Source organism: Halopseudomonas salina (genome assembly GCF_014637955.1).
Taxonomy (GTDB): domain Bacteria; phylum Pseudomonadota; class Gammaproteobacteria; order Pseudomonadales; family Pseudomonadaceae; genus Halopseudomonas; species Halopseudomonas salina.
Genome location: NZ_BMFF01000004.1, coordinates 230,687 through 288,357 on the forward strand (window position 1 = coordinate 230,687; position 57,671 = coordinate 288,357).

Annotated in this window: 52 protein-coding genes (2 of these 52 running past the window's edge); 27 read left to right on the plus strand and 25 right to left on the minus strand. The window is 56.3% G+C overall.

The window, feature by feature from the left end:
* From IEV54_RS11095 to IEV54_RS11140, 10 genes are all read right to left on the minus strand, one after another.
* Window positions 1–809: the 5' portion of a flavin-containing monooxygenase gene (locus tag IEV54_RS11095; protein WP_150276941.1), read on the minus strand. It extends 682 nt beyond the left edge of the window; 809 of the gene's 1,491 nt are visible here — the first part of the coding sequence; its start codon is at window positions 807–809; the stop codon falls past the left edge of the window.
* A gap of 167 nt (window positions 810–976) precedes the next feature.
* Entirely contained in the window at window positions 977–1,387 is a 411-nt protein-coding gene (locus IEV54_RS11100; protein WP_150276940.1) for a hypothetical protein, read from the minus strand.
* Between the two features lie 257 nt (window positions 1,388–1,644).
* Window positions 1,645–2,382: an SDR family oxidoreductase gene (locus IEV54_RS11105; RefSeq protein ID WP_150276939.1), complete on the minus strand. Its 738-nt coding sequence runs from the start codon at window positions 2,380–2,382 to the stop codon at window positions 1,645–1,647.
* Window positions 2,383–2,458: 76 nt separating this feature from the next.
* The gene (locus IEV54_RS11110; RefSeq protein WP_223825386.1) at window positions 2,459–3,061 is read right to left on the minus strand and encodes an SDR family oxidoreductase; all 603 of its coding nucleotides are present in this window, start codon (window positions 3,059–3,061) and stop codon (window positions 2,459–2,461) included.
* A gap of 55 nt (window positions 3,062–3,116) precedes the next feature.
* On the minus strand, window positions 3,117–4,493 hold the full coding sequence (locus tag IEV54_RS11115; RefSeq protein ID WP_150276938.1) for an NAD-dependent succinate-semialdehyde dehydrogenase: 1,377 nt from the start codon (window positions 4,491–4,493) through the stop codon (window positions 3,117–3,119).
* Between the two features lie 147 nt (window positions 4,494–4,640).
* Window positions 4,641–4,991, minus strand: coding sequence for a DUF3147 family protein (locus tag IEV54_RS11120; RefSeq protein WP_150276937.1), 351 nt, complete (start codon window positions 4,989–4,991; stop codon window positions 4,641–4,643).
* A gap of 26 nt (window positions 4,992–5,017) precedes the next feature.
* Window positions 5,018–6,346 (minus strand): APC family permease, encoded by a 1,329-nt coding sequence (locus IEV54_RS11125; protein WP_150276936.1) that lies wholly within the window; start codon window positions 6,344–6,346, stop codon window positions 5,018–5,020.
* 28 nt (window positions 6,347–6,374) lie between these two features.
* Window positions 6,375–7,124, minus strand: coding sequence for a copper resistance protein B (locus tag IEV54_RS11130; RefSeq protein WP_150276935.1), 750 nt, complete (start codon window positions 7,122–7,124; stop codon window positions 6,375–6,377).
* Window positions 7,121–8,899: a copper resistance system multicopper oxidase gene (locus IEV54_RS11135; protein ID WP_150276934.1), complete on the minus strand. Its 1,779-nt coding sequence runs from the start codon at window positions 8,897–8,899 to the stop codon at window positions 7,121–7,123. Before IEV54_RS11135 ends, IEV54_RS11130 begins: the two co-directional genes overlap by 4 nt.
* A 54-nt stretch (window positions 8,900–8,953) precedes the next feature.
* Window positions 8,954–9,487, minus strand: a complete 534-nt coding sequence (locus tag IEV54_RS11140) for a cupredoxin domain-containing protein (RefSeq protein WP_150276933.1) — start codon at window positions 9,485–9,487, stop codon at window positions 8,954–8,956.
* 149 nt (window positions 9,488–9,636) lie between these two features.
* On the opposite strand from IEV54_RS11140, the gene IEV54_RS11145 reads away from it, so the two are divergent.
* From IEV54_RS11145 to wrbA, 3 genes are all read left to right on the plus strand, one after another.
* Window positions 9,637–10,302, plus strand: coding sequence for a response regulator transcription factor (locus IEV54_RS11145; RefSeq protein WP_150276932.1), 666 nt, complete (start codon window positions 9,637–9,639; stop codon window positions 10,300–10,302).
* Window positions 10,289–11,623 carry an ATP-binding protein gene (locus IEV54_RS11150; RefSeq protein ID WP_150276931.1) on the plus strand — a complete coding sequence of 445 codons (1,335 nt, stop codon included), beginning with the start codon at window positions 10,289–10,291 and terminating at the stop codon, window positions 11,621–11,623. The genes IEV54_RS11145 and IEV54_RS11150 overlap by 14 nt, the downstream gene beginning before the upstream one ends.
* Window positions 11,624–11,755: 132 nt before the next feature.
* The gene (gene wrbA, locus IEV54_RS11155; RefSeq protein ID WP_150276930.1) at window positions 11,756–12,355 is read left to right on the plus strand and encodes an NAD(P)H:quinone oxidoreductase; all 600 of its coding nucleotides are present in this window, start codon (window positions 11,756–11,758) and stop codon (window positions 12,353–12,355) included.
* A 64-nt stretch (window positions 12,356–12,419) separates the two neighbouring features.
* Here wrbA and tpx read toward each other — a convergent pair whose 3' ends face one another.
* The 3 genes from tpx to IEV54_RS11170 form a co-directional block, all read right to left on the minus strand.
* Window positions 12,420–12,920, minus strand: coding sequence for a thiol peroxidase (gene tpx / locus IEV54_RS11160; protein WP_150276929.1), 501 nt, complete (start codon window positions 12,918–12,920; stop codon window positions 12,420–12,422).
* A 76-nt stretch (window positions 12,921–12,996) separates the two neighbouring features.
* On the minus strand, window positions 12,997–16,704 hold the full coding sequence (locus IEV54_RS11165) for a translocation/assembly module TamB domain-containing protein (RefSeq protein WP_150276928.1): 3,708 nt from the start codon (window positions 16,702–16,704) through the stop codon (window positions 12,997–12,999).
* The gene (locus IEV54_RS11170; RefSeq protein WP_150276927.1) at window positions 16,701–18,413 is read right to left on the minus strand and encodes an autotransporter assembly complex protein TamA; all 1,713 of its coding nucleotides are present in this window, start codon (window positions 18,411–18,413) and stop codon (window positions 16,701–16,703) included. Before IEV54_RS11170 ends, IEV54_RS11165 begins: the two co-directional genes overlap by 4 nt.
* A 118-nt stretch (window positions 18,414–18,531) precedes the next feature.
* Here IEV54_RS11170 and xthA point away from each other — a divergent pair, with 118 nt between their 5' ends.
* Window positions 18,532–19,347 carry an exodeoxyribonuclease III gene (gene xthA / locus IEV54_RS11175; protein WP_150276926.1) on the plus strand — a complete coding sequence of 272 codons (816 nt, stop codon included), beginning with the start codon at window positions 18,532–18,534 and terminating at the stop codon, window positions 19,345–19,347.
* Window positions 19,348–19,427: 80 nt separating this feature from the next.
* Here the strand turns inward: xthA and clpA are convergent, their stop codons facing one another.
* Both clpA and clpS read right to left on the minus strand, forming a co-directional pair.
* The gene (clpA, locus tag IEV54_RS11180; protein ID WP_150276925.1) at window positions 19,428–21,695 is read right to left on the minus strand and encodes an ATP-dependent Clp protease ATP-binding subunit ClpA; all 2,268 of its coding nucleotides are present in this window, start codon (window positions 21,693–21,695) and stop codon (window positions 19,428–19,430) included.
* Window positions 21,696–21,729: 34 nt separating this feature from the next.
* Window positions 21,730–22,092 (minus strand): ATP-dependent Clp protease adapter ClpS, encoded by a 363-nt coding sequence (gene clpS, locus IEV54_RS11185; protein WP_150276924.1) that lies wholly within the window; start codon window positions 22,090–22,092, stop codon window positions 21,730–21,732.
* Window positions 22,093–22,308: 216 nt separating this feature from the next.
* Between clpS and cspD the strand changes: the two genes are divergently transcribed.
* Window positions 22,309–22,581: a cold shock domain-containing protein CspD gene (gene cspD, locus IEV54_RS11190; RefSeq protein ID WP_150276923.1), complete on the plus strand. Its 273-nt coding sequence runs from the start codon at window positions 22,309–22,311 to the stop codon at window positions 22,579–22,581.
* A gap of 78 nt (window positions 22,582–22,659) precedes the next feature.
* Here the strand turns inward: cspD and icd are convergent, their stop codons facing one another.
* Window positions 22,660–23,919, minus strand: a complete 1,260-nt coding sequence (icd, locus tag IEV54_RS11195; protein WP_150276922.1) for an NADP-dependent isocitrate dehydrogenase — start codon at window positions 23,917–23,919, stop codon at window positions 22,660–22,662.
* A gap of 357 nt (window positions 23,920–24,276) precedes the next feature.
* Here icd and IEV54_RS11200 point away from each other — a divergent pair, with 357 nt between their 5' ends.
* From IEV54_RS11200 to IEV54_RS11245, 10 genes are all read left to right on the plus strand, one after another.
* Window positions 24,277–24,711, plus strand: a complete 435-nt coding sequence (locus IEV54_RS11200; RefSeq protein ID WP_150276921.1) for an NUDIX hydrolase — start codon at window positions 24,277–24,279, stop codon at window positions 24,709–24,711.
* A gap of 1 nt (window position 24,712) precedes the next feature.
* Complete coding sequence (gene mnmA / locus IEV54_RS11205) at window positions 24,713–25,843, plus strand: tRNA 2-thiouridine(34) synthase MnmA (RefSeq protein WP_150276920.1); 1,131 nt, start codon at window positions 24,713–24,715, stop codon at window positions 25,841–25,843.
* Window positions 25,840–26,460 carry a high frequency lysogenization protein HflD gene (gene hflD, locus IEV54_RS11210; RefSeq protein ID WP_150276919.1) on the plus strand — a complete coding sequence of 207 codons (621 nt, stop codon included), beginning with the start codon at window positions 25,840–25,842 and terminating at the stop codon, window positions 26,458–26,460. Before mnmA ends, hflD begins: the two co-directional genes overlap by 4 nt.
* Window positions 26,453–27,331, plus strand: coding sequence for a DMT family transporter (locus tag IEV54_RS11215; RefSeq protein WP_150276918.1), 879 nt, complete (start codon window positions 26,453–26,455; stop codon window positions 27,329–27,331). The genes hflD and IEV54_RS11215 overlap by 8 nt, the downstream gene beginning before the upstream one ends.
* A gap of 51 nt (window positions 27,332–27,382) precedes the next feature.
* A complete protein-coding gene (gene purB / locus IEV54_RS11220; protein WP_150276917.1) occupies window positions 27,383–28,753 on the plus strand; it encodes an adenylosuccinate lyase in 1,371 nt (456 codons plus the stop codon).
* Window positions 28,754–28,783: 30 nt separating this feature from the next.
* A complete protein-coding gene (locus IEV54_RS11225) occupies window positions 28,784–29,959 on the plus strand; it encodes a ribosomal protein uL16 3-hydroxylase (RefSeq protein WP_150276916.1) in 1,176 nt (391 codons plus the stop codon).
* On the plus strand, window positions 29,952–30,962 hold the full coding sequence (locus tag IEV54_RS17475) for a GNAT family N-acetyltransferase (protein WP_150276915.1): 1,011 nt from the start codon (window positions 29,952–29,954) through the stop codon (window positions 30,960–30,962). The genes IEV54_RS11225 and IEV54_RS17475 overlap by 8 nt, the downstream gene beginning before the upstream one ends.
* The gene (locus IEV54_RS11235) at window positions 30,959–31,771 is read left to right on the plus strand and encodes a secretin N-terminal domain-containing protein (protein WP_150276913.1); all 813 of its coding nucleotides are present in this window, start codon (window positions 30,959–30,961) and stop codon (window positions 31,769–31,771) included. Before IEV54_RS17475 ends, IEV54_RS11235 begins: the two co-directional genes overlap by 4 nt.
* A gap of 482 nt (window positions 31,772–32,253) precedes the next feature.
* Entirely contained in the window at window positions 32,254–33,849 is a 1,596-nt protein-coding gene (locus IEV54_RS11240; RefSeq protein ID WP_150276912.1) for an isocitrate lyase, read from the plus strand.
* Window positions 33,850–34,014: 165 nt separating this feature from the next.
* The gene (locus IEV54_RS11245; RefSeq protein WP_150276911.1) at window positions 34,015–34,455 is read left to right on the plus strand and encodes an acyl-CoA thioesterase; all 441 of its coding nucleotides are present in this window, start codon (window positions 34,015–34,017) and stop codon (window positions 34,453–34,455) included.
* Between the two features lie 75 nt (window positions 34,456–34,530).
* Here the strand turns inward: IEV54_RS11245 and IEV54_RS11250 are convergent, their stop codons facing one another.
* The 6 genes from IEV54_RS11250 to ppsA form a co-directional block, all read right to left on the minus strand.
* The gene (locus IEV54_RS11250; RefSeq protein ID WP_150276910.1) at window positions 34,531–35,493 is read right to left on the minus strand and encodes an OmpA family protein; all 963 of its coding nucleotides are present in this window, start codon (window positions 35,491–35,493) and stop codon (window positions 34,531–34,533) included.
* 92 nt (window positions 35,494–35,585) lie between these two features.
* Window positions 35,586–36,170: an RNA polymerase sigma factor SigX gene (gene sigX, locus IEV54_RS11255; protein WP_373286445.1), complete on the minus strand. Its 585-nt coding sequence runs from the start codon at window positions 36,168–36,170 to the stop codon at window positions 35,586–35,588.
* Between the two features lie 47 nt (window positions 36,171–36,217).
* Window positions 36,218–37,039 carry a mechanosensitive ion channel family protein gene (locus IEV54_RS11260; protein ID WP_150276908.1) on the minus strand — a complete coding sequence of 274 codons (822 nt, stop codon included), beginning with the start codon at window positions 37,037–37,039 and terminating at the stop codon, window positions 36,218–36,220.
* Window position 37,040: 1 nt separating this feature from the next.
* Window positions 37,041–37,316 carry a hypothetical protein gene (locus IEV54_RS11265; protein ID WP_150276907.1) on the minus strand — a complete coding sequence of 92 codons (276 nt, stop codon included), beginning with the start codon at window positions 37,314–37,316 and terminating at the stop codon, window positions 37,041–37,043.
* 67 nt (window positions 37,317–37,383) lie between these two features.
* Entirely contained in the window at window positions 37,384–37,869 is a 486-nt protein-coding gene (rraA, locus tag IEV54_RS11270) for a ribonuclease E activity regulator RraA (RefSeq protein WP_150276906.1), read from the minus strand.
* A gap of 42 nt (window positions 37,870–37,911) precedes the next feature.
* A complete protein-coding gene (ppsA, locus tag IEV54_RS11275) occupies window positions 37,912–40,281 on the minus strand; it encodes a phosphoenolpyruvate synthase (protein WP_150276905.1) in 2,370 nt (789 codons plus the stop codon).
* 147 nt (window positions 40,282–40,428) lie between these two features.
* Between ppsA and ppsR the strand changes: the two genes are divergently transcribed.
* Window positions 40,429–41,247, plus strand: a complete 819-nt coding sequence (ppsR, locus tag IEV54_RS11280; protein WP_150276904.1) for a posphoenolpyruvate synthetase regulatory kinase/phosphorylase PpsR — start codon at window positions 40,429–40,431, stop codon at window positions 41,245–41,247.
* A gap of 10 nt (window positions 41,248–41,257) precedes the next feature.
* On the opposite strand, the gene IEV54_RS11285 is transcribed toward ppsR, so the two are convergent.
* Window positions 41,258–42,163: a LysR family transcriptional regulator gene (locus IEV54_RS11285; protein WP_150276903.1), complete on the minus strand. Its 906-nt coding sequence runs from the start codon at window positions 42,161–42,163 to the stop codon at window positions 41,258–41,260.
* A 279-nt stretch (window positions 42,164–42,442) separates the two neighbouring features.
* Here IEV54_RS11285 and IEV54_RS11290 point away from each other — a divergent pair, with 279 nt between their 5' ends.
* The 5 genes from IEV54_RS11290 (at window position 42,443) to IEV54_RS11310 (ending at window position 47,523) form a co-directional block, all read left to right on the plus strand.
* Window positions 42,443–44,809 (plus strand): TonB-dependent receptor domain-containing protein, encoded by a 2,367-nt coding sequence (locus tag IEV54_RS11290; RefSeq protein WP_150276902.1) that lies wholly within the window; start codon window positions 42,443–42,445, stop codon window positions 44,807–44,809.
* Between the two features lie 61 nt (window positions 44,810–44,870).
* Window positions 44,871–45,473 (plus strand): PepSY-associated TM helix domain-containing protein, encoded by a 603-nt coding sequence (locus IEV54_RS11295; protein ID WP_150276901.1) that lies wholly within the window; start codon window positions 44,871–44,873, stop codon window positions 45,471–45,473.
* Between the two features lie 12 nt (window positions 45,474–45,485).
* Entirely contained in the window at window positions 45,486–45,992 is a 507-nt protein-coding gene (locus IEV54_RS11300; protein ID WP_150276900.1) for a DUF2271 domain-containing protein, read from the plus strand.
* A gap of 55 nt (window positions 45,993–46,047) precedes the next feature.
* Window positions 46,048–46,911 (plus strand): DUF4198 domain-containing protein, encoded by an 864-nt coding sequence (locus IEV54_RS11305; RefSeq protein WP_150276899.1) that lies wholly within the window; start codon window positions 46,048–46,050, stop codon window positions 46,909–46,911.
* Between the two features lie 3 nt (window positions 46,912–46,914).
* A complete protein-coding gene (locus tag IEV54_RS11310) occupies window positions 46,915–47,523 on the plus strand; it encodes a flavodoxin domain-containing protein (RefSeq protein WP_150276898.1) in 609 nt (202 codons plus the stop codon).
* Between the two features lie 21 nt (window positions 47,524–47,544).
* Here IEV54_RS11310 and IEV54_RS11315 read toward each other — a convergent pair whose 3' ends face one another.
* Window positions 47,545–48,591: an AraC family transcriptional regulator gene (locus IEV54_RS11315; RefSeq protein WP_150276897.1), complete on the minus strand. Its 1,047-nt coding sequence runs from the start codon at window positions 48,589–48,591 to the stop codon at window positions 47,545–47,547.
* Window positions 48,588–49,505, minus strand: coding sequence for a GGDEF domain-containing protein (locus IEV54_RS11320; protein ID WP_150276896.1), 918 nt, complete (start codon window positions 49,503–49,505; stop codon window positions 48,588–48,590). The genes IEV54_RS11315 and IEV54_RS11320 overlap by 4 nt, the downstream gene beginning before the upstream one ends.
* Window positions 49,506–49,894: 389 nt before the next feature.
* Between IEV54_RS11320 and IEV54_RS11325 the strand changes: the two genes are divergently transcribed.
* The 6 genes from IEV54_RS11325 to IEV54_RS11350 all read left to right on the plus strand — a co-directional run.
* Window positions 49,895–52,369: a TonB-dependent receptor gene (locus IEV54_RS11325; protein ID WP_223825405.1), complete on the plus strand. Its 2,475-nt coding sequence runs from the start codon at window positions 49,895–49,897 to the stop codon at window positions 52,367–52,369.
* Between the two features lie 57 nt (window positions 52,370–52,426).
* Window positions 52,427–54,418, plus strand: a complete 1,992-nt coding sequence (locus IEV54_RS11330) for a phytase (protein ID WP_444542567.1) — start codon at window positions 52,427–52,429, stop codon at window positions 54,416–54,418.
* A gap of 83 nt (window positions 54,419–54,501) precedes the next feature.
* Window positions 54,502–55,188 (plus strand): protein TolQ, encoded by a 687-nt coding sequence (gene tolQ, locus IEV54_RS11335; RefSeq protein WP_150276893.1) that lies wholly within the window; start codon window positions 54,502–54,504, stop codon window positions 55,186–55,188.
* A gap of 3 nt (window positions 55,189–55,191) precedes the next feature.
* On the plus strand, window positions 55,192–55,632 hold the full coding sequence (gene tolR, locus IEV54_RS11340; RefSeq protein ID WP_150276892.1) for a protein TolR: 441 nt from the start codon (window positions 55,192–55,194) through the stop codon (window positions 55,630–55,632).
* 4 nt (window positions 55,633–55,636) lie between these two features.
* Window positions 55,637–56,482: an energy transducer TonB gene (locus tag IEV54_RS11345; protein WP_150276891.1), complete on the plus strand. Its 846-nt coding sequence runs from the start codon at window positions 55,637–55,639 to the stop codon at window positions 56,480–56,482.
* Window positions 56,483–56,484: 2 nt separating this feature from the next.
* A protein-coding gene (locus IEV54_RS11350) for a PhoX family protein (protein WP_150276890.1) crosses the window boundary here: on the plus strand, window positions 56,485–57,671 show its 5' portion. 793 nt of this gene lie beyond the right edge of the window; the window shows 1,187 of its 1,980 coding nt (coding positions 1–1,187); it begins with the start codon at window positions 56,485–56,487; its stop codon lies off the right edge, out of view.

The window sequence follows — 57,671 nt, forward strand, 5'->3', positions numbered from 1 at the left end:
ACGCCATTGAGCAGTACCTTGCGGGTTTTCTCCGGCCAGCGTTTGGCCGCCTTGTATATCCAGCGCTGCATCACGATGTTGCGTTTGCGGGCCATGTTGTAGACCCATTTCTGCGGTAGGACCTTACCCAGAATCTCGGAAATTCTGTCATGACCCGGAACGGAGAACACATAGGAAGGGGAGCGCTGCAGCATGGTTACGTGCCCGGCGGTATCAGCCATGGCGGGTACCAAAGTAACAGCCGTTGCACCACTGCCGATCACCACAACCTTTTTACCGGCGTAATCCAGATCAGTAGGCCAATGCTGGGGATGGATGCAGGTGCCTTTGAAGTTTTGCACACCGGGAAACTCGGGTAGATAGCCCGACTCGTAGTTGTAGTAACCAGTGCAGCCAACCAGGAAATTGCAGGTGTAGACTTTCTGTATTCCGGTCGCAACGTCAGTGGTACTAACAGTCCAACGCTTATCTTCACTGGACCAGTCAGCGCTTTCAGTAGCCGTATTGAAGCGGATCTTGTCAGTTATCCGGAATTCTTCAGCTGTTTCGCGAATGTACTCACGGATCGAGTCGCCACCAGCCAGCACCTGAAGCTCGTTCCAGGGACGGAATTTGTAGCCGAAGGTGAACATATCCGAATCCGAACGAATGCCGGGATAGCGAAACAGGTCCCAGGTGCCGCCGATGGCAGCGCGCTTTTCGAGCACAACAAAACGTTTATCGGGGCAAGTGTGGGTGAGGTGGCAGGCCATGCCGATACCGGACAGACCCGCGCCAACGATGATTACATCGAGATGTTCAGCAGCCATATTATTGTTCTCTTGGAGTGAGCTTTCTGCACATTCCTAGACTGCCTGTTTAAAGGCGTGCTGCGACTGGCATATGTTGCCAATTAGTGATCAATTACTGCCATTTGATGTATTGGTCGAATATACAGCTGGGAGGCTGCTCAGGCAGCCCAGAACAGAGGTTGCAATCAGGGAGCATCTGATTCCATCTTGTTGCGCATATTCCCTTGTCCCTGGCCGGTGCCCTGACCCATACCCGGTCCTTGCCCCTTGCCAGCTCCTTGACCCATGCCTTGGCCCATACCAGTTCCTTGTCCCATGCCTTGGCCCATGCCGCCTCTTGCAGGAGGCGTATCCGGAAGGGTGATGCCCCGTTCACGGGCTCGTTCACGCATGAGTTCATGATGCTCAGTGCGGATACGTTCACGGTCCTGTTGAGTAGGGGCGTCACGCATAAGACCCCGGTGCTCGATGCGCTCCTGATCAGTCATGATCTGCGAACCATAGATAGGCTCGTTGCTGTCCCCAGTTGATTGGGCCAATGCTGCGCCGGAGAGCAACACAGTGCCAAAAGCGAGTGCTAACGTCAGCTTCTTCATTTACGCGTCCTCATAAGTACAACCGCGGGCGAGACTTATCCCGTAATGCCATCGGCGAAAGCGGGATGAGTCCGAATAAATCTGTCCTGACGTCTGTTATACAAACCTGCTGACGATCTGTTCATGACGCAAATCAAATAACACGCTATTTAACATAATATAGATTATACGTAGTACTCGATTGTTCAGTGACGGCGTTTGGTTATGGCGAATGCCTGTACCTTCCGGATCGGACATTCACCCTATCAGGCCGTAGGTTACAGCGGTTGCTTGCTGGGCCGGATTATCAGTTCGTTGATGTCCACATCGGCTGGTTGCTCGATAGCGAAGGCAATGGCGCGGGCAATCGCGTCGGCGTCTATGGCCATATCGTAAAGCTCGTCTACATTCTTGGCTGTCTCCGAGTCGCTGATGGTGCTGGTCAACTCGGTCGCTACCGCGCCCGGGGATATATTGGTTGACCGAATTTCCCCTTCACCTTCCTGACGGATGCCTTCTGATATGGCCTTGACCGCATATTTGGTCGCGGAATAAACCGCCGAGGATGGAAATACTTTGTGCCCGGCTACCGATGACAGATTGATGATGTGTCCGGCGTGCTGCTCACGCATGGTTGGCAGCACCGCAGCGATGCCGTAGAGAACACCCCGGATGTTAACGTCGATCATTTTGTCCCACTCGTCGACCTTGAGCTTGTCCAGCGGCGACAAGGGCATCAGGCCCGCATTGTTGATCAGCACGTCGATCCGTCCATAGGCATCCTTGGTGGCCTGAGCCAATGACTCCATCTGCTCGCGTTCGGTAACGTCAGTCACCTTGTAAATAGCATCGCCACCCTGTTCGACGATAGCGTCGCGAAGGGCCACTAGGCGATCTTCGCGGCGCGCAGCCAGCATTACCTTGGCACCACTTTTGGCCAGACGGTGGGCTGTAGCTTCACCAAGTCCGCTGCTTGCGCCGGTTATGATGACGACCTTGCCATTGATTTCTGACATGGATTCTTCTCCTCTGGATATGGATTATTCATTCGAAATGAAGCTGAAAGCCGCGCGATACGCGGCTGCAGGGCGCTCAGGCGGACTGCATATTCTGCGCGGTACCGTCATAACGACCGGTAGTGGCTGCCTCGGCCAGCACATGGGCCACGTCCGCACGGGACGCCTTTGCCGACTTGTCGACGCCCTCGCCCAATATCACCTTGCTGCTTCGTCCCTCATTGGTTAATGCCACCGGGCGCAGGATCGCGTAGGTCAAACCGGAGTTCTTGAGATGCTCGTCCGCTGCATGCTTGGCGTTCAAATACGGGGCTATCTTGCCTGAAGGATTAGCCTGATCCGCGCCAACCGAGCTGAGCATAACGAAGCGTTTCACACCTGATTCACGGGCCAGATCGATCAGGCGTTTGGCCCCATCCCGATCGACTTTCTCGGTCATTTCAGGACCGGTTGCCGAACCAGAACCGGCGGCAAAGATCACCGCCTCCATGCCTTCGCATACTCCGGATTTCAGGTCTGTCAGATCGCCGCGGCGCACGTCTACACCCTTGGGGAGCGCACTGGTATCAGAGCCTTCACGCACAAGTGCCGTCGGCTTATGGCCCTGGTCAACCAGGTTCTGAACAACCTGGTGGCCCGTTTTACCGGTTGCACCGGCGACAAGAATAGTCATGCTCATAAGGTGAGCCTCCATGGGGAATTGAATAAAGTGAAATCTCGACTTGCCGGTGTACTCAAGGCAGGAAAATCGCCTTTACGTTGACGAATTCCTTCATGCCGAAGCCCCCGTGTTCGCGCCCATATCCAGAATCCTTGACCCCGCCAAAGGGCATATTCGGATCAGCAGCGCCAAAGGAGTTGATGCGGATCATGCCCGTATCAAAGTGATTGCGGGCCAGCTTGATTGCACGCTCCTCATCCTTGCAGAAAATCCCGCCGCCCAGACCGTAGCGGCTGTCATTAGCCAGGCGCATGGCGTCTTCATCATCCTTGGCGCGAATGATGGCTGCGACGGGGCCGAAGATTTCGTCATCGTAGGCCGGCATTCCAGGTGTGACATTCGTCAGCACGGTGGCAGGATAATAGGCACCCTTGCGCTCTGGCACCTCTCCACCACATAGAATCTTTGCACCCTTGGCGACGCTGATCTCCACCTGCTCTTTAACCGTATCAAACTGGTCTTGACTTGAAAGCGGGCCCAGTTGGGTGTCCTTGCTCGTGGGGTCGCCCATGGTGATAGCTTTCATCTGCGCCACGAACGCTTCAACAAAGGCGTCATGGGCCTTGTCTGTCACGATAAACCGCTTGGCGGAAACACAGGTCTCACCGTTGTTGTAAAGCCGCCCCATCACCGAATATTTCACCGCGGTTTCAATATCGGCATCCTCAAGGACGAGATAAGCGTCATTTGATCCGAGCTCAAGTACGGTTTTCTTCAACGACTTGGCTGCCAACGCCCCGACGTGTCGCCCTGCCCCATCGCTCCCGGTCAGCGTAACGCCACGAACCTTGGGGTGAGCTATCAGCTTGTCGCTGGTGTCATGGTTAATCACGACGACCTGGAACAGGTTTTCTGGCAGACCGGCTTCAATGCAAATCTCACGCAGACGCAAGCCAGAACCGGTGCAGATGCTGGCGTGCTTGAGCACACAACCATTACCTGCCATAAGGTTAGCTGCCAACACCCTAACCACCTGATAGGCGGGAAAGTTCCAGGGCTGAATCGAATAGATCACGCCAATGGGTTGATAGGTGACGATGCCGCGCTTGCCATTGAGGCCCTGTTCACGTTCCTCATCGGCCAACAACTCGGGGCCGTGTTGCGCACTGTAATCAAACAGGGCTGCACAGAGCTCTACCTCTACTCGGCCGTCCTTGAGAAGCTTGCCCGTTTCACTGGTCATCAATGCAGCCAGTTCATCGGTATTGTCGCGCAGTTTTTGCGCAATCTTCTTGAGATAGGGTGCCCGGTCCTGGGGCGTCAGTTCGCGCCATTCCAGGAAGGCTGCGTGACAGGCCTCCAAACGGTCTGTCGCTTCCTTTTCGGACATGACAGCGTAGCTCTGGAGTTCTTCTTCAGTTGCGGGATTGATGGTGGTGATAGTCGACATGGTCGCTCCTTCCGGATCTGATAGGTGGGTGCAAGGCAAAGGTTCGCCCTTCCCTGTCTGCCACAATGGACTGACAGCCCTTACCTATAGTTCCTGGACCATTAAGTCAGGAAATGTCCGTTCCGGTTGAGAACCTGCAGTCAGGAGCTACCACAACACAACGCCAAATCGTCGCATGATGACGGCCAGCGCAGCAAAACAGACAATGGTGATAACTGCGCTAGCACCGAGCGACAACCAGAAACCAAGGCGTGGATGCAAAAACGGAAAAACCAGAAACATCGGCAGAGTAGGCAATACGTACCAGAACGTATACCAGGCGTGCTTGCTGATCTTTTCCGCTGGTTGTTGCTCCACATACAGCCAGATCATCGCCAGTACCGTAATCAAGGGTAATGCGGCGATCAACGCTCCTAGCTTGTCACTGCGTTTGGCCACTTCAGAAATCAGCACTATCAGTGCAGCGGTGATTGCGTATTTGGTGATTATCCAGATCATGCAATTATTTCCCTTGCTGAGTGCGTTCAGTGATGCTCTTGGTGCGAAGGTCCAGATTTTTTTAGAAAGATCAGCTCTACAATGGCGATCAGGGTCATGCCGCCAACAGCCACGCCGATTACAAAAGGGTCAGTGTTCAGCTTGACCCAGACAAAACCGCCCAGCGCGAGCAGATCGAGCACAATGGCAACAGCCGGAACCCAGGTCACCGCCTTCAGATCGTCGCGCAAGTAGCGAATAACACCCCAGTGAATGGCTATGTCCATGATCAGGTAGAACACGATACCCAGGGCTGCAATTCTTGAAAGATCGAAGAATGCTGTCAGGAGTAATCCGAGCACCACGGTGTAGACCAGCGTGTGTTTCTGAATGCTGCCCGGCATCCCGAAGTGACTGTGAGGTACCAGCTTCATTTCAGTCAGCATTGCCAACATGCGTGACACGGCAAATATACTCGCCACAATACCGCCAGCCGTCGCCAACATCGCAATCGCCACGGTAAACCAGACTGCATATTCGCCCAGCGCCGGTCGTGCGGCGGCCGCCAGGGAATAGTCCTGGGTCTCGATAATTTCTGACAGGGACAAGTTACTGGAAACGGCGAAGCCGACCAGCGCATAGATGACCACGCAGACCAATATGGAAATCACAATGGCACGGCCAACATTGCGGCGAGGATTCTTTATCTCCGATCCGCTGTTGGTGATCGTGGTGAAACCCTTGAATGCAAGGATGCCCAGTGCAGTGGCACCGAGAAAATTGCCCATCGTTCCGGCGTCTCCAGGGCTGGAGAAATCGACGCTGATGCTATCTGCGACCCAGACTCCGACGATACCGAAAATCAGAATCCCACCAATTTTGAAGACCCCGATGATGGAAGCAACGCCCTGAATAAAACGGTTGCTCAGCAGGTTAACCACAAAGGCCGCCAGAATAAGCGCGACCCCCAGAACAGGTACCATGCGCCCACTCTCGTCGCCGCCGAACAGCTGCATGGTGTAAGAGCCGAATGTTCTGGCCAGAAAGCTCTGGGCTATCACCATCGAGAAATACATCAACAGGGCATTAAAGGCGGTAGGCAAGCTGTTGCCGTAAGCCTTGTGCAGATACATCCCGATACCGCCGGCATCCGGCCATTTGTTGGAAATCTTGATGTACGAATAGGCACTGAAGCTGACAATCACTGCGGCTGCAAGGAATGCCAGAGGGAACAAGGCTCCGCTCATTTCTGCCATCTGACCGGTAAGCGCAAAAATACCCGCACCAATCATGACCCCGGTGCCGAGCATGACGGTGCCGGCCAAACTCAGACTGCCCTCTTTGTAATGTGTGCTTCTATCCTGCCCCTTGCTCATGAATACCCCTCATGATTCTGGAAAAAGATTAAAAGACCAGTCTGGCTCCAATGACTGCAAACCAGTCTTCGGTGCCACCGCCATCAGCCCTGGCGAAGTCGGCTGTATCACCAAACTTCTTCTCATGAACTATGCCCACATAGGGAGAAATAGCGCGGTCGACCAGGTCGTAACTGAGTCTCAGGCCTGTCTCTGTAGATACCAGACCCTTGCCGACACCAATGTCGCGATCTTCACTGAAGGCCACTGTCGCATCGAATGTAGCGGCAAGAATCCAATAGTTGCTGAGTAGCAGTTCGTACTCGGCATCAATTTCAGCTGAAGTGTTGCCTTTATTGCTGTAATAAAAGCTGGCATCGACTTCCACCCATTGCGGCGCAAGGCCAGTGATGCCCAGCACCGCATAGGTGCGATCCGGAACCTCGGGCGTATCAAAACGCACACCCGCCTTGGCATCAAAAAACGTGGAAATCGGAACCTGCGCCACAAACTGATTTTCCAGCCCCTCGTAGGACTGCTCTTCAATGGCGTACTCACCCGAGGTCAGCCAGCGAAACTTGAGCTCGTCTGTTCCGTAGAAAACATCTGCATTCCATACACCAAGCTCTTCGCCGTCATCACTGTAACGATACTCCAGCTCTTCGACTTGGACGCCCCATACCTTGAGAGGATCCTTACGCTGTGTGGTGTCGACCATGTGCGCCTGAGCCGCAACGGCACCAGACAGAAGCATCAACACCACCACATTGGCAGGTTTCCGGATTCGGATAAGACTCATGCATCACCCCCTGCGTCAGCTTCGTTTGAAGTTTCAATCGGCGCAGAATCAGGCGCACCCTCGACAATCACCTTGCGGAACATCCCCGCCGCCGCGTGGTAAGACAGGTGGCAATGGAAAGCCCAGTGCCCCGGCGCATCCACTTCGGTTTCCATGTAGACGGTGGTGCCTGGCTGAACGTTGATAGTGTGTTTGATCGGATCCCACTCCCCTGCCCCGACGTCAAGAATCGACCACATGCCATGCAGGTGCATCGGATGAGTCATCATGGTTTCATTGACAAACTTGAAGCGCACCCGCTCACCGTATTGCAGGCGGATAGGGTCTGCGTCTTCATACTTGACGCCATTGATGCTCCATATGTATCGCTCCATATTGCCCGTCAGCCGCAGTTCAATTTCACGCGTGGGCTCCCGGTCTGCATACAGCGGCTTTTGCGCTCGCAGATCCGAATAGGACAGGAACTTGCCGCCGTTCGCCGCTACAGGCGTAATACCGCTACCGTCGGCATAGAAGGCATCGCTGGGAGCGTCCGCTGCGCCCATGGCCGAATGGCCCATACCTGCCATGCTGGAGTGATCCATACCTGCCATGTTCGAGTGGTCCATACCCTCCATTCCATCCATGGTGGAATGATCCATTGCCGGCATATCATCCTGAGAGCCCATGCTCCCACTACCCATTGAGCCGTGGTCCATAGAGCCATGATCCATGGAACCATGATCCATACCCGGCATTCCGCCCATATCAGCCATGGTCAGACGTGCCGGCTCGCGCATCTCGGGAATCGGTGCCTGCATACCCTTCTCTGGTGCCAGCGTCGCCCGAGCAAAACCCGAGCGGCCCATCGACTCGGCGAAGATGGTGTAGGCCTGGGCGTCCTTCGGATGAACGATGACGTCATAGGTCTCGGCAACGCCAATGCGGAACTCATCGACCGTAACCGGCCGGACGTTGTTACCGTCTGCCTGCACCACGGTCATTTCCATACCGGGAATGCGCACATCAAAGTAGGTCATGGCCGATGAGTTGATGAACCGCAGACGAATACGTTCACCGGGCTCGAACAGACCGGTCCAGTTCTGTTCCGGGCCCAAGCCGTTGATCATGCCTGTAAAGCCCTGCACGTCTTCTACATCCGCCTTCATCATCCGCATATCACCCCAGTCCATGCGATCGCGGACGGTACTCATCAATCCTTTCTCTGCAACATCAGAGAAAAACTCGGGCACCGTTTGCTGCTGACGGTTGTAATAGTCCGGCATCATTTTCAGGTTACGCATGATGCGATCACCCGAGTGTGGATGTTTGTCGGTTAGTTGAACCACATACTCACGATCGTAGCGGAAGGGTTCACGCCCTTCGGGCTCAATGACGATGGCCCCAAATGCACCGTCAGGCTCCTGGAAGCCCGAGTGGCTGTGATACCAATAGGTGCCGGCCTGTGTGATCGGAAACTCGTATGTGAAAGTTTCTCCCGGACGTATTCCGGGAAAGCTGAAGCCGGGCACGCCGTCCTGGGTGAAAGGCAGAATGAGTCCGTGCCAGTGTATGGAAGTCATTTCCGCCAGATTGTTGGTCACCTTTATCCTGACGTTCTCTCCTTCCTTGAAGCGCAGGATCGGACCTGGCGAAGCACCGTTGTAGCCTATGCCCTCCTTGACGAAATCCCCGGTATCGATCTGGACCCGGTCCACGATCAGATTGTATTCGCCGGCCAGTACCGACACAGGCGCCAACAAACTGAAAAAACCCAGCAGCAGGGCTCGCTTCATGGTTTTGCTCCAGACATTACTGATTGAATTGATGGGCTCGGTGAGAAAACGGGATCAGTCAAATACCACCTCGCCATACATGCCTGCCTGGTAATGGCCCGGGACATTGCAGGCAAATTCGATAGTGCCGCTTTCGGCAAATGTCCAGACCAGCTCCTGGCTCTTACCCGGCTCAAGCAGCACACTATTGGGATCATCGTGCTTCATGGAGTGGCCATTACCCATATCCATCTCCATCATGTCGTGGTGGATGGTGCCGCCGTCGATCACGCCATGGTTGACCATCATCATCATTTCTTCCTGATGGGCCTCATGGGTGGCTGCCGTTCCGATATTGAACTCGTGAACCAGGCTGCCCTTGTTCTCGACCACAAACCGCACGGTTTCACCCGGCTTCACCGCGATCGACTCGGGCTCGTAGTAGTTGTCGTGCATCTGTACGGTGATAGTCCGGTCAGCATCCGAGGCTTTGCCCACTTCCCCGATATTGACTCCCTCGCCGTGGGCACCATGGTGACCACCCGCGGCAAAAACAAAACTCGAGACCGATAAAGCTACCGCTGCAACTACAAATCTGGCTGGATTCATGACACCTTCCTCTCATTGGTCTGAATGAGTGCACCATCACCCATCAACCTGAATCCTTTCTGAAAATGGTGAATTAATTGCAGTTCAGTCTGGTTTCAGGTTGATGGGAGACACTGTCAACCTCCATCAATCCCGCGAGGAAGCCGCCCGTGCGACTACTGCTCGTTGAAGATGATTTATTGCTGGCAGAAGGACTTGCCAGCCAATTGGCCAAGGCTGGCTTCAGCGTCGATACCGCTCACACAGCCAGAGAGGCCGAGCTGCTTGGCAAACAGGAAGATTACCGGGTGTGTGTGTTGGACCTGGGCCTGCCGGATGGCAGCGGTCTGGATGTGCTGCGTAACTGGCGCGCGAATCAAGCAGACTTTCCGGTCCTGATCCTGACCGCACGGAGTGACTGGCAGGACAAGGTAAATGGACTCAAGGCGGGGGCCGACGACTATCTGGCCAAGCCCTTTCAGTCCGAAGAACTGATAGCGCGGCTCAATGCCATAGTCCGGCGCAGCGAAGGCAGAGTGCGCTCATTGATTACAGCGGGTCGGTTTGAGCTTGATGAACATCGCCAGAGCCTGAAAATGGGCGACGGTATCGAGCACAGCCTGACGGGCACCGAGTTCCGCCTTCTGCGCTGCTTGATGAGCCAGCCCGGTCATGTGTTCTCCAAGGAGCAGCTGATAGAGCAGCTTTACAGCCTCAATGAAAGCCCAAGTGACAACGTCATTGAGGCCTACATCGGCAGACTGCGCAAACTTGTAGGCACAGACACCATCTCAACGCGGCGCGGTCAGGGGTACCTGTTCAATGATACTGTTTAGGGGACCAACATCGGTAAAGGGTGCCTTGCTTGCCATACTGCTGCCAGCCGGAATCGGGCTGATGGCTATCGCCTGGGTAGTGCATGGTTTTCTGCTGGACAGAATGTCACGGGACTTTATAGAACACCGGCTTATGGAGGAGGTTACCTTTCTCCAATTGCAGCTGCAGGAAGTCGATGGCGTGGTAGGTGCACTGCAAACCGGTGATTACTTTCAGGAAGTCTTCCACCATGCCTTTGCCGTGCACTCCCCTACCACCACCGTCATCTCGCCCGAAACCTGGGCACCGCTGCTCAGGCCACTGATTCAATCCGGGAAACAGGGCAGCATCCGAGTGCAGAATAAAACGGCAGATAACGCACCGGCGGACATTCTTGCCTATCGGCGGTCGTTTGAAATCCAGGGCACGCCGATTGTGGTTATCGTCTCGGAGGATATGGATGCCCTCAAATTGAGTCAGGCGGAGCTGCATGCCTGGACCGCCGTAGTCTCGGTGTTATTAGTCGGCCTGCTGGCCGGAGTGATCTGGCTTGGCATCAGCTTCTCCATGCGCCCGGCAGCAGCACTCCAAGTGGCTTTGAAGCAACTTCAAACCGGTGAGATTTCGCGAATCGATGTAAAGACGCCAGATGAGTTTCGCCCATTGGTTCAACAGCTCAACCAATTACTCGACTCTCTGGATCAGCGCCTGGAACGTTCCCGGGAGGCGCTGGCCAACCTGTCCCATAGCGTGAAAACACCCATCGCCGCGGTCAGGCAGGTTCTCGAGGACACCAACCGACCACTCGATGACTCACTACGGCAACAGATGGCTGTGCGCCTGGGTGACCTTGACAAGCAGCTCGAAGCAGAAATGCGTCGCAGTCGATTTGCCGGACCTCAGGTCGGCAAGAGCGCCTATCCCGTCAAACAGGCGCGCGATCTCTTGTGGATGCTTGGCCGTCTTTACCCGGAAAAAACCTTCGAACTATCCACGTCCCTTGCAGAGGAAAGTCGGTGGCCGGTCGAGGAACATGACCTGAACGAAATACTCGGCAATCTGCTGGATAACGCCGGCAAGTGGTCAACACGCTTTATTGAGCTTTCCCTGGAACAGACCCCCCAGATGATCTCTATCACGGTCAGCGACGATGGTAGTGGTGTAGAGAACACTGAAATGATCAGACTGGGGCAGCGTGGCTTGCGACTGGATGAGCAGACACCTGGTCACGGTCTGGGCCTGGCCATTGTTCGGGACGTGGTAGAGCGGTATTCCGGATTAGTCCGCTTTATGCCAGCGCATTCTGGTGGATTACAGGTCAGGGTAGAAATCTTCGGCTAGGCTGGCTGGTAGGGTAATGCGCGAAGTCAATACATCGACAGTACCGATTGTTTTGTGCCGTTTTTTGATTTTTAACAACCGTTAATCCGATGCATCATGGTTTGGTAAATTACTCATCTCAAGGAGCAATCAATGGCTAAAGTACTCGTTCTATACCATTCCATGTATGGTCATATCGAAACCATGGCCCAGGCCGTAGCCGAAGGCGCTCGTCGTGTAGAAGGCGTTGAAGTCACGCTGAAACATATCCCCGAAACCATGGATCAGGAAGCTTTCAAGAATGCCGGCGGAAAGACGGATCTGGCTGGTAACCAGGCGTCCCCATCAGAACTGGGCGATTACGATGCGATCATCGTTGGCACGCCCACACGTTTCGGCAATATGTCAGGTCAGATGCGGACCTTCTTCGATCAGACTGGAGGTCTCTGGGCCAAGGGCGCCTTGTTCGGCAAGGTTGCCAGCGTATTCACGTCCACCGGCACGGGCGGCGGGCAAGAGATGACTATCACATCTGTGTGGACCACCCTCGCCCATCACGGCATGACTATCGTACCCATTGGTTACGGCACACCGGAGCTGTTCGATATCTCCAAGGTCAGTGGCGGCACACCTTACGGCGCATCGACCCTGGCGGGTGGCGATGGCTCACGGCAACCGGACGAGCGCGAACTGAGTATCGCCCGTTTCCAGGGCGAACATGTGGCCAAAATTACAGCCAAACTCAATAGCTGAATCAGATAGCAAAAAGCCGGGAAGCTTTCGCTCCCCGGCTCTTTTATTCTGACCCGCGACTATATCAAGCCAGAGCACCCAGTGCTTGCTCGTAGTTCGGCTCCTGACCAATTTCGGGTACCAGTTCGCTGTACAGGACCTGATCATTCTCATCCAGCACTACTACCGCTCTGGCAGTCAGACCAGCCAGCGGGCCGTCCTCAATCGCTACACCATAGTTATGGGCAAATTCGCTACCGCGCATGGTGGACAGATTGATCACGTTATCCAGACCCTCACCACCGCAAAAGCGCGCCTGGGCGAATGGCAGGTCAGCCGAGATGCAGACGACAACGGTGTTTTCCACATCGTTGGCCTTGGCGTTGAAGGTACGCACCGAGGTAGCGCAGGTCGGTGTATCAACGCTGGGGAAAATGTTGAGGATCTTGCGCTTGCCAGCCATGCTCGACAGTTCAACATCCGACAGGTCCTTGCCCACCAGACTGAACGCCGGAGCCTTGTCACCCGCCTTGGGGAAATCACCACCAACCAGAACTGGATTACCGCGCATTGTAACGCTAGACATAAGAGCTCCTTTGTACTTGTGGAAACCATGCAGAACCTGCATGGCAAATGACCGCCCGACATCCGCCGTGGCGGCCCTAGAAATCGATACGGTAGAAGAAATCCAGCGAACTGGCAAAGCCGCTCACCGCCTCAAGATATAACCTGCGAGTCAGATCATAGCGTATAGCCAACTGATTCGCCTGATCGAACACCCCGACACCATAACGCAGGCTGAGCTTTTCCGTAATGTAGCCCGCTGCGACAACTTGTGTCGAAATACCTGAGCCCTCGGTTTCCAGCTGAAAATCCTCTATGCCAAGTGTATTGGCCAGATTCTTGGCAAGCGGGGCGCCACCGGCCATGCCCAGAGCCAAGGCTGCCTGACCTACCAGGTTGCTGTCGCCGCCATCTGCTCCCAGGGGGCGACCCAGAATCAAATAGGCCAGGGCTTGCTCCTGGGGCATGCCTGGTTCGGAGAAGACTTCGGTCTGCGGCGCCTCGGCACGCCCGGTCAGGCGCAAACCGGCGACGACGTCGTCAACGCGCCGAATGGCTTCAATGTTAAGAAAGGGCTGTGAAATCGGACCGGCAAACAGAATTTGTGCCCGGCGCAGGCTGAGCCGCTGACCATAGCGCCGGAAACGGCCATCCAGAATATTCAGATCGCCGGTCGCATTCATATCTTCTTCGACCATGATGCGCCCGCTCAGACGCCCGCTCAGGCCGAAGGCCGAAAAGCGCAGCTGATCACCCACTGCCAGTTGTATTCGTGCGTCGATGTCCAGCGGTGGAGCTTGATCTTCAGGTTCTTCACCGACAATAACCACGTCCGGAGACAGCCTCACCGCCTGTTCGGGCAATTCACGTACAGTAATATCACCCTCAGGGACTGCTATCTCGCCCCTGACTCGCAGCTTGTTGTCAGCCAGCGTTACCTGCAGATCCGGGCTGACACGCAGGTCGGCGTAGGGTTCCACAATGACTGGTAGCCGACTGCCCTTCAAGGCCAGATCAAGATCAAGTTCCGGAGCCCAGGTGATGGAGCCAGTGAGACTCCCCTCGCCCTCATCGCCACTGGTCCACTGGCCATCCACCACAGCTCGCTGGCCATTGATATCAATCTCGACTTCAAGCTCCTCCAGGCTCACGGGCAGCTCGGGCCCGCTGACATGTCCTTCGACCAGTTGCAGCCTTCCGACTATCTCCGGTTGACGCAAGGCTCCGGCAAGCCTGCCGCTGCCACTCAATTCACCACGCAGGGTGTCTACCTGAGGCAGGAAAGGCCTCAGGATATTCAGTTTAAGGCCTTCGATATTGTACTGACCGGTGAGAATCTGCTCGCCTACCGGATCATCTACATCTGCCTGGATATCCAGCGTCCCGAAGCCTTCGCTGGCCAACTGGATACGACTGCGAGCGATGCCAGCTCGCATCTGGGTGTTGATATCCAGAAGATCGTAGGGAAACGCCAGAGTCTGTTCCGCTTCAGTAATCGCCACCATGCCGTCGACACTACGCAAGCTCAAGTCAACGACAGGTTCCCCGCCCACCGCCTGCTTGAGTTCGAGATTGGCATTGAGGTCCGCGTTCCAGGCAAAGCCCTCGGGAAGCAGATCCTCGAGCGAAGACAGGGAAAAATCGGTCAACGCAACATCGAGCTGGCGATCGGGCAACAGGCGTTGCTCCCCGTTGAAACACAGTCGCGCTTGCGCATGCCGCCAGCAGTGCTCGGCAATGCGTAACTGAGCGGGGTCAAGCCGGTATGTCAACCTGGCTGCGTCAACCAGCTGCCAGTCCAGCACACCATATTCGATGTCGGCACTGCTGAGCAGTCCCTGCCAACGATCATCACTCAATGCGCCCCGTAATTCGGCATCAATACCGGCGATACCGTTTTCCAGCTCGACTGCAAGTCGATGGGCCGCACGGTTGCCCTTTAAGGTCAGTGACAGATCGCCAATTCGGGTGTCGCCGCTGCGAATCTTCAGGGCGGTCAGAGTCAGATCACCAGGCATCGCCTCGGACAGAGTCACCTTGCCTTTCAGCGTCAGGTCCGCAATGCGTGACCCTTCATAAGCCAGACGCTCGCCACGCAGGTCAGCATCAATTATTGGCGCTGTCTGCCGCCCGCTGGTGTTGATATCACCATTGAGTGCACCGCCAAGTCCCGGCCAGAGCGTAGCCAGCTCAGGCATCCGCACATTTAACCGGGCGTCGATGTTGTCGCTGATTCGCCCGCTACCCGTAACGCTATTGCGGCCCTGGCGAAAGAGCAGATCCTCCAGCACCCAGGAATCCTCTCCCTTGCTCACCGAGCCAGTCAGTTCCAGGGGTCTGGCCCGTAATGTGCCTTCCAGCGCCCATTCGGCATCCAGCTCAAGTTGCTCGTTCACCAGGCTGCCGGTAGTGGCAACCGTTCCGTTCAGGTCCCCTGGAAGATCGTCTACGAAGGCGCCAGGGTCGATACCTTCGAGCACCATACGGGCATCCCATGCCAGGCCATTGACCAACTGCAAGATGCCGGTTGCAGTGGCGGAGCCAGCCTCGGTGATCATCTCAGCCGAAGCCACACGTATTTCGTCCGGGTTTCCGGATACGGCCATGCTCAGATCGACATTCTGCCCGGCCACACCAGATAGTTGTGCGTGCAGATTGCCCTGGCCCTGCATGTCACGCAGAGTGGCGTCAATCGATAGCTGCTCGAGTTGAATTTCACCGGTTTCCTGCGGATATAGCCACTGCCACGGAAACTGAGCCAGATCGAGCTCGACCTCCCCAACAAGCTGTTCTTCCCAACTGGCGCTACCGGTCAGCGCCACACGGCGAGTTGGCTGCTCGACGACGGACAGCGCCAACATCAGATCTTCCATTCCTGTCATGTTGATGATGGTAGCCAGATCAAGCTCTATGTCGCCGCCCTCACCAGGCAGGATGGCACCGCCGGTAATTCGATACCCCTCCTCCATATTGCCCTGCGCGTCCAGTGACGACTGGCGGATAACAAGCTCTCTGGGCAATTCCACAGGTACAACAAAACGATCGCCCCGCCACGCGAGGGTAGCCGGCATCTGCGGGTCGAGGGGTTGCAGCTGTGCGCTCAGGCGTCCTTCCAGGAAGCCTTTGCTGGCAGCTTCGACATCCAGTTCAGTAACACTTCCGCCCAGACGCAGATCAAGCGCCCAGGGCTGTTGATCGACCGGGGGCAGGTTCAGCAGTGCATGGATCTTCAGTGGCCAACCATTGACCAGCCGGATGTCGCCGTTCATTTGCCAGTCAAGATCGGGACCTGTGCCGGTAAAGCGATGAATGACCAGTTCGGAGTCACGCAGATGCGCTGCCAGCTCGATATTGGTCAGTAGAGGTTCATTGGAGTTGACGTACAAACTACCGACACGGAGCTGCTCGATCTGAACGCCAACCGGCAACCGGATATCCGGCAGCGTGATCTGGGTACGCTCCACCTGCTCCTCATCCGTTGGCTGCGTCGTCATCTGGATGCTGGCCACATCCAGTTCATCGACGCAAAAACGCGCACCAAAAAGACATTCGGGCGACCAGGCAAAGCGGACATCCTCAACCACAACCTCGATCCCCTGGTCACGCCAGACTATGCGATCGAAATCCCAGCCCCGCCACAGCTGCCCCTCCTCAAGCCCAAGTTCCAGTCGGGGTTCAAGCCCCTGTATACGCTCGAACAGCCAGCGATTGACTGACTCGTTCATAAGCAACAAGGCCAACAGCAAAGGGATGAGCAGCAGTACCAGCAAGCCTCTGAACAGTACCTTGAGGACGAACAGCATCATAGTTCCGGCCCCATGGAAAAGTGGATACGGAAGCCCTCATCCGAGTCACTGATGGACTGAGCGAGATCCACCCGAATAGGACCTACCGGAGATACCCAGCGAATACCCACGCCGACACTGGTCTTGCGAGCCGCAGCGAGGGAGTCCATGGCGTTGCCATGGTCTACAAAGGTAGCCGCACGCCACTTGGGAATGAATTCGTATTGATACTCGAGACTGCTATCGAGCAAAAACCGGCCTCCGACTCGCTCGCCGGAATCATCGGTCGGCGACAGGCTACGATAGTCATAGCCTCGCACCGACTGATCGCCGCCGGCAAAAAAACGTAGCGAGGGTGGGATCTGTTCAAAATCATCGGTATATACCGCGCCCAGACCGACCCTGGCTAGAAACCGGTGGTTTTCCTCAAACGTATACAGGCCTTTGGCTGTGGTAAAGACACGAGCGAAGTCGACATCCGACACTACCCCTTTCTTTGCTCCTTGCAGGTCCAGCATCAGACTGTAGCCCCGACTTGGATCAATTCCACCGACGCTTTTTGTGCGCTGGAAAGACACCCCCGGGATAAGGAGTGTGCTCTGTCCGGAGTCATTACCCAGGCTAAAGCGTTCATGCTCCAGACGCAGACCGGCGATCCGCTCCCATCCACTGTCCAGCAGCTTTTCATGCTGCGCCCCGACGGTGAAGCTCTGGCTCTCGATATCATCTATATCTTCGTTCTGCCATCCACCAAAAAAGCGCACTGAATTGGTTTGGGGGTGTGTCAGCGGAATCTGGTAATAACCGGTTAACGCTTGTCGGGGCAGGGAAAGCTCGAGTTCCGCTCCACGTTTGTGGCCACGGGCATTGACCCAATGCTCGGTCCAGCTGATGCGCCCTCGTGCACCCACGTCGGTTGAATAACCCGCGCCCAGCCCGAGGGAATGCGGCTTACGTTCAGCAATCTGCACCTCAACCGGGATAAGCCCTTCCTCGGCCCGTGAGGCCGGCGCTGAAACCAGGACATTCTCAAAGTATCCGCTGGCAAGCAGATCTCGATTCAGTTTGGCAAGAAGGTCGGCGTCGTATGGCGCACCGGTCCGAAAATCCACCATACGCTGCAGCAGGTTGTCGTCGAAGGGAGTTTCGGAAAAGACAACGTCGCCCAAACGGAAGCGCTCGCCAGTCTGGTAGACCAGCGTGATATCGGCGACGTTGTCTTCGATGTTGACCAGCAGGCGCTGCTGGCTGAATTGGCCCGAAAAATAGCCAAAGCGCAGGGCCTGATTAGCCATGTAACTCTTGATCGCTTCGTAGTGACCATGGTGCAACACGTCGCCCGGTTGCAACCGCCCTCTCTGGGCCCCTTGCAGATCAAAAGGTTCGGTTCCCATGCCGGCCCCTTCGACGCGAATATCCACTTCCCTGAGTCGGACAGGCTCACCCAGCTGCACTTCCAGCACCAGGACCGGGTCAGTCCGGTTGCCCGTTATTCGATGGGTGATCTCGGCCTGGTAATACCCCAACGCCTGCGCGGCATCAATCGCCTGCTCCTTGCTGTGCCCGGCTAGTCGCTCCATCTCGCGCCTTGTGGAAGCTTCCACTTCACCGACAAAGGCTTGAATATTGTCTTCTACCTGCTCATTTTCCGGCTCGACATTCACTTCGAGGCCGGCATGCGCTGCCATGGAAAAAAAGGTCAGCAAAATCAGCAGTAACGGACGAAGCATGTAGTTTTTCCAGCGACAAATAGGCCAAAAGTGATGCTAACATGCTGGCTACCCATGTCCGGCACAAGATACATCTTCTTACAGACCGGCACCCGGTCCAACCTGAACAGGATGAGCAATGAAATTCGTTTCCTTCAATATCAACGGGCTAAGAGCCAGACCTCATCAACTGAAGGAAATAGTCGAACGACATGCGCCTGATGTGATCGGCTTACAGGAAACCAAGGTCGACGATTCCATGTTTCCCCTCGATGACGTTGCTTCCCTTGGATATCACGTTCATTTCCATGGCCAGAAAGGCCACTATGGCGTTGCCCTGATGACCCGGGAAAAGCCCCTGTGGGTGAACAAGGGCTTTCCGGGGGACGGTGAGGACGCGCAAAAGCGCATGATAAGCGCCGCCATAATGAGTAAGAATGGTGAGCAGACGGTCATCTTCAACGGTTATTTCCCTCAGGGTGAGAGCCGCGATCACCCGCTAAAGTTCCCTGCCAAGACGCGCTTTTACGCCGATCTGCAGGCCCATCTGGAGCAGCAATTCACTCCGGATCAGCGTGTCGTGGTGATGGGCGACATAAATATATCCCCTGAAGATATCGACATTGGCATAGGGGCGGATAACGCCAAACGTTGGTTGCGCACAGGTAAGTGCAGCTTCCTGCCAGAAGAGCGTGAATGGCTGAAAAAACTGAAGGACTGGGGGCTGATTGATACATTTCGCCACCTGAACCCGAACGTAGACGATCGTTTCAGCTGGTTCGACTACCGCAGCCGCGGATTCGAGGCTGATCCAAAGCGCGGACTGCGTATAGATCTGATCATGGCAAGCAGGAACCTGATCGAACACTGTGTGGATGCTGGCGTTGATTACGATATACGGGGGATGGAAAAGCCATCTGATCACGCTCCGGTCTGGGCCGATTTCAAGGACTGACTACCAATACGAAAACAGAAAGGCCCCGCTTTAGCGGGGCCTTCTTTAACCTGAACAACCAGCTACTCGAAATTAGGCGCTCAGGCCATTTCCTCCTCAAGCACGTCGAGCACCAACTCGTTGTCCCTGCAGCTGATGTTGACGGTACCGCCATGATCTGCCAATTCCCCGAACAGGATCGCCTCGGCCAGAGGCCGTTTGATCTTGTCCTGAATTAGCCGCGCCATAGGGCGAGCTCCCATCAATGGGTCATAGCCATGTTCGGCAAGCCAGTCTCGAGCCCTTTCATCGACCTCCAGAAGAACATGCTTATCTTCCAACTGGGCTTGTAGCTCGGTAAGAAACTTGTCGACGACGAACTTGATGCTGTCATGGGTAAGACGTCCGAACTGGATAATGGTGTCCAGGCGGTTACGGAACTCCGGCGTGAAGGTTTTCTTGATCACTTCGGAGGCATCGGTACTGTGATCCTGCTGAGTAAAACCAATTGAAGCACGAGCCATCGATTCCGCCCCGGCATTGGTAGTCAACACGATGATCACATTGCGGAAATCCGCCTTACGCCCATTGTTGTCCGTCAGGGTGCCGTGATCCATTACCTGCAGCAGCAGGTTGAAAACCTCAGGATGTGCCTTCTCGATTTCGTCGAGCAAGAGTACACAGTGAGGATTCTTGGTCACGGCCTCTGTCAGCAGACCACCCTGATCGAATCCCACGTAGCCCGGAGGGGCACCGATGAGACGCGATACCGTGTGCCGTTCCATGTACTCGGACATGTCAAAACGCAGCAACTCGACGCCAAGACTCTTTGCCAGTTGCCTGGTAACTTCTGTCTTGCCAACACCCGTTGGACCCGAAAACAGGAAGGATCCCACCGGCTTGTCAGCGGATTTAAGCCCGGCACGAGACAGCTTGATGGCTGAAGCCAGCGAATCGATGGCCTCATCCTGGCCGAAAACCACTAGCTTCAGGTCGCGTTCCAGATTCTTCAGTAGCTCCTTGTCACTGGAAGAGACATGCTTGGGAGGAATACGCGCGATCTTGGCAACGATGGCTTCCACCTCTGCCACGTCGATCACAGCCGGACGCTCCGAAACAGGCTTTAGCCGCTGATAAGCGCCCGCCTCGTCAATCACGTCGATGGCCTTGTCCGGCATATGTCTGTCGTTGATATAACGTGAAGCGAGTTCCGCAGCAGATCTGAGCGCTTCATCGGTATAACCAATGCCGTGGTGGTCCTCGAAACGGCTTTTCAGGCCCTTGAGAATCTGAATGGTATCTTCCACAGAGGGTTCGATCACATCCACTTTCTGGAAACGCCGTGCCAATGCCCGATCCTTCTCGAAGATACCGCGGAACTCCTGATAGGTCGTTGAACCTATACAGCGCATTTCGCCGGATGTCAGCAGCGGTTTGAGCAGATTCGAGGCATCCATGACACCGCCCGAGGCAGCACCAGCACCGATAATCGTATGGATTTCATCAATGAAAAGAATGGCTTGCGGCCGCTTCTTGAGCGCCTTCAGAAGTGCCTTGAAGCGCTTCTCGAAGTCCCCCCGATATTTGGTCCCCGCCAACAGCGCGCCCAAGTCCAGCGAGTAGACAACCGCTTCAGAGAGAATATCGGGCACCTCACCATCAACGATACGCTTGGCAAGACCCTCGGCAATGGCGGTTTTACCCACGCCGGCTTCGCCTACCAGCAGCGGGTTGTTCTTGCGGCGGCGGACCAGAATCTGCGCGACACGTTCCACTTCGTGGGCGCGTCCTACCAATGGATCAATCCGCCCCAGCCGTGCCTGCTCATTAAGGTTAGTGGCGTACGCATCGAGGGGATTGGTATTGCCAACCGTCTCGCCCCCCTCGTCATCAATACTCTCGCTGTCCGGCGGAACCTGATCAGCTTCCCCGCCCACTTTGGAGATCCCATGGGAGATGAAGTTGACTATGTCGATCCTGGCAATCTGCTGCTGCTTGAGAAAGAAAACCGCCTGGCTTTCCTGCTCGCTGAAAATAGCGACCAACACGTTAGCGCCACTGACTTCACCCTTTCCGGAACTTTGAACATGGAAAACCGCCCGTTGCAAAACGCGCTGAAAGCCAAGCGTGGGTTGGGTTTCACGTTCATGATCCTGTTTCGGGATCAGCGGCGTGGTGGAGTCGATGAATTCGACCAACTCCCGGCGCAGGCGCTCGATATCGGCACCGCAGGCCCGCAAAACATCTATGGCGGCGTGATTATCCAGCAACGCGAGCAACAAGTGCTCTACGGTCATGAACTCATGCCGCTTGTTGCGCGCTTCCTTGAACGCCAGATTCAAGGTGATCTCGAGATCTCTATTGAGCATGGTGCCACCTCATCATGCGGCCGTGGCCGCTTTGTTACGCTTCCCGTTCAATCTGACATATCAACGGGTGCTGGCATTCCCTGGCATATTCATTGACCTGTGCGGCTTTGGTCTCCGCGATATCGCGGGTAAAGACCCCACAGACCGCCTTTCCTTCAGTATGGACCCTCAACATGATCTGTGTAGCTGCCTCTCGGTTAAGAGAGAAAAATGTTTCAAGCACTTCTACGACAAAATCCATCGGGGTGTAGTCATCATTCATCATGACGACCTGGTAGCGTGAAGGCGGTTTGAGCTCCGGCTTGCTGGTCTCCACCGCCAGACCGGAGTCATCCTCGTGTTCTGGATCGTCCGGTCTCTGGTTCAAGGTTAGTTGATAATTGGTCATTGCAAACATGAGAAACATCGCTGATTACAGGCTATTGGATAAAAGCCCGGTGACAAACTGTGAGCTACTACTCAGCTTGCCAGAGGCTGACTTGACTTACTTTGATTCAGTGTTAAAAAGTGTAAACGAGCATTGCACGGCGGTCATCTGTTACCACTACAGCGCCAAGCAGCTCAACACCGCGAACACAAAACCCCCAACCTGGGGCAGCACGAGGGATGTGGCATGCAATACGGCAAGGTGAAATGGTTCAATAACGCCAAAGGGTTTGGCTTCATTATAGCCGAAGGCCGGGATGAAGACCTCTTTGCTCATTACTCAGCAATTCAGATGGACGGTTACCGGACTTTGAAGGCCGGGCAACCCGTTCGGTTCGAGATTATTCAGGGCCCCAAGGGGCTGCATGCGGTCAATATTCAGTCACATGAGGTGGCGGAGCCCGGTATTCGTCCCGAGAGTGAAAGCAGAACAGAAGAGGCACATGCCGCGCAACACTGACTCCCCTTGGAGGCCAGAAAGCAGAAACAACAAGGCCGGCATTAGCCGGCCTTGTCATTATTGCACTGCCTGGGTATTTCAGCCCATGCTGGCAATCATGTCGTCACCAAACTCGGAGCACGAACGCAGCGTAGCGCCGTCCATCAAACGCTCGAAGTCATAAGTAACCGTCTTGTTGGCGATTGCGCCTTCTGTGCCCTTGATGATCAGGTCAGCAGCTTCAATCCAGCCCATGTGGCGCAACATCATCTCGGCAGACAGGATCAGTGAACCGGGGTTTACCTTGTCCTGACCAGCATACTTGGGCGCAGTGCCGTGGGTAGCTTCGAACATGGCCACGGTGTCAGACAGGTTTGCACCCGGAGCGATACCAATACCGCCAACTTCTGCAGCAAGCGCGTCGGACAGGTAGTCGCCGTTCAGGTTCAGGGTGGCGATCACATCGTAGTCAGCCGGACGCAGCAGGATCTGCTGCAGCATCGCATCGGCGATCACGTCCTTGACTACGATATTGCGGCCAGTTTTCGGGTTCTTGAATTGCATCCAGGGACCGCCATCAAGCAATTCGGCACCGAACTCGTCACGAGCCACTTCGTAGCCCCATTCCTTGAAGGCACCTTCGGTGAACTTCATGATGTTGCCCTTGTGCACGATCGTTACTGACTTGCGGTCATTGTCTACGGCGTACTGCAGTGCTTTCTGTACCAGCCGTTTGGTGCCTTCCTCGGAAACCGGCTTTACGCCAATACCGCACATGTCGCTGAAGCGGATCTTGGTTACGCCCATCTCTTCCTGCAGGAACTTGATCACCTTCTTGGCTTCAGGGGTGCCGGCCTTGAATTCAACGCCTGCATAGATGTCTTCGGAGTTTTCACGGAAGATGACCATGTCGACGTCGCCCGGCTTCTTCACGGGGCTAGGTACGCCGGTAAACCAGCGAACCGGACGCTGACACACATACAGGTCAAGCTGCTGACGCAGGGCAACGTTCAGGGAGCGGATCCCGCCACCTACCGGAGTAGTAAGGGGGCCTTTGATAGAAACAACATAATCCTTTACTGCATGCAGGGTCTCTTCCGGCAGCCAGGTATCCTGATCATAGACCTGAGTAGCTTTCTCACCAGCAAAAACCTCCATCCAGGAGATCTTGCGCTTGCCGTTATAGGCCTTCTCAACTGCTGCGTCGACTACCTTCATCATCACTGGTGAAATATCGACGCCGATCCCGTCTCCCTCGATGTAAGGAATAATCGGGTTGTCTGGCACGTTGAGGGACTGGTCGGCGTTTACGGAAATTTTGTCGCCGCTAGCCGGCACCTGGATCTTTTGGTATCCCATTGTTGACTCCGTTAAGTTGTCGTTGTCATGAATGATCCCGCGGGGTAACCCGAGATCAGAGAATACGGTAGTACTGATGGCGCACATTGTTGTAGTTTTCCTACAAAAAGTCACGCCCTTTTCGGTGGATAGGCGAGTTCTTCATTATCTGGAAACACTCTTTACGCCCTTTTACCAACCTGTCGGCAATGTCCGGCCTATTATGTAGTGTCACTACATAGCCACTACTTGTCCGTGTTCAGGAATCCTAGTCTTTTTTACCACCAAATCCAGTCAGCTCATACCATCGGACGGGTAGTGTGTTTCACCTCTGCTGTAGATATAGGCTAACCTATGCACCCTGCTCAGGAGCCCTACATGCGTTTCATACCCCACGTGACTGTTGCCACCATAATCGAGAATCAAGGCCGATTTCTGATGGTAGAGGAACACCGTGACGGGCGGCTAGTTTTAAACCAGCCAGCCGGTCATCTGGAAGAAGACGAAAGTCTTATTAACGCTGCCAGGCGCGAAGTTCTCGAAGAAACCGGCTGCACTGTCGAGATTACCAGCGTGCTGGGTATCTATCTATTCAAGGCCGCCAATGGCATCTGTTATCAACGCAGCTGCTTTGCGGGTCAGTTGCTGGAGGAACATCCCGAGATGGAGCTGGACGAGGGAATTGTTCGTGCACTCTGGATGACGCTGGACGAGGTGCGCGCACGCAGCGCGGACCTGCGCAGCCCCCTAGTATTGGACTGTATAGTCGACTACATCACCAAGCCTCATCATTCACTGGACCTATTTCGTTAAGATGACTATCTCAGCTAGCAAATCACCTGCCCAGACCCGCGTGATCGTCGGTATGTCTGGAGGTGTGGATTCATCCGTCTCTGCAGCCCTTTTGCTTGAGCAAGGCTACCAGGTTGAAGGCCTGTTCATGAAAAACTGGGATGAAGACGACGGCACCGAATACTGCACCGCCCGCGAGGACCTGGATGATGCCCAGGCCGTCAGTGATCGCCTGGGCATCAAATTGCATACCGCCAATTTTGCCGCTGAGTACTGGGACAACGTATTCGAGCATTTTCTGGAGGAATACAAGGCTGGCCGCACACCCAACCCCGACATCCTCTGTAACCGGGAAATCAAGTTCAAGGCGTTTCTCGATTACGCCCTGATGCTCGGCGCAGACCTTATTGCCACCGGCCATTATGTGCGTCGTGACGAACAGAACGGCCAGACTGTGCTGTTGCGTGGCCTGGATACCAACAAGGATCAGAGCTACTTCCTGCACGCGGTCGGTGCCGAACAGATCACGCGCACACTCTTTCCGGTAGGTGAACTGGAAAAGCCCGAGGTGCGGCGTATCGCCGAAAAGTACGAACTGGCAACCGCACGCAAGAAGGACTCCACCGGTATCTGTTTCATCGGCGAGCGTCGGTTCAGCGACTTTCTCAAACAATACCTTCCGGCCCAGCCCGGTGATATAGAAACCACCGAAGGTAAGGTTATCGGCAGACACCACGGCCTGATGTATCACACCATAGGGCAGCGTCAGGGTCTGGGTATCGGCGGTCTGCAGGGCGCGAGCGATGACCCCTGGTACGTTCTGGACAAGGATCTGCAGCGCAATGTGCTGGTGGTCGGCCAGGGGAATGATCACCCTCGCCTGTTTTCCAGCGCGCTGGGCTGCTCGGCCATCTACTGGGTCAATGAACTCGAGGTATCCGCGCCGTTGCGCCTGACTGCCAAGGTCCGCTATCGCCAGCCCGACCAGGACTGCACACTCGAGCGGACAACCGACGGCTACCTGATTCGTTTCGATGAACCTCAGCGCGCCGTGACTCCGGGACAATCCGTGGTGCTTTATCAGGGCGATGTCTGCCTGGGTGGTGGCGTGATCGAAACCGCCGTTCCGGCATTTGATAAGGACGCAGCATGACCAACGCCGAAGAGCAGGTAATAGCCCTTGGTGCGATTTTTGAAGCAGCCATTCAGGTGGACAAACTGGCGCGCACCGGTCAGGTCAGCGAAGGCCCGGTCACCTGCCTTCTGGGCAGCATCCTCAATCGCTCCCCTGATGACGTCATCGCAGTCTACGGCGGATCTCACCACGACATCCGCCGTGGTATCCAGGCCCTGCAAGCCATGCTTGAGCGTGATACCGCGTCCCTGCAACGCGATGCCTTGCGTTACAGCATGAATCTTCTGACCCTGGAACGGCAATTGAGCAAACGCGACGACATGCTCAGCGTGCTCGGTCAACGACTTGAGCAGGCCAACTCACAGGTTGAACATTTCGGCATCATGCACGACAACGTTGCAGCCTCGCTCGGAAGTATTTACCAGGACACCCTCAGCACACTGCGGCTACGCATTCAGGTGCATGGTGATATGCGCTACCTGCAGCAGCCGGATATTGCCAACCGGATCCGGGCCCTGCTTCTTGCGGGAATCCGCTCTGCCAGGTTGTGGCGGCAGCTCGGGGGGCATCGTTGGCAGTTGCTCATCGCCCGCAAGAAACTACTGGAAGCCACCCGGTCGGTACTCAATGGTTGAGCTGGTCAGGCTTGACCAGCCACGCAAAGGTGCGATTCTGCTGGCGTGCTCAGCGCTTATGTTTGCGCTGATGGGTATCCTCATACGCGAAGTATCAACCACGGTAAATAATGAAAACGTGGTGTTCTTTCGCAATCTGCTCGGCGTGCTGTTCTTTCTGCCAATGATACTGGTCAAGGGCTTCGGCCCCTTCCGTACCCACCACCTGCGCAGCCACTTTCTGCGTACTTTCTTCGGCCTGGGCGCCATGTACTGCTTTTTCTATGCAATCGCCCACCTGCCCCTGGCCGACGCGATGCTGTTCACCTACGCCGCGCCGGTATTCACACCACTCCTGGCCTGGTGGTGGCTTCGCGAATCACTGACTTTACGCATGATCTTCATGGTTCTGCTGGGCTTTGCCGGCGTGTTGCTGGTCGCCAAACCCTCGGGAGCGCTGTTCGACCCCAACGCTCTTGCCGGCGTGGGAGCCAGCTTGCTCGCGGCCTGTGCCTTTGTATCCATCCGCGCAATGAGCAATACCGAGCCGGCCACCCGGATCGTATTCTATTTCGCCCTGTTCTCCTCTTTGTTGTCAGCCATTCCTTTGCTCTGGGCCTGGCAACCCCTGGACTCCAGACAGCTGGGCATGCTGGTGGCAATTGGCCTGGTGGCCACTGTCAGTCAGCTACTGATGTCACGTGCCTACAGCCTCGCACCGCCCGGAAAAATCGGGCCCCTGAGCTATCTGGCGATTGTCTTTTCCGGCATTTTCGCCTGGTTCCTCTGGGGTGAGATGCCCGGTCTTTCTTCCTGGATTGGCGCCGCTCTCATATTTGCCTCAACCATGATCAGCATCTTCCTGCCCGGCACCCGGGCCAAAGCCGGCTGATCTGGTGTATCATCTGGCGTTTTTCCGCCCCATCTTTTGACGAGAAAACCTATGCAACTCTCCTCCCTGACCGCCGTATCCCCGGTTGATGGCCGTTACGGCAGCAAGACAGCCAGCCTGCGCCCTATTTTCAGCGAATATGGTCTGATCCGTTTTCGCGTTCAGGTCGAGGTGAGGTGGCTACAATGCCTGGCGGCCCATCCGCAGATCCCCGAGATCGGTCCCTTTTCGGATGAAGCAAACGCCCTGCTCAATAAGCTGGTCGACGATTTTCAGCCTGAACATGCCGAGCGCATCAAGGAAATCGAGCGCACGACAAATCACGACGTGAAGGCCGTTGAGTATCTGCTCAAGGAACAAGTGGAAAGCCTGCCCGAGCTCAAGGCAGTGAATGAATTCATCCACTTTGCCTGCACCTCCGAGGACATCAACAATCTGTCCCACGCGCTGATGCTCCGCGCCGGTCGCGATGACGTGATGCTTCCGTTGATGCAGCGCATTGCGGACGAGATCCGCACCCTCGCTGTAGCCCACGCCGACGTGCCCCTGCTGTCGCGCACCCACGGCCAACCTGCCTCGCCCACAACCATGGGCAAGGAACTGGCAAACGTGGTCTACCGTCTTGAGCGTCAGATCAAGCAGATCGCGGCCGTCCCCCTGCTGGGCAAGATCAACGGCGCCGTAGGGAACTACAACGCCCACCTGTCGGCTTATCCGGAGATTGACTGGGAAGCCAACGCCCAGAGCTTCGTGGAAGAAACCCTGGGACTGGACTTCAACCCCTACACCACTCAGATCGAGCCGCATGATTACATCGCCGAGCTCTATGATGCCACCGCGCGCTTCAACACCATTCTGATTGATTTCGACCGTGATATCTGGGGCTATATTTCCCTGGGATATTTCAAACAGAAAACCATTGCCGGCGAGATTGGCTCTTCCACCATGCCGCACAAAGTCAACCCGATCGATTTCGAGAATTCCGAAGGTAACCTGGGGATCGCCAACGCCATTCTTCAGCACCTGGCCAGCAAACTTCCTATCTCCCGCTGGCAGCGCGACCTGACCGACTCCACTGTGCTGCGTAACCTGGGTGTTGGTTTTGCCCATAGCTTGATCGCCTATGAATCAACTCTCAAGGGAATCAGCAAGTTGGAGCTAAATGCTCAACGTATTGCTGATGATCTGGATGCCACATGGGAAGTACTTGCCGAGCCTATTCAGACCGTCATGCGCCGTTATGCCGTGCCGGATGCCTATGAGAAACTCAAGGAACTGACGCGCGGCAAAGGCATTACACCCCAGGCGCTGCAGGAATTCGTCGATACACTGGAAATACCGGAACAAGCCAAGACTGACCTGAAAGCCCTTACGCCTGCCAACTATATCGGCAGTGCTATCGCTCAGGCGAAACGGATCTGACGGCTTCAATCACTCAACAAGGTCTGACCCATGTCTCTGCCGCACCCTACCGCCCTGCTGGGCGGCATAAGCCCGGACGTTTTTCTGCGCGAATACTGGCAGAAAAAACCCCTGCTCATTCGTCAGGCCTTTGTAGAGCTGGACAACCCCCTTTCGCCCGATGAGCTGGCCGGGCTGGCTCTGGAAGAAGAGGTCGAATCCAGAATTGTGCTGACCCAGGGCGCCACCCCCTGGGAACTCCGCCGCGGCCCATTCAGCGAAGACGACTTCAAGACCCTGCCCGAGCAGAACTGGACTCTGCTGGTCCAGGCTGTGGACCAGTTTGTGCCGGAAGTGGCAGAGCTGATGAAAGCGTTCATTTTCCTGCCGACCTGGCGCCTGGATGACGTCATGATCAGCTATGCGGCCCCTGGTGGCAGTGTAGGGCCGCATTACGACAACTACGACGTTTTCCTGCTGCAAAGCCATGGCCGCCGCCGGTGGAAGATCGGCCAGAACTGCGATGATCAGAGCCCCTTGCTCGACCATCCCGATCTACGCATTCTCAGTGACTTCCAGGAGCTGCAGGAGTATGTACTGGAGCCAGGCGACATGCTCTATATTCCGCCTGGCGTAGCTCATTACGGAATAGCCGAGGATGAGTGCATGACCTGCTCCGTCGGCTTCCGGGCGCCCAGCCACCAGGACATATTGCTGCATTTCACTGACTTTCTGGGTCAGTATCTGGGTGACAGCCAACGCTATGGCGATCCAGATGCCACACCCGTCGCCGACCCGGCCGCCATAGATGATCAAAGCATCGAACGACTCAAGAACATTGTCCTTGAGTTGGTCAACGACAAGTCCGCTTTGGCCGCCTGGTTCGGCAGGCACATGACTGAGCCACGCTACCCAGAGCTGATCCAGCCACAGGAGCTACCGGCCGGCACTCTGCTGGAGGAACTCCGCAATGGTTATGGACTGATGCGAAACCCCAGCGCCCGGCTGGCCTACCGTCTGGAAGCAGATGATCACCTGCTGCTGTTTGCCAGCGGTGAACACTGTCTGTTGCCAGCTACCCTGTTGCCTCTTGTTCAACTAGTCTGTAACAACGACTATTTTGATAGCGAAACCCTGCTTGGCTGGCAGGCTGACGAGGAGGCATGGACCCTGCTGGAGCAGCTATTGACTAAAGGGGACCTCCTGCTGGAGGGAGATGATGAATGAGATTGAAGTTCAGGTAGTTGACTGGCACACCACCGAGGCCCTGCGTGATATTCGCAGGGCCGTTTTCATTATTGAACAGCAGATCCCCGAATCGCTTGAATGGGATTCGGACGATCCCGTTGCCACTCATTTTCTTCTCACCTGTGATCAGGAGCCTGTCGGCACGGCAAGACTACTTGATGACGGTCATATCGGCCGGGTTGCCATCCTGCAAGAGTGGCGTGGCCGCAATCTGGGCGAGACACTCATGCTCGCCGTCATGGAGCACGCCCAGGCGCTCGGAATGCATACCCTGCTGCTCTCGGCGCAGAGCTATGCGCTTGAGTTCTATCGGCGGCTGGGCTTTCAGGTCTGTTCCGCGGAATATCTGGAAGCAGGTATTGCGCACTATGCCATGCGTCGCGACAACCCCTGCAACGACATGCCGCCCATTGAGTTCGTCTCCCCAGGGCGTTTCAGTATTCACAACCCGCAAGAGGCTGCGGCCGTCACGCGCGAGTTGAATCTGACCTGGCAACTGGGGGAGCATCGCGACCTTATAGAAATAGACGAGCAGCAGACACAGGACCATCTGCTCTGGATGCTTGCACAGGCCCGCCGCCGTGTATTCATCTATGCCGCCGATCAGGCCGTGTGGCTATTCAACAGGCGCGAGGTTATCGACGCGGTCGAGCAGTTGGTGGCTCGTCAACCCAAGGCCCGCGTTCAGATTCTGTTGCATGAAGCTACCAAACCTTTCCTCCAAGGCCACTCTCTGGTCAACCTGATGCACAGATTCCCCAGCTTGCTGCAGATTCGCAAACAGCATCCTGAACGCCTCAAGGGACCACAGGTCTATATGCTTGTGGATGACAGCGGGGTCCTGATGCTGCCGCGATCGATTCGCCGCGAGGGCTTCATCCGGTATAACAGTCCAGACCAGGTCAGACGCTGGCAGGGTACCTTCGAAGATTTATGGGCCAGCAGCCAGAGTGATTCTGCTATCAGGAGATTTCTGTTATGAAAATGCCAAAATGGCAACAAGCAGCTGCGCTCCTTCTCGCTCTGGCAGCGTCTGGCCCGTTGCAGGCGGCGCCACAAACCGAGATATTCAGCCTTGGGTACAGCATGGCCGACAGCATGATCCCGGCCATTCAGCCCATGCTCGGCGAAGACGAGCGCGTGTCTGCCTATGGCAATCAGCTGATTGTGCGCGCCGAACCAGAGCGGCTGGAAGAGATACGCACCCTGCTCGCCAACCTGGATCGCAAGCCAGCGCAAATCAGAATAAGCGTAGCCAACAGCGGCAGCGCATTGAGCGGCGATCGTGGCTTCCAGATTAACAGCCGTGTTGAAACCGCAGCGGGCGATATCGTTGTAGGTGACGGCAGTAATCAGACACGCATCATTCGCCGTGAGACACGGGGTCAGAATGATGGAATCCGTCGTCTAACGGCGAGTGAGGGTTATCCGGTGCTTATACAGTCGGGTCAGAGCGTTCCTCTGACCAGCACTGCTACGGATGTATATGGACGGGTCGTCCAGCAAACCCAGTACCGCAACGTGACGCAGGGTTTTTATGCCACGGTAAGACTCAATGGCGATCAGGCTACAGTAATCCTTAGTGCCAATAATGATCGCCTTAACCCGAATGACAAGCGCATCGTAGACGTTCAACAGGCTGATACCGTGGTCTCCGGACGCGTCGGGGAATGGATCAGTATTGGGGGCCTGGGCGACACTGCGCGCAGCAACGACAAAGATATCGGCCGACGCACCACCACCCGCAACCAGAATGACAGCAGCATCCGGTTGATGGTCGAGCGTCTGTAACAGGCTTCAAACCTACCTCAAGTTCGTGTAGTTGGTCGAAAAAATCACTACACGCGATTGACTTATTGCCAACCAAGTCGCATCATTGCGTCGCTCCCGCTAGCCAGAGATTCCGAAAGGATTTCTCCGGACCGCATCCCTAACCATCGGATCGGTCAGTGTCTCAACAGCCCACAAGGCAGTTCGACGAGGTTGCGACTGGAACGAAGTTGTCCTGAGGGACGGGGAAGCGATTTAGCGTCAGTCTGAATGATTGAAATACCACTGCTCTGCCCTGGGAATACATCCTTTTCTCCTGGCAAACGCGACCACGTTCGCGATAGCAGCTGCAATCGTTCACCTGCTCATACCCCTCCTCATGGTTCATTTCTTTCAGTCCTGTTCAGACGCGCAGCGGTGCACCGCCCATGCACGACCTTTAGCATGTGGGTTTTGGGTGGAATATTCGTGCTCAACCAAACGCAAACTTTGAAGGATTGACCATGTCAGCTTATCAAAACGACATCAAGGCCGTAGCCGCGCTGAAAGAAACTGCCGGTAACAGCTGGAGCGCTATCAACCCAGAATCCGTGGCTCGCATGCGCGCCCAGAACCGCTTCAAGACCGGCCTGGAAATCGCCAAGTACACTGCCGCCATCATGCGCAAGGACATGGCCGAGTACGACGCCGACACTTCCGTCTACACCCAATCACTGGGTTGCTGGCACGGCTTCATCGGGCAGCAGAAGCTGATCTCGATCAAGAAGCACCTGAAGACCACTAATAAGCGTTATCTGTATCTGTCTGGCTGGATGGTTGCCGCCCTGCGTTCCGACTTTGGCCCGCTGCCTGACCAGTCCATGCACGAAAAGACTGCTGTTTCCGGCCTGATCGAAGAGCTGTACACCTTCCTGCGCCAGGCTGATGCACGTGAACTGGACCTGCTGTTCATGGATCTGGACGCCGCCCGCGATGCTGGCGACAAGTCCAAAGAAGCTGAAATTCAGACCAAGATCGACAACTTCGAAACTCACGTTGTGCCGATCATCGCCGACATCGACGCCGGTTTCGGTAATCCCGAAGCCACATACCTGCTGGCCAAGAAAATGATCGAAGCTGGTGCTTGCTGCATCCAGATCGAGAACCAGGTTTCCGACGAGAAGCAGTGCGGTCACCAGGACGGCAAGGTAACTGTTCCCCATGAAGATTTTCTGGCCAAGATCAACGCTGTGCGTTACGCGTTCCTTGAGCTTGGCGTTGATGACGGCGTCATCGTTGCTCGTACCGATTCGCTGGGTGCAGGCCTGACCAAGCAGATCGCAGTAACCAAGGAGCCGGGCGACCTGGGTGACCAGTACAACTCCTTCCTGGATTGCGAAGAAGTTTCTGCTGCCGACATGAAGAACGGCGACGTCGTTCTGAACCGTGATGGCAAGCTGCTGCGTCCCAAGCGCCTGCCAAGCAACCTGTTCCAGTTCCGCGCCGGCACTGGCGAAGACCGTGTTGTTCTCGACTGCATCACCTCCCTGCAGCATGGCGCCGACCTGCTGTGGATCGAGACCGAAAAGCCTCACGTTGGCCAGATCGCCAAGATGGTTAACCGCATCCGCGAAGTGATCCCGACTGCCAAACTGGTTTACAACAACAGCCCGTCCTTCAACTGGACCCTGAACTTCCGTCAGCAGGTATTCGATGCCATGGCTGAAGAAGGCAAGGACGTTTCCGCATACGATCGCGCCAAGCTGATGAGCGTCGAGTATGACGAAACCGAACTGGCTCAGATCGCTGACGAGAAGATCCGCACCTTCCAGGCTGACGGTTCACGTGAAGCAGGTATCTTCCACCACCTGATCACTCTGCCCACTTACCACACCGCTGCGCTGTCTACCGACAACCTGGCCAAAGGGTACTTCGCAGATCAAGGCATGCTGGCATACGTGAAAGGCGTTCAGCGCCAGGAACTGCGTCAGGGCATCGCCTGCGTCAAGCACCAGAACATGGCTGGCTCCGACATTGGTGACAACCATAAAGAGTACTTCGCTGGCGAAGCGGCTCTGAAGGCTGGCGGCAAAGACAACACCATGAATCAGTTCGGTTGATAACCATCTGATTGGACTTCGGTCCAGGTGTTTGGAGAAAGGCCACCCTCGGGTGGCCTTTTTTATTGCCACACGTCTGCTTCGGGTGTCTCGACCACAACATCTTGAGTACAATGCGCGCTGATTTTTGCTTCAGCCCTCCCCGACGTTAAAGGTTCTCTCCGCATGGCACGTCTTGAACTTGAATTCCCAGACAATCAGTTTTACTTTACCACTCAACTGACGGTACGCATCACCGACATAAATGCCGGCAAACATCTGGCCAACGACTCGATGGTATCGATGATCTCCGAAGCCCGGGCACGCTTCCTGTACCAGTTCGGCATCGAAGAAGTCAGTGATATGGATACCGGCATCATCGTCACAGACCTTGCAACAACCTACAAACGCGAGGCTTTCGCCAGGGATGCGCTGATATTTGAGGTAGGCATGATGGATCTGAACAAATACGGTGGAGATATCATTTTCCGCATCACCAAGGCGATAGGCGGCGAACTGGTTGCCCTTGCCAAGTCCGGCTTTGTGTTCTACGACTTCACCACGTCAAAGGTCGCACACATGCCGGAAGACTTCCGCCTGCGCTTCCCCGGCGTCAATTACATCTAAAAGCGATTTTGTCGCCAGCTCAAACATAAAAAAACCCGGCCGAAGCCGGGTTTTTTTGTACTACAGATTGAGTTCTTAGCGAACTTCAACCTGAGTTTCGACGTCAGCTTCAACGCGACGGTTCATCTGACGACCTTCGTCAGTAGAGTTGTCAGCGATTGGACGCTCTTCACCGTAGCCAACGGAGTTGATGCGTGAAGCCTCAACACCTTCGTTGATCAGAGCTTGACGTACTGAAGCAGCGCGACGCTCGGACAGACCCTTGTTGTAAGCATCGGAACCGACCGAGTCAGTGTGACCTTCAACGGTAGTAGTAACCGAAGGATAGGTCTTCATGAATTCAGCCAGGCTGTTGATGTCGTTACGGTACTCAGGACGGATGCTCGCCTTGTCGAAATCGAACTTGACGTCCAGCTCAACGCGAACGTTCTGCATCTCAGGCGCAGGCTGTGGAGCCGGAGCAGGTGCAGGTGCCGGAGCAGGTGCCTGGGCAACAGGAGCCGGTGCACCACCGAAGTTCAGACCCATGCCAACGCCAGCCATCCACTCAACTTCGCTGGTGTCGATGGCGTACATGCCATCAACGCCAGCTTTCACGTAGAAGTTTTCGCTGAGGTAGTTTTTCACGCCAGCACCGACCAGTGCCATGGTGGTGCGATCGTCGAAGCTACCACCAACGCCGTCCAGTTCCTGGTGACCCAGACCACCGGAGAGGTAAGGACGGATAGCGCCTTCACCGAAGTGGTAAACAGCTTCCAGAGTCATCAGACGGCCGTCGATATCTTCACCGGTAACGTCAGACTCGAGGCTGTCACGGTAAGTACCCAGGTTAACGTTCAACAAAACATCATCGGTGAGGAACGTACCAATGCCGCCGCCCACCAGAGTGCCGTCGCTCATGTCACGGTAGCTACCTGTGAAGTAGCGCTTGGCGAACGCTTCCACTTCAACTGAACCGGCGCTCTGAGCCATGACAGGCATGGCAGAAGCAGCGATCGCGGCACTAACAACGATACCCAGAGTGTTTTTCAATTTCATTAGTAAATCCCCATCAATCCGTTTAGGACGTTAACTTGCGTAAAACTCACGCTGGAGTATAACAGAAATAATGAAAAGCAAATAAAAACCGTTCAAAAAGGATTATCAAGGTGTGATCTGAGTTTCTCTAATGCTCTTTTGTATCGCATCTTAGTTGCACTTAGCCCCATCCGCATGATGTCCGCTATGTCCTGAAACTCCAATTCGGCTACAAAACGCAAAACAAGTATCTCGCGATCCACCTGATTAACATGCACCAGCCAGCGATCCAGACTGATCCGGTCGGTCACCTGCACTGCATCCAGCTCCGGGCTTTCTTCTTCCTGCGGATCCAGACTCAGCGCATCGAGCAACCGACGCTTGCGCTTTTCCTTGCGATACTGCGTGATGCACTCGTTATACGTAATACTGTAAAGCCAGGTTTTGAACTTTGCTTTTCCCTCAAACTGACGCAATCCATGCAACACCTTGAGCATAACCTCCTGACAAACATCATCAGCGTCACGCTCATTGCCCAGATAACGGGCACACACGTTGAACAACGTGCGCTGGTAACGGCGCATCAGTTCCTCATAGGCAACAGTAGTATGGAAAAGTTCCCGGTTCGCTCGCTCAACCAGCTCCTCATCCGTGAGCTCGAGCGGATTGTAGCGCGCCGTCTTATTTTGACTGGTCAAAATACGCTTTCACCACGGTGAGTGATTTGGTGGGTTTGTGGAAATTGTCAGCGCGCAACCCGCTGCTCAATCAAGGTGCGGTTTGAGACAGATACCAACTGACCGTCATCATCCATGACCTGAGTCTTGACGGTGCCAATCTCCTCCACTACGCCCTCGAGCCCCTCCATGCTGATCCGATCGCCTACCTGGTAGAGCTCCCGGACATAAATGCCGGCGATGATCTGGCTGACCACCGAGCGGCTACCCAGACCAAGGGCAAGTGCTGCGGCAAACCCGAAGGAAATCAGCACAATGGCGATGACCATATTAAGCAATTGGGTTTCTATTTGCAGCTGACCAATCGCCAGAGAAACAGTGATAATCAGAAGCAGGCCCTGGGCAAGTCTTCCCAGACCGTTTGCGTAGTCGATCCCTATACCCTGAGCAGCACCCCGTACCAGGCCATTGACAAGGTGCGACAGCAGCAGGCCAGCCAACAGAATGAGAGCTGCACCAAATACCTTGGGGAGATAGAGAGTAAAGGCATCCAGCGTAGAGGAGACCCTGGCCAGACCCAGGGTCTCCGAGGCAGAAACCACGAACATCAAAACGATGAACCAGTAGAGAATCTTGCCTACCAGCGCCGAGACCGGCATGACAATACCGACCCTGCTCAGCAACTTGGTAACACCCGCACCACTCATCAACCGGTCCAGGCCAAGTCGAGCCAGCCCTTTGCTGAGCAATGCGTCGACCAGTTTCGCCACGATAAATCCAAGCAGCACAATCAGCAGCGCTGCTAGCAGATTGGGAATAAAAGCCGCGATATTCCCCCACAGTGCCGCCATGCTGGCCATAAAGCTCTGGCCCCAGGTATCAAGTTGCATACTAGGTACTCTGATTATTTGAAGAGTCGGAGGAAGCACTCGTGCCGCGCCGGGCAGGACGCGCATGCCGCAAGCCGCGGGAGCCGCCCTCTGAAATCACCCAACCCCAGTTGGCAAAGAGGCCCAGGAGATCAAATACACCACTGCGGACGTGTACCCTGTGCAGCACCCGCTCCATTCGAGCGTCATCAACACTTTCGCAATCCTCTGCCTGATTCCCTTGCATCAGTTCACGCAGACGTTGCTCGATCGGATCTTCCATGTGTACCTCTGGCATACCTGTCACTGGCGGGCATAGTTGAGAAGCGAAGGAAGAAACCCGCTAAAAAAAGCGGGTCATCAACTCAGTCAGGCATCTGCAGTGCGTTGGGGGATACGATAATGCCATTGTTATCGGCATACACGTACTCACCGGGCCGGAAGGTCACCCCGGCAAAGGTGACCGCAACATTCAAATCACCTATACCGCGCTTATCTGTTTTCATGGGATGACTTGCCAGCGCCTGGATGCCCAGCGGTGTCTGAGCCAGAACGTCAACGTCGCGCACGCAGCCATAGACGATAATACCTTCCCAGCCGTTCTTGGCCGCCTGCTCTGCGAGCATGTCGCCCAGCAGTGCACGGCGCATGGAGCCACCACCATCAACCACCATGACCTTGCCGTGTCCGTCGAGAGCAACCTGCTCCTTGACCACGGAATTGTCTTCAAAGCATTTGACGGTGACGATCTGGCCGCCGAAGGAATCATGGCCACCAAAATTACTGAACATCGGCTCCAACACCAGCACGTCAGGATAGGTGTCGCAAAGATCCGGGGTTATGTAGTGCATAACATGTTTCTCCTTCGGTAAGCCATGATCCAGCCAAAGACCTTACTTCTGGTCTTCGGCAAGAAAGAACCAGGTATCCATGACGGAATCGGGATTCAAGGAAACGCTTTCGATTTTCTGATCCATCAACCAGCGCGCCAGATCCGGATGGTCGGATGGCCCCTGCCCGCAGATCCCTATGTACTTGTTCGCGGCAATACAGGCAGAAATCGCCATACTGAGCAGCTTTTTCACAGCGGCATTTCGCTCGTCGAATAGGTGAGCAATGATACCCGAGTCCCTGTCCAGCCCCAGAGTGAGCTGGGTCAGGTCATTGGAGCCGATCGAGAAACCATCAAAATGCTCGAGGAATTCGTCAGCCAGCAGCGCATTGGCCGGTAGCTCGCACATCATGATCAAGCGAAGACCATTTTCGCCACGCTTGAGCCCGTTTTCGGCAAGCAGCTCGACTACCTGTTGCGCTTCGCCCACGGTACGTACGAAAGGCACCATGATCTCGACGTTGGTTAGACCCATTTCGTCGCGCACGCGCTTCATTGCCCGACATTCAAGCTCAAAACAATCGCGGAACGACTCGCTGATGTAACGCGAGGCACCGCGGAAACCCAACATGGGATTCTCTTCTTCAGGCTCGTATAAACGACCGCCAATCAGGTTGGCGTACTCGTTGGACTTGAAGTCTGACAGACGCACGATCACCTTTTTGGGCCAGAATGCGGCAGCCAGCGTACTGACACCTTCGACAAGCTTGTCGATATAGAAGCTGACCGGATCAGCGTAACCGGCAATACGCTTCTCGACGCTGTCCTTCACGTCCGTCGGCAGACTGGCGAAATTCAACAGGGCCTTGGGATGCACACCAATCATGCGATTGATAATGAATTCCAGCCGCGCCAGACCCACGCCTTCATTGGGTAGATTGGCGAAATCGAAGGCACGGTCAGGGTTGCCCACGTTCATCATGATCTTGAACGGAATGGCTGGCATCGCATCGACGCTATTTGTGCGGATGTCGAAGGACAGCTGACCTTCGTAGATCATGCCAGTATCACCTTCAGCGCAGGAAACAGTTACCTGTTGACCATCGTGCAACTGGGTTGTCGCATTACCCGTTCCTACCACCGCCGGTATACCCAGTTCGCGCGCTATGATCGCCGCATGGCAGGTCCGGCCGCCGCGATTGGTGATGATTGCGCTGGCACGCTTCATCACTGGCTCCCAGTCCGGATCAGTCATGTCAGAGACCAACACATCGCCGGGCTGGACCTTGTCCATCTCGGTGACGTTGTGAATGATGCGTACACAGCCGGCGCCGATGCGCTGACCGATCGCGCGACCCTCGACCAGCACCTTGCCCTTCTCCTTCAGAAGGTAACGCTCCATCACGTTGACGTTGTTGCGGCTCTTGACCGTCTCCGGACGCGCCTGAACGATGTACAGCTTGCCGTCGTCACCGTCCTTGGCCCACTCGATATCCATTGGACGGCCGTAATGTTTCTCAATAATCAGTGCCTGCTTCGACAGGTCGGTTACTTCCTCATCGCTCAGACAAAAACGCGCACGTTCGGCCTTGTCGACGTCAACGGTCTGTACAGAGCGACCCGCGCTGGCGTCGGCGCCGTAGATCATCTTGATCGCCTTGCTACCCAGGTTGCGGCGCAGGATGGCTGGACGACCCGCTTCCAGCGTAGGTTTGTGAACGTAGAACTCGTCAGGGTTGACTGCACCCTGTACCACCGTTTCGCCCAGACCGTAGGCGCCAGTGATAAACACCACATCCCGGAACCCCGACTCGGTATCCAGCGTAAACATGACGCCCGCCGTGCCGGTTTCCGAACGCACCATGCGTTGCACACCTGCTGACAGGGCGACCAGTTTATGATCGAAGCCCTGGTGCACGCGGTAGGAGATCGCGCGATCGTTGAACAAGGAAGCAAATACCTCCTTGGCTGCGCGAATCACATTATCCACACCACGGATATTCAGGAAAGTTTCCTGCTGACCGGCAAAAGAGGCATCGGGCAAGTCCTCTGCGGTAGCAGACGAACGCACTGCCACAGACAGATTGTCGTTGTCGCCGGACAGTTCGGCAAAGGCCTTGCGGATAGCTGCATCGAGGGCTTCAGGAAAAGGCGCGTCCATGATCCATTGCCGAATCTGCGCGCCTACACGAGCCAGCTCGGTAACGTCATCGACATCCAGCGCGTCCAGCGAGGCATTAATGCGCTCATTCAGACCACTTTGTTCCAGGAAGTCGCGATAGGCCTGCGCTGTGGTGGCAAAACCGCCAGGGACGGAAACGCCGGCGTGAGCCAGGTTGCTGATCATCTCACCCAGGGAAGCGTTCTTGCCGCCAACCCGTTCGACATCGTCAACACCCAGTTGCTCGAAGGACACTACGTACTCTAACAAGGTGATCTCTCCGTAAATCAATGAATTGGCAGCGCTGCCGCGCTGGTATCTGGCCGGACTGACACAAATGCGCCACAATGGCCCCATCGAGACAGGGGCAACTTCGCTATCCTCGCGCTCAGACACCAACATCTTAAGGCCTCGCGCATGAAACGCACCGCTTTTTTCATTTCCGATGGTACCGGTATCACCGCCGAAACGCTGGGGCAAAGCCTGCTGTCACAATTCGAGAACGTCGAGTTCATCAAGCTGCTAAGACCCTATGTCGACACCGTGGAAAAAGCGCGGGACATGGTACAACAAATCAACGCAGCTGCCGAGCGGGACGGCATCAGACCGATCATTTTTGACACTGTGGTCAACAAGGATATTCGCAACGAACTGGCTGCTTCTAACGGCTACCTGATCGATATTTTTTCCACGTTCCTGGCGCCCCTGGAGCAAGAAATCGGTGACGGCTCCTCCTACTCTGTGGGCAAATCACATTCGATACAACATGGCGGTCTGTACAAAGAGCGTATCGATGCGGTGCACTACGCCATGGACAACGATGACGGCGCTCGCACGGAACACTATGACCGGGCGGATATCATCCTGGTAGGAGTTTCGCGCTGTGGCAAGACTCCAACCTCGCTGTATCTGGCGCTGCAATCCGGTATTCGGGCAGCCAACTATCCGCTGACCGAAGAGGATATGGAGCGGCTGCAATTGCCCTCAGCACTCAAAGCCCACAAACACAAGCTCTTCGGCTTGACCATCGATCCGGACCGACTGACCAGCATTCGTCATGAGCGCCGCCCCAACAGCCGTTATGCCAGCTTCGGCCAGTGCGAGTTCGAAGTACGCGAAGTGGAAAGCTTGTTCAAGCGCGAAAACATTCCCTTCGTTAACACCACGACTTTCTCCATCGAGGAAATCTCTGCAAAAATCCTTGTGGAGATGGGTATCGAGCGCCGCCTGAAATAATCAGGAGCGCTCAGTCTATCCATTCTGCAGGTATCTCCCGACGCAGACATTCAGCCAGAGCGGATACCTTTCGGGCAGGCCGGCCAAAGCTGTAGTGCAGGCCTACCTGCAAAGACGCGGGTTGCCACTCCGGCAAACACTTCACAAAACTACCCGGGTGAGCCTGCTCGTAGCGGCTCGCGTACCAGCTAGGCAAGACGCCGATGCCCTGCCCTCGCACCAATGAATCGGCTTGCAATACCAGCGTGTTGGCCTTCAATCGCGATGGTGCCGGGGTAAAGAGATACTCTCTACCGCTCTCGTGCTGCAGCAGCACCGGGCGTGAACCCGCGTCCAGTAGATTGACCCAGCGATGCCGGCCCAACTGATCGGGTCGTTCAGGTATGCCATGGGAGGCCAGATACCCGGGGCTGGCGTACAGCGCAGTTTCCCAGCGTCCCAACTGTTCACAGCGCAGACTTGACGACTGCCCCGGCCCCAACCATAACCAGAGATCACCTATTCCCCCCCGACCGGCATCAGGCGAGCCCGCGGCTACAACCAGTTCGAGATGAATGCCCGGGTGCAGCGCCAGAAAACCATCGACTACCGCCGGCAACCAGCCACGTTCGAAGGCATTATGCACATGCAGCACGAGTTGCCCACTGACCTCTTCCCGGAGATCGTCCAGCGACTGCTGGCTCTGTTCTGCCAGATCCATCAACTGACGACAGTAGTCGTAAAACAGGCTACCGGCTTCGGTCGGCACCATGCGATTGGAGTGGCGCAGTAGCAAACGCTGGCCAACCCTGCCCTCCAGTTGACTGATACGTCTACTCAGCGTCGATTTTGGCAAACCCATGCTATGGGATACAGGCGTTAATCCACCTTGCTCGACTACCGCGGCAAATACGCTTATTTCATTGAAGTCGTGCATTACCAAAATGTCTGGTTCCTTCGAATCGTCGCTGGAAGCGCCCTGCCCCTGGAGTCCACGGAGAGATTGGCAGCTCCGAATCCTGCATTTAATGATAACCATTGTCAAATGTGAATATATCGCATGCGTTCCAGTTTACGGAACTTCGTGTTGCGGCCCAGGCAGTGGAACTTTCGGCACATGGCCCATAAAATCCGCCTCACAGTAATAATGATAATTATTCCTATTAGCCAAACTGATTACTCTAAATGGCCCTTTGGCCCTGGGAGATACACCGGAATGATCTTCACGCTCAGCCCCACGAACACAACCCGCCACCTGCTCGGCGGTGCCGCCCTGCTGGCCTCGAGTATTGCACTGGCTAACCAGCAGGACGCCTACCAGCTCCCTGATCTGACGGTAGTCTCGGCAACGGGCTATGAACAGAAGATTGCCGATGCACCTGCAAGCATCAGCGTGATCAGCCGAGAGCAACTGAGGAGTAAGCCATACGCCGGTCTGGCAGACGCCCTGCGTGATGTCGAAGGCGTCGACGTGGGAGCCGATCTGGACAAGAACGGCAATATCAGCATCACCATGCGCGGCCTGCCCAAGGACTACACTCTGGTCCTGATTGATGGCCGGCGTCAGAGCGACATTGGCGATATTGGACCGAACAACTTCGGCAATAGCCAGTTCATGTACATGCCTTCCATGGAGGCTATAGAGCGTATCGAGGTTATCCGCGGGCCGATGTCGACCCTGTACGGCGCTGATGCCATGGGGGGTGTGATCAACATCATTACCCGTAAGGTGCAGGAGAATTGGGGGGGAGCTATAACTCAGAGCTACACCCTGCAGGAGGATTCCCAGTTTGGCGATGATCAGAAAACCGACCTGTTCGCCAGTGGCCCATTGATAGAGGGTGTGCTGGGGCTCGGTCTGCGGGGCAGCCTGTATGACCGCGAGCAGAGTGACCCAGGTTACAGCGTCGAGAATCTGATCAACGGCGACGGCACACCTTTTACCGACAGCGGCAGCTTTGGTGACAAGAAAATTGTTGCGGCAAAGAACTGGAATGCCGGATTCACTCTTAATCTCACAGCGCTCGAGAACCACGACTTCCAGCTCGAATACGACGTCGCCAAGCAGCGCTACGATAACACCGAAGGCCAGACCGGCACCCTCGACTCGGTAGACAGCCTATGGCGTGGTCGCAATGGCATTGTCCAGCCGCGTGTGGGGTACACCGAATACCAGCGCGTGGAGCGGGAGCAGTTCGTCCTCGCACACTCCGGCCGCTGGAATATCGGACAGAGCGAAACCAGCCTCACACGCAGCACAAGCAGTAACCTGGGCCGCTCACAGCCCCTGACCGTTCAGGAAAGGGAAAACTTGCAGGTGATCTGGGATCAGGCGGTTGCCGACCAGGGTACCAACACGCCGCAACTGACCGACCCGATCAGGGCTCAACTAGAGGCTGAGTATCTACCCAGGGAGCGCCGGGAGCTGGAAATCCGCAACACCATCTTCGATACCAAGCTGACCAGCCAGCTCGGCGCCCACTATCTCACCATCGGCGGGCAGTACCTGTTTGCCGAAATGGAAGATGGTGTATTTGGCATGAACGGCGCTGGCTATCAGTCAGGCACGACCCAGGATCACAAACAATGGGCGCTGTTCGCTGAGGATAACTGGGACGTGCTCAATGACCTGACCCTGACCCTGGGTGCCCGCTACGACCATCACAACATCTTCGGCAGTCAGATCAGCCCGCGCGGCTATCTCACCTGGCGCACCAACGATCAGTGGACTCTCAAGGGCGGTGTCAGTACCGGCTACAAGACCCCCAAACCCAATGAACTGTACCCGGGGATCGTCGGTTTCGGTGGTCAGGGCGTCAGCCCGTTCGCCGGCTCGCCAGATCTACAGCCCGAGACCAGCACCAATTATGAAGTCGCGGCGTATTACGACAACCTGGACAACTTCAACATCAATGCCACGCTGTTCTTCAACCGCTTTAAGGACAAGATCGCCCGAGCCGACGCCGTGCCCAACTGCTACGACGCCAATGGGGTGAAGTACCTGAGCAGTGGCTGCGTGGATGTAGGGCCCGGCTGGGCCGAGCTCGGCTACAACAGTTTCAGCCAGAGCACCAACGTCGACAAAGCTGATACCAAAGGTATCGAGTTGGCTGCGAAATGGGATATCACCCGCGCCGTCGCCCTCAGCGGCAACTACACCTACACCGACAGCGAACAGAAAAGTGGCGCTCAAAAGGGCCTGCCGCTGGTCAACACGCCGGAGCACATGTTCAACGCCACACTGGGTTGGGACGTATTACCACGGCTGAACCTGGCCTTGATCGCCGAGGTACGGGATGAGCGCTATAGGGGCACAGCCACCACCGCCGGGCCGCAACCGCAGACCCGCAAGCTGTATTACAAGTCCTATGACATCTATCACCTGGGTGCACGATTCCGGGCAACGGATGCGCTGACCATCAATGGCAGGATCAACAACCTGCTCGATCGCGACATGGCGGGCCGCAACTGTGAACCGACCTATGACGGCACTGGCAGTCTGGACACCTGGTCTTGCAGCAACGACTACAACGTCACCGAAAAAGCCCGCAGCTTCTGGCTGTCGGCCAACTACAGCTTCTGATCGAGCCGGGACCCGGCAGCCGGTTCGCCGGCGCTGGCTCCTATAACCCTAGAGAAAACCCATGCACAAGCGTTTCACCCTGGGATCGTTGCGCGAATGGCACTGGATAAGCTCGGCACTGTGCCTGGCCGGTCTGCTGTTGTTCGCGGTAACCGGAATAACCCTCAACCATGCCGGGCAAATTGAAGGCCGCAACGCCATCACCACGGTGGAAACGCAGTTGCCCGAAGAGCTGCTGGTTATGGCCCGCGAAGCCTCAATCGGCGAAGCGGGGCTACCACAGCGGCTGCAGGATTTTCTCGAGCAACAGATCAACACCAGTCTGTACGGTCGCGCGCCTGAATGGAATCCGGGCGAGCTCTACATAGGCATGCCAAGGCCCGGCGCCGACGCCTGGTTGAGTCTGGATCTGGAAACCGGTGATTTGCTGTTCGAGGACACTGACCGCGGCTTGATCGCCTATTTCAATGATCTGCACAAGGGCCGTCATACCGGCATTGCCTGGAGCTGGTTCATTGACGTGTTTGCTGCTGTCTGCGTGCTGTTCAGTCTGACTGGGCTATTGCTGCTGCGACGTCAGGTCGCCAGCCGCCCCACAACCTGGCCTTTGACCGGCCTGGGTCTGCTGATCCCCCTACTACTGATGTTTTTGCTCATCCACTGACAGGAATAATCGATGCACAAGTCACTGACCCTGTTTTGCGCTCTGCTCAGCGGGCCTCTTGCCGCCGCCGAGATGAATATCGAGGTGCAGATCCCCCGGCTCGATGCCGCCGAATACCATCGCCCCTACGTCGCCCTGTGGCTGGAGCAGGACAACCGCCACGCGGCAGATATCGCCCTCTGGTACGACCTGAAGCTGGCTGAGCAGGAGGGCGAGAAGTGGCTAAAGGATCTACGCCAATGGTGGCGCCGCAGTGGCCGCAGCCTTGACCTGCCGATCGACGGTCTCAGCGCCGCCACCCGGCCGCCGGGCACCCATAGGTTAACGCTGGATAACACCAGGCTTCCGCTCGCCGAGCTTGCCCCGGGCAACTACGAACTGGTGGTCGAGGCGGCACGCGAAGTAGGCGGCCGTGAAATGCTTCGCCTGCCTTTCCAGTGGCCACCGCAAGAAACAACCACCTCAAACATCCAGGGCGACAACGAACTGGGAAGAGTCACTTTGACGCTGACCCCCTGATACAACAACAGCCGGTTTCCGGGTGAAACCCTGGGCCTCCAAAAGGAATGAATCAATGAACAAAGTTCTGAAATACACACTAGTAGCAACTGCCATCTGCCTGGCTTTGCCAGCGCAGGCCCATCGCGCCTGGTTGCTGCCGTCAGCTACCGTCTTGTCCGGTGAAGACCCCTGGATAACCGTCGACGCCGCCGTTTCAAACGATCTTTTCTACTTCGAGCACTTCCCCCTGCGGCTGGCCGGTATCGGTGAAGCGGCTGCCAAAACTGAGACGCAAAACGGGCGGGCGCCCTCGCCTTTGCTTATCAGCGCACCTGACGGCACGCTGGTGGAAGGACTGAACGGCAAAACCGGCCGCTATCGCACTACCTTCGACGTGCATCTGACCCAGAAAGGTACCTACAAACTGGCTGTAGCCAGCGGTCGCCACATGGCCACCTATACTGACAAAGGCGAACGCGCCCGCTGGATGGGTGAGCTGAAGGATCTGCAAGCCAATCTGCCAGCCTCGGTAGAGGACCTCGAGGTTACCCAGGGCAACTCGCGCATGGAAGTGTTCGTGACGTCCGGCAACCCTAGCGATAGCGTATTCGAGCTCACGGGGAAAGGCCTTGAACTAACCCCCATCACTCACCCCAATGATCTCTACGCTGGCGAAGCCGCCGAGTTTGCGTTCAGCCTGGACGGCAAACCTGCTGCCGATATGAAGGTGACGATCATTCCCGGCGGAAACCGTTACCGCGATGAACTGGGTGAAATGACGATGCAAACGGATGCCAACGGCAGGATCGAAATCACCTGGCCTTCGGCTGGCATGTATTGGCTAGAGGCGGAATACGACACGAAGGCGGGAGTCACACCGCCAGTCACCCGTCGACGGGCCAGTTACAGTGCCACGCTGGAAGTGCTGGCGCTCTGATCCATGCCAATATTGAATGTGATGCAAAATGTCGGCGCCGAACGCGTCGGCTGGGCCCTTCTGGTCACGTTGCTCTGGGTGATTGTCTGTCTCTGGTCCTGGCACTGCTCCCGCAGGAAGGCTGCGCCCGCCGAGGCGCCATGGTTAGTCGCCTACGCCAGCCAGAACGGTACGGCCGAGACACTGGCAAGAGCCACACTTGCCCAGATACAAAGCCTTGGCGAAGCACCCCCTACGGCGCAACTGCTACCGTTGAACAGCGTCAAGAGAGGACATTTGCGCCGGTGTCGGCGGATGCTTTTGGTGGTCAGTACGACAGGTCAGGGTGCGGCGCCGGAAAATGCGCGGCAGTTCTTTCAGCGTTTCCTTTGCAAATCACTGGATCTCAGTCACCTGGAATATGCAGTGCTGGGGCTGGGTGACCGGCGCTACAAGCGCTTTTGCGCTTGCGCCGAGGACCTGGACGACTGGCTTGCGGCTCAGGGGGCAACCCGGACATTTACAGCGCTGAAAGCTGACCGCAGCGATCCACGCACGCTCGCGCAGTGGCACGAGAATATTGCGTTAACACTGGCACCGGGGGAAACCAGCAACCTCGATGCGCCAGCATGATCTGCTGGTTCACAATGCTGTTCAGGCAAAGCTGCCCGGCAAATCGCTGGGCAACAGCCCTGTCCAGCGCTTGAAAGAACGACGGAAGTTGGCCTTGTCATTGAAGTTCAGATAAGCCGCCACTTCGTCACTGCTAAAGCCCTTGCTCACATAGAGGTCCAATGCCACATAGGTTCTGACCTGATCGAGCAGCTGCTGAAAATGGGTATCGTGTCGCTTCAGCTTGCGTTTGAGCGTTGCCGCGCTCATCCCCTGTGCCTCGGCCAGGCGGTCGAGCCCAAGGGGCTGCCGGATATGTTCATGGAGATATTCGAACAGGATATCGAGCATGCTTGGGGCCATTTCATCAGCTGCTGCCAACTCTTCAAGGCTGGCCTGCTCGGCTACCTGCCCTACCGTCACGGACACATTGGACCAGGGCCGAACCAGGAATTCGCGCGGCAGACGCATAAGGTTTTGCGGGCAACCGAACCGCACCTCCTCGCTCAGATGTACCCAATATTGTTCGACATAACCGGGTTTCGGATGGCGCAACTGGTATTGCCATGGCAAGGGCCCGCCCGAGAGCCACCGACACATGGCCGTAACCGCTGTCATGCACGCCTCCATCAGGAAGATTTCACGTCCGCCCACCCCGCAGCTATCGAACCAATGGATATAAGCGTACCGGTCATCCAGCCTGAAACGGGGGGTCAGAAGAGGCGAAAGGCGCCGGCGTAAAAGCACCAGACGCTCCAGGGCCTGCTGCAGATTCTGGGCGTGGCGCAGGGCGTGGCTGGCATTCCCGTAATGGCCGGGCAACAACTGCTGGCCGAACAGAAAGCTGCAATCATCTCCGCCTTGCAGTTGACGCACGTTGTCGATCAGTCGCAGAAACTGCTCGGCGGTAACCGACTGCCGACCACCCAGAATATCCTGGTAAAACAGTCCGGTACCCCGCAGCAGTCGGTGACTGTCAATTCCGCGTCCCAACGCCAGATCAAGCAGACTGGCAGGTTGGTGATGGGCCGGAATGAAGCGCGCATCGCGTTCGTACCAGTTCCGTTGTCTGGCAGGTGCATTGCTCATGCGCTGCGGGCCAGAGGCATCTGCTTGGCCTGTGCCATGCGCAGGTTCAGGCGTTCCAGCAGACCCTCCGCGCTTTCCTGTCGCGCCATCACCGCCACCGTAGTGGCGCTCAGCACAAGCCGCTCACCCTGTCCGGTGGTTCTGTAGGCCAGGTGCGCAATGGCCAGTGACACCTCCATTGCCATTACCTTTGCCTGCGACTCCAATGTATTGGGCAGGACAATAACGAAGCGGTCGCCGGCCAGGCGGCAGAGCAGATCGTGTTCACGCAGGTTCAGTAGAACCAATTGCGTGACCACCTGCAGCACGCGGTCACCTTCTGCCTGTCCGTAATCGCGATTGATCGTGTTGAATGTATCCATATCCAACATGACCAGCGATAGCGGTTGACGGTCTGCTTCTGCCTGCTGAATGGACGACCCGATCTGGTTTCTGAGATAGGTCGCGCCTCCCAGCGGGGTCAGTGTGTCGAACTCGCGATGCTCACGGTAAAGCCGTTCACGGTTGCGCATCTGCAGGTTGATCGCCAGTTGCTCACTGTGCCAGTGATAGATGCCCAACGTAAGCAGCACGAAACCCACCGGCATCGGCCCGGACTCAAGCCATCCGTCCCAACGTACGCTGTCGGGCAACTGGATGAACTCATCAATCACATCCATCCACAGGGAAAAGAACAAGCAGGCAAGACCGGCAAACAGGAGTGTGGTAACACGACCCGCAGGTCGACTTTTCAGCAGTAGACATATCCATACCAGCACCAGTATCGCCGACCCGCCCTCGCCCGCCACGTCCAGCGGATCCCAGATGGACAGAGGCTTCACTGCTCCCAGGGACAAATGCAGGATCAGCCCGAGATTGGCTACCAGAAACAGCACCAATAGCTTGATGCGGTGAAATGCGAACAATGAGGGCATGGAGGCCTCCGACTGGGACATGCTGCCCAGAACAACAGAGGCAGATGACAGGGAGATTGCAGCGTGGGGGGTCAATTCAGCTCGCACGAACGCAGCATCTTTCTCTCTGAATGCCGCACTCCGCCCCAACGCGCCCACGCAGGCCTGTAGAACCGTTTACTCTTTCCTGTTCTGACGAGTCAATTAAGCTCAAAACTGATTGGAAATTGCCCCACAACCCCCGAAAACGGGGCGCGCCGGCAAGCATTGTAACCAAACTGACATCCAGGCTCCCTAAGGTCCGTTGGCAACAGAGCAAGCAGCTCCTTGCTCCATGGCAATCAACCGGGGGAAGAACCATGTCAGGCCGAAAGCAGATTGTTACTCGTAATGGATTCAGAATCAGCGTCATGGCATTGGCCATCAGCGCCTGCGCGCAGGGTTGGGCGGCGGAAAACCAGCCCGAGATCGTCGAGGTAATCGGCCAGGCAGCCCAATTGGAGCAAGCGCTTGAAGAACAGCGCCGCTCCAGTTCGATCGAAAGCGTGGTACATGCCGACGCTATTGGCCAGTTACCCGATGACAACGCTGCAGAAGCTTTGCAGCGAGTACCCGGCCTCTCGGTAGAACGTGATCAGGGCGAAGGACGTTTCGTTCGGGTTCGTGGCCTGGGTTCGGACCTGAACAGCGTGACGATCAACGGCACGCTGGTACCCGCCCCCGAAGACGATCGCCGCGCAGTGGCGCTGGACGTATTGCCCAGCGAGTTGATCCAGTCGCTTTCCGTCGTCAAGACACTCACCCCCGATATGGATGCCAACTCCCTGGGCGGCACTATCGAAGTGGAAAGCCTGTCTGGTTTCGACCACGACGAGCAGTTCTACAGCATTAACGCCGAAGGAAGCTACGATGAAAATACCAGTCAGACCAGCCCGAAGCTGTCTGGCTCATTCAGTGACCGTTACAGCCTTGGCGACGGCGTGGACAATTTTGCGTTCGCCGCCGCAGTCAGTTGGCAGGAGCGGGACTTCGGCTCCGACAATGTCGAAACCGGAGGAGCCTGGGATTTCGATAACGGCCCAGCGCTCGAGGAGCTCGAGCAGCGTCGCTACGACATTACCCGGGAGCGAACAGGGTTAGGCCTCAACTTTGATTACCGTCCTGATGAAGACAGTGAAGTGTATCTGCGCACACTTTACAGTCGCTACAAGGACGATGAAGTCCGCCAGGCGAGCGTAATTGAATTTGCAGATCCGCAAGGCAGCGGTCAGTCAGGCACCGCCGAGGCGGCACGCGAACTGAAGGCACGCGAGGAGACTCAGGAGGTCAAGAGCCTGGTATTGGGAGGCAAACGGCACCTGGGTGACTGGACTCTTGCCGCCCAGGCCGGTTACAGCCAGGCAAGTGAAAAAAGCCCGGACGGTCTGGCCAACGCCTCTTTCGCCGGTAACGATGACTTTATCAATGCCGGCTTTACCGACACGCGCAAACCCCGCTTGAGTATCGAAGACAGCTTTTACGACCCATCGAGCTTCACACTCGATGAAGTAGAGCAGGAAAAACAGACCACCACAGACACCGAACGCAACATTCGCCTGGACCTGACCCGGGATTTCTACATCAGCATGATGCCGTCCCAGCTGAAGTTTGGTGCCAAGGCCAGCCGGCGCCAAAAGGACAACGATCTGGATGTCTGGGTCTATGAAGACTTTGATGAGCTGGGCTTTACGGATGATCAGCTCAACATGACCAACTTCAGCCGCGGTAATACCGATTACGGTCTGGGTCGCTTTGGCCCAGGCGCTTCACCGGACGCGGTACAGAACCTGATTGGCGGCCTGGCGCGTGACGATTTCTACGACGAGGAAGAATCACGGATCAACGATTTCGATATCGACGAAGACATCAACGCCGCCTACATCATGAATACTGTGGATATCGACGCGCTACGTATCATTGCCGGCATACGGTACGAGAGTACCAAGCTCGATGCCCGCGGCACCGGGTTGAATGACGGTGTTTTCGAAGCCAGCAACACCTCCAACGACTACGATCACTGGCTGCCCGGTCTGCACGCCATCTATCAGCTCAATTCCAAAACCCAGATCCGTGCGGCCTGGACCAACAGCGTCGTGCGGCCGACCTTCGGTCAACTGTTTCCGGGATTCGTGCTGGACGGTGATGAGGCCGAGTTTGGCAACCCGGGCCTTGACCCACTGGAAGCCAGCAACTTCGATCTGGGGATCGAGCACTACATGGGCCGCGCCGGGGCTGTGTCAGCTTTCGTCTTCTACAAGGACATCGAAAACTTCATCTACAGCGCAAACGTCGCCGGTACCGGTGACTATGTGGGTTTCGATGAAGCTTTAACCTCGGTCAACGGCGACGAGGCGGAAGTTTATGGCCTTGAACTGGCCTACTCCCAGAAATTCAACTGGTTGCCCAGCCCCTGGAACGGATTCCTGCTCAATGCCAATTCGACCTTCACGCGCTCCAATGCCCGCATAGACCAGTTCGACCAGGATCTCGGCGCGCGCAGGGGTCGCGACATCAGCCTGCCCGGTCAATCGGATGTCACAGGCAACCTGACCCTGGGCTGGGAGAACGAGAAGCTCAGCCTGCGCCTGTCGAGCAACTACAAGTCCGACTACCTCGACGAGGTCGGTAACGTGCTTGATAAACGCTATGACTTCCAGGTCGATGATCAGCTGTTTGTCGATTTCAGCGCCAGCTACTTCCTGACCCAGAACCTCCAGGTGTTCTTCGAGGCGCAGAACCTGACCGATGAATCCTATTACGTTTACACCGGCAGCCGCCGCTTCAACGCCCAGTACGAAGAGTACGGTCCGAGCTACAAGCTGGGCCTGACGCTCAGCCAGTTCTGAGGCCCTATCGCCCCGGCCCCGAGGGCCGGGACATCCTGATTTTTTTGAGAACAAATGATGATTAATCGCTTCACACTCACACTGGCCGCCGCGCTGGTGTCCAGTGCAGCATTGCTTGGCGGATGCACACCTGCTGAAAGTCAGACGCAGGAAGATCAAGGCTCCGGCACAACTGCTAACGCCAGCGCCCTGCCCACAGAACAACCACGGTTGACACTCACAGGGTGGGAACCCGAGTCAGCTGGCAACGCAGAAAGCTGGACCTTAATACCCGAACATGCCGACAACGGCGACCTGGACCGTGCCGCCGCCAATAACAAGGGTTTGTGGTTGATGAATGACCAGGGCAAGGTCCAAGCGCATCTGCCCGGCCGTTTTGCCACTCTGGATGTGCGTTCACACGCGGGCGGTCTTACTCTGGCCAGCGTGAACAGCCGTACCGCCAGGCCCATGCTGATCAGATTCAATAGCCAGGATCAAAGCTTCGGACAGCCGCTGTATCTCCCTGCTACCCAGTACAAGGTTGAAAACCTTTGCCTGTACAGAGACGAGCAAGAGAATCTGTTTCTCTTTCTGCTCGGAGAGGAAGGTATTGGAGAGCAGTGGCTGATAGCGAGCGACCAGCGCCTGCTCGACAGTGCTTTGCCGGTCCGGCGTTTGAGCATGCCACCCCAAAGCGAGTTCTGCGCAGTAGATGACCAGCAACATCTGCTCTTCGTCAACGAAGAGACCGTTGGTGTCTGGGCCTACGGGGCACATCCCGAGGCAGAACTGAGCCGTGCAGCAATTGACATGGTCGCCCCCTTTGGCTCCATAGCCGCAAGCGCAGCGGGTGTGACTGCCGTGCCTGGAGGATTGTTGGTGCTGGATGCCGAAGCCGCTCTTATGCACCGCTACCAGCAGACCGGCAACGACTGGTCCGCACTGCCGCCCATAAGCCTGAGCGAGCTTGAAGAACCTGAACGAGTCACCAGCCGGCCAACCGAAAATGGCATTGACCTGCTGCTGGTCAACGATGGCAAAACGGCGCTGTTTGCGGGAGAGCTGCAATGGCGTCCCGAACCAGCCGAACTAGCTGCTCCCTTACCGGTTCTGCTACCCCGGATACATACCGACGCTATACCCAGCGCCGGCGATGCGGCTGACGATCCAGCCATATGGGTCCATCCCAGCCAGCCGGAACGCAGTCGCGTACTGGGCACCGACAAGCGCGCGGGTCTGGCTGTTTATGACCTGCAGGGCAAGGAGCTGCAGTTTCTCGCGGTTGGCCGGCTGAATAACGTCGATGTGCGTCGCAACTTTACCTTCAATGGGGGCTTGGTTGACCTGGCCGTGGCGAGTAATCGCGACAGAAACAGTCTGCATCTGTTTGCCATTGACCAGTCCAGCGGCGAACTGACAGACATAGGCCAGATTCCAACACCTTTAAGCGAGATTTACGGCCTGTGCCTGAGCCAGTCGCCAGAGGGCCTCATCTACGCCATTGCCAATAGCAAGAGCGGCCGGTTTCTGCAGTACCAGTTGAGCGCAGAGGTCCAGCAGGTCCGAGGCGAGCTGGTCCGCGAGTTCGCCACCCAGACCCAGCCCGAGGGCTGCGTTGCCGATGATCAACGCCAGAAGCTGTTTATCGGTGAAGAAGACGAGGCGGTATGGGTGCTGGACGCCGGCGCCGATGCGCCTGCAACGCTACAAAAGGTAGTCGGGATTGGCGGTCTGGTAAAGGACGACATCGAGGGTCTGGCGTTCTACCAGCATCCGGAGCATCCCTATCTGGTGATTTCCAGTCAGGGCAACGACAGCTTTGTAGTGCTCGACGGCGAAGCGCCCTACACCGTACGCGGCGCCTTCCGGGTCGGTCTGAACGCCGAAGGGGGAATTGATGGCGTGTCGGAAACCGACGGACTGGAAATCAACTCGAGCAATCTGGGCAGCGCTTGGGGCAAAGGCATGCTGGTCCTGCAGGACGGCCGCAAGCGTATGCCAGAGGGCAACCAGAACTACAAATATGTGGCCTGGCAGGACGTCGCCAAGGCGCTGGGTCTGGACTGAACCTGTCCACAGATCGTCACACAAGCATCATTCAATAGGTGTACGGGCTGCCAATGGCGGCCCCTTAACGGAGACACAAAGCCATGCCTACAACGGTAGACACTATGTCCATTTGGGGATTGATAGAAGAAGCCAGTGTGCTGGTACAGATCGTCATGCTGGTTCTGGTCGCGGCGTCCGTCGCGTCCTGGTTCGTGATAGTACAACGCAGCACGCTCATGGCATCTGCCCGACGCTCGCTGCGTCAGTTCGAGAATCAGTTCAAGGCAGCAGGCAATCTCGATCAGTTGTTTTCCAATTCAACCGAGAACCGTAATGCCGCCGAACAGGTATTTCGCTCCGGCTTCGGTGAATACCAGCAGCTCAGTCAGTATCCCGGCACCGAGTCAACCGCGGTTATGGAAGGGACCCAACGGGCAATGATGACCGCAATTGCCCGTGAGGAAAAACGGCTGGAAAAACAATTACCCTTTCTCGCCACCGTCGGTTCAGTCAGCCCCTACATCGGCCTGTTCGGGACGGTATGGGGAATCATGAACTCCTTCATCGGCTTGTCCCAGGTTCAGCAGGCGACCCTCGCGGCCGTAGCCCCCGGAATTGCCGAGGCGCTTATCGCCACCGCCATTGGCCTGTTTGCTGCGATACCCGCGGTGATCGCCTACAACCGCTTTGCCGCCAGCAGTGAAGATCTGATCGCCAGCTATTACACGGTAGCCGACGAACTGGCCACCCTGCTCCACCGTCGTTTGCACACGCCAGGCCAGAGGTAACCCATGCGTCCAGTCAGGCACAAACGCAAACCGAAGGCCGAGATGAATGTGGTGCCCTATATCGACGTCATGCTCGTGCTGTTGGTGATCTTTATGGTCACCGCGCCCATGCTGACCCAGGGCATACAGATCGAACTGCCCAAGGTCGCCAGTGAGGCCCTGCCAACCGATGAGACTCAATCCATCGTCACCCTCTCCGTTGAAGCTGACGGCACCTACCATTGGAACCAGGGCGAGACGGTTGATACCGAGCATTACAGCGAGAGCGCCACCAGCCTGCAGGACATGTCCGCCCGGGTCTCGGGGCTGGTCGCGGCCAATCCCGAAACACAGGTGTTCATACGCGCCGATAGCGAGGCCGGCTACGGTCTGGTGGTCGCCGGCATGGCCGCTCTGCAGCAGAGCGGCGTTGTTCAGCTTGGTTTGATTACGGAGGCCCCCTGAGACAATGACTGCCATGCTGCCACCGACTACCCAGTCGCCATCTCACCCCTCGCCCCCGAGCAGGCTCGGCCATTTTGCATGGCCTGCGGTCGCCACCATGGCACTGCATGGAAGCGTCTTTGCCCTGCTGCTCGGCAACTGGTCGCCTGAGGCGCCCGCGGTGGCCACGGAACGGGTGCTCAGGACGCAACTGGTGACGATCAACACCGCACCGGCTCCCGAACCGCCCCCGATTACGCTGCCGGAACCACCGGCTCCGGAGCCACCCCCGCCTCCGCCATCCCCACCCGCCGAGGTGAAAGTGCCCGATCCGGTAAAGCCTCAAATCGATCATGCCGCCATTGCCCGAAAAAGAGTCGAGGAAGAGAAGCGGCGTGAGGAAGCCAAACTGGCCGAGCAACAGCGCCGGGAGCAGGCCCGAATCGCCGAGCGACAACGCCTCAAGGAGGAGCAAAGACGTGAACAGCAGCGGCTCGAGCAACTGGCTGCCGAACAAGCGCACCATGAGGCTTTAGACAGAGCTGAACAGCAACGCCTGGCGGCGGCAAAAAGCAAAGCGGCAGCAGACACCCTGAGCCAGTATCAGCCGATCAGCAAGAAACCTCCCGCCTACCCGAAACGGGCACTGGATCGGCATAAGGAAGGTGACTGCACCGTGGAATACACCGTGACTGCACAGGGCAAGGTGAAGGACCCGGTGGTGGTCGAAGGCGGCTGTGATGACATGGTGTTTGCCCGACCATCACTTACCTCCGCAAAGAGCTTTCGTTACCAGCCCCGGGTTGTAAACGGTGTTGCTGTAGCGGTGCCCGGCGTACGCAATACCTTCCGTTTTCGTTTGGAGCAATGACCATGCGACAGGACCACCAGCATTACCATGCCGATCTCGAAGCAGCAGACGATCAAAGCATCAACCCGAGCAAGGCTCCCACGCTGAACAGCCTGGTCAACCAGAGTCGCCGTAATCTGCTGAAAGGTAGCCTGGGCCTGGCAGCCTTTGGCTTTCTGGGCGGCAGATTGCTCTGGGGTACCGAAGCGCTGGCCATGGGAACGTCGTTACTGGGATTCAAGGGAGTAGCCGCGCAAACGTCCGCCGCATTCGATCAGGTCATCGTGCCTCCGGGTTACTCCGCCAGAGCTTTCTTCAGCTGGGGCGATGCAGTGTTGGAGGAAGCCCCGACCTGGCGGCCGGATGCCTCTGACGATTGGCAGGCGCAAATGCAACAGGCGGGCGACAACCACGATGGCATGCACTTCTTTCCCTTCGCCGATGCGCACAATGATCATGGTCTGCTGGTTATCAACCATGAATACATCAACCCGACTCTGCACACCGGGGGGATGACGTTTTTCGAAGACGATACCGGGCGCAAACAGCGTCCCATGGATCAGGTACGCAAGGAGCAGGCGGCCCACGGGTTGAGCATCATCGAGGTACGCAGGGACCAGCACGGTATCTGGCAGCGGGTGAGTAAATCCCGTTACAACCGAAGAGTGACAGCCATGTCCCCGATTGACCTGGCCGGACCGTTACGCGGTGATAACCGCATGAAGACGGCCAGTGATCCTGCTGGTGTGCAGGTGTTGGGCACACTGAACAACTGCTCAATGGGCGTTACGCCCTGGGGCACCTATCTGGCATGCGAAGAGAATTTTCATAACTACTTCGTCAATCGTGATGGTGTTGACTATCAGCAGCGTGACGAGCATCGACGCTACGGTATCGGCAATCAACAGAACAGCCGCTATTACGCCTGGGAATCGGTAGATCCACGATTTGACGCCACGCCCTATGCCGAGCAGCCTCATCTGGGGCACTGCAATGAACCCAACCGCTTTGGCTGGGTGGTAGAAATCGACCCCTTCGATCCAACCGCAACCCCGGTAAAACGCACGGCTATGGGGCGCCTCGGGCGCGAGTGTTCGGTGCTGTCACTTGGCGGCGATGGACGCATGGCCTGCTACTCCGGCGACGACAGCCGCGGTGAATACGTCTACAAGTTTGTGCCCGAGGGACGATTCGACGCGGCTCAGCCCGC

Excerpts from the sequence above, each read along its gene's own strand:
- IEV54_RS11345 (WP_150276891.1), top strand. The coding sequence starts at position 55,637 with ATGACTGCCATGCTGCCACCGACTACCCAGTCGCCATCTCACCCCTCG.
- IEV54_RS11315 (WP_150276897.1), bottom strand. The coding sequence starts at position 48,591 with ATGAGCAATGCACCTGCCAGACAACGGAACTGGTACGAACGCGATGCG.
- IEV54_RS11225 (WP_150276916.1), top strand. The coding sequence starts at position 28,784 with ATGTCTCTGCCGCACCCTACCGCCCTGCTGGGCGGCATAAGCCCGGAC.
- IEV54_RS11115 (WP_150276938.1), bottom strand. The coding sequence starts at position 4,493 with ATGTCGACTATCACCACCATCAATCCCGCAACTGAAGAAGAACTCCAG.
- IEV54_RS11150 (WP_150276931.1), top strand. The coding sequence starts at position 10,289 with ATGATACTGTTTAGGGGACCAACATCGGTAAAGGGTGCCTTGCTTGCC.
- IEV54_RS11330 (WP_444542567.1), top strand. The coding sequence starts at position 52,427 with ATGATTAATCGCTTCACACTCACACTGGCCGCCGCGCTGGTGTCCAGT.
- IEV54_RS11100 (WP_150276940.1), bottom strand. The coding sequence starts at position 1,387 with ATGAAGAAGCTGACGTTAGCACTCGCTTTTGGCACTGTGTTGCTCTCC.
- IEV54_RS11305 (WP_150276899.1), top strand. The coding sequence starts at position 46,048 with ATGAACAAAGTTCTGAAATACACACTAGTAGCAACTGCCATCTGCCTG.
- IEV54_RS11140 (WP_150276933.1), bottom strand. The coding sequence starts at position 9,487 with ATGAATCCAGCCAGATTTGTAGTTGCAGCGGTAGCTTTATCGGTCTCG.
- IEV54_RS11265 (WP_150276907.1), bottom strand. The coding sequence starts at position 37,316 with ATGCCAGAGGTACACATGGAAGATCCGATCGAGCAACGTCTGCGTGAA.
- IEV54_RS11170 (WP_150276927.1), bottom strand. The coding sequence starts at position 18,413 with ATGCTTCGTCCGTTACTGCTGATTTTGCTGACCTTTTTTTCCATGGCA.
- IEV54_RS11310 (WP_150276898.1), top strand. The coding sequence starts at position 46,915 with ATGCCAATATTGAATGTGATGCAAAATGTCGGCGCCGAACGCGTCGGC.
- mnmA (WP_150276920.1), top strand. The coding sequence starts at position 24,713 with ATGACTATCTCAGCTAGCAAATCACCTGCCCAGACCCGCGTGATCGTC.
- IEV54_RS11245 (WP_150276911.1), top strand. The coding sequence starts at position 34,015 with ATGGCACGTCTTGAACTTGAATTCCCAGACAATCAGTTTTACTTTACC.
- clpS (WP_150276924.1), bottom strand. The coding sequence starts at position 22,092 with ATGTTTGCAATGACCAATTATCAACTAACCTTGAACCAGAGACCGGAC.
- IEV54_RS11200 (WP_150276921.1), top strand. The coding sequence starts at position 24,277 with ATGCGTTTCATACCCCACGTGACTGTTGCCACCATAATCGAGAATCAA.
- IEV54_RS11125 (WP_150276936.1), bottom strand. The coding sequence starts at position 6,346 with ATGAGCAAGGGGCAGGATAGAAGCACACATTACAAAGAGGGCAGTCTG.
- wrbA (WP_150276930.1), top strand. The coding sequence starts at position 11,756 with ATGGCTAAAGTACTCGTTCTATACCATTCCATGTATGGTCATATCGAA.
- tolQ (WP_150276893.1), top strand. The coding sequence starts at position 54,502 with ATGCCTACAACGGTAGACACTATGTCCATTTGGGGATTGATAGAAGAA.
- IEV54_RS11295 (WP_150276901.1), top strand. The coding sequence starts at position 44,871 with ATGCACAAGCGTTTCACCCTGGGATCGTTGCGCGAATGGCACTGGATA.
- IEV54_RS11105 (WP_150276939.1), bottom strand. The coding sequence starts at position 2,382 with ATGTCAGAAATCAATGGCAAGGTCGTCATCATAACCGGCGCAAGCAGC.
- xthA (WP_150276926.1), top strand. The coding sequence starts at position 18,532 with ATGAAATTCGTTTCCTTCAATATCAACGGGCTAAGAGCCAGACCTCAT.
- ppsR (WP_150276904.1), top strand. The coding sequence starts at position 40,429 with ATGAAACGCACCGCTTTTTTCATTTCCGATGGTACCGGTATCACCGCC.
- rraA (WP_150276906.1), bottom strand. The coding sequence starts at position 37,869 with ATGCACTACATAACCCCGGATCTTTGCGACACCTATCCTGACGTGCTG.
- IEV54_RS11260 (WP_150276908.1), bottom strand. The coding sequence starts at position 37,039 with ATGCAACTTGATACCTGGGGCCAGAGCTTTATGGCCAGCATGGCGGCA.
- hflD (WP_150276919.1), top strand. The coding sequence starts at position 25,840 with ATGACCAACGCCGAAGAGCAGGTAATAGCCCTTGGTGCGATTTTTGAA.
- IEV54_RS11290 (WP_150276902.1), top strand. The coding sequence starts at position 42,443 with ATGATCTTCACGCTCAGCCCCACGAACACAACCCGCCACCTGCTCGGC.
- IEV54_RS11235 (WP_150276913.1), top strand. The coding sequence starts at position 30,959 with ATGAAAATGCCAAAATGGCAACAAGCAGCTGCGCTCCTTCTCGCTCTG.
- IEV54_RS11300 (WP_150276900.1), top strand. The coding sequence starts at position 45,486 with ATGCACAAGTCACTGACCCTGTTTTGCGCTCTGCTCAGCGGGCCTCTT.
- IEV54_RS11135 (WP_150276934.1), bottom strand. The coding sequence starts at position 8,899 with ATGAAGCGAGCCCTGCTGCTGGGTTTTTTCAGTTTGTTGGCGCCTGTG.
- IEV54_RS11130 (WP_150276935.1), bottom strand. The coding sequence starts at position 7,124 with ATGAGTCTTATCCGAATCCGGAAACCTGCCAATGTGGTGGTGTTGATG.
- clpA (WP_150276925.1), bottom strand. The coding sequence starts at position 21,695 with ATGCTCAATAGAGATCTCGAGATCACCTTGAATCTGGCGTTCAAGGAA.
- IEV54_RS11165 (WP_150276928.1), bottom strand. The coding sequence starts at position 16,704 with ATGATGCTGTTCGTCCTCAAGGTACTGTTCAGAGGCTTGCTGGTACTG.
- IEV54_RS17475 (WP_150276915.1), top strand. The coding sequence starts at position 29,952 with ATGAATGAGATTGAAGTTCAGGTAGTTGACTGGCACACCACCGAGGCC.
- purB (WP_150276917.1), top strand. The coding sequence starts at position 27,383 with ATGCAACTCTCCTCCCTGACCGCCGTATCCCCGGTTGATGGCCGTTAC.
- IEV54_RS11250 (WP_150276910.1), bottom strand. The coding sequence starts at position 35,493 with ATGAAATTGAAAAACACTCTGGGTATCGTTGTTAGTGCCGCGATCGCT.
- tpx (WP_150276929.1), bottom strand. The coding sequence starts at position 12,920 with ATGTCTAGCGTTACAATGCGCGGTAATCCAGTTCTGGTTGGTGGTGAT.
- IEV54_RS11285 (WP_150276903.1), bottom strand. The coding sequence starts at position 42,163 with ATGCACGACTTCAATGAAATAAGCGTATTTGCCGCGGTAGTCGAGCAA.
- IEV54_RS11325 (WP_223825405.1), top strand. The coding sequence starts at position 49,895 with ATGGCATTGGCCATCAGCGCCTGCGCGCAGGGTTGGGCGGCGGAAAAC.
- IEV54_RS11320 (WP_150276896.1), bottom strand. The coding sequence starts at position 49,505 with ATGCCCTCATTGTTCGCATTTCACCGCATCAAGCTATTGGTGCTGTTT.
- icd (WP_150276922.1), bottom strand. The coding sequence starts at position 23,919 with ATGGGATACCAAAAGATCCAGGTGCCGGCTAGCGGCGACAAAATTTCC.
- IEV54_RS11240 (WP_150276912.1), top strand. The coding sequence starts at position 32,254 with ATGTCAGCTTATCAAAACGACATCAAGGCCGTAGCCGCGCTGAAAGAA.
- IEV54_RS11215 (WP_150276918.1), top strand. The coding sequence starts at position 26,453 with ATGGTTGAGCTGGTCAGGCTTGACCAGCCACGCAAAGGTGCGATTCTG.
- IEV54_RS11110 (WP_223825386.1), bottom strand. The coding sequence starts at position 3,061 with ATGAGCATGACTATTCTTGTCGCCGGTGCAACCGGTAAAACGGGCCAC.
- tolR (WP_150276892.1), top strand. The coding sequence starts at position 55,192 with ATGCGTCCAGTCAGGCACAAACGCAAACCGAAGGCCGAGATGAATGTG.
- IEV54_RS11120 (WP_150276937.1), bottom strand. The coding sequence starts at position 4,991 with ATGATCTGGATAATCACCAAATACGCAATCACCGCTGCACTGATAGTG.
- cspD (WP_150276923.1), top strand. The coding sequence starts at position 22,309 with ATGCAATACGGCAAGGTGAAATGGTTCAATAACGCCAAAGGGTTTGGC.